Genomic DNA, 56364 nt, shown 5'->3' with positions numbered 1-56364 from the left:
GATACGATGCAGCGAACCCATAGTCTTATTCCTTATTGTTGAAGTTCCGTTCGTTTGACACATCACGCCGCCGTCATCTGCTCCCACCAGCCGATCAATCTGATCGCTTCTTCCGAGCTGCTGCCACAGACTTCGACATCCGCTGCGAAGCCGGAACAGACTGCCGGGCGCTCAGGGCGGCCGAAAATGCTGCACAGGTTTTCGACCGAGAGCTGCACGCAACGTTCGCCGGCAGGTTTGCCATCAGGCATGCCGGGAATCGGCGAACTGATCGATGGGGCAATGCAGCAAGCGCCACAGCCTTCACGGCATTTCATGACGAACAATTCCTCGCGACGGGCAATGTGTAAAAGGGACGCGGAACAGAGTAACCGCTAAAACGGCTGTTTCAAATTCCCGGAACCGGGGTTTTCACCGATAACTGAATGTGACTGACCAGTCTCCGACAAAGCGTCTGGTCTGCGGGTCACAGATGGTCTGGATTTACTGTTTGAATTCGAAATCCAGTGCTGCGCCTTCGACTTCGCGGCGCTCTTCGTTACGCAGCTGCAACTGCATTTCATTGCTGAGCAAGCGGCCGTTGAGCTGGAATCCGTTGTTTTTTTCGCCAAACATCTGCGGCAGGATCGGCTCGCGCTTGGGCAACTCAACCGTGCCTTTGGGCTTCAACTCCTGAACCATGTCCTTGGGCAGGCTCAGATCGAGTCTGGCCGGCGGCAATTTGGTTTTCACCACTTCGCTGGCGGGTTTTGATTTCGAGGCGACCGGCTTACGCTTCTTGATGACTTTTTGCTGGGTTTTCTTCGCCGTAGCGGCTTTCTGCACAGGTGGATTTTTTTTCGCGGGGCTCGTCGCAGCCGGTTTTTCCTGAACCGCAGCGGCCACGGCGCCAGGCGCATGACCGATCATCAGCAAACCCAACAAAACCCAAGCAGCAGGAAAAATCGCTTTCATGGACCCAACGACACTAACGGCAGAGGGCCATATGCTCGCTTGTTGGGCGCCACAAGACAAGCATCAGCCAGCGCTCGTTCAGAATCCGCCAGCAGTTTCCTGACACAGTTGCGTCGCCAGCATCCCCAGGGTCATCAGCGCCCGCTCCGCCTCGCGGTTCCACGGAATCCCGCAGTTGAGGCGGATACAGTGGTTGAACTGCTCGGTATTACTGAAGATCAGTCCCGGCGCAATGCTGATGCCCTGCTGCAACGCACGCACATGCAATTCTTGCGTATTGACCCTCCCCGGCAAGCTCACCCAAAGGATGAAACCGCCCGTGGGCCGGGTCATTTGCGTGCCTTCGGGGAAGTACTGCTGCACCGCCAACTGGAAGGCGCTGAGGTTTTTCCGGTATTCCTGGCGGATGTACCGTAAATGCCGGTCATAACCGCCGTTTTCCAGATAGGCGGCAATCGCCATTTGCGTCACGCTGCACGCCGAGTGGGTGCTGAAGGTCTGCAAGCGCTGGATTTCCTGCTGGTACTTGCCGGCGATCATCCAGCCGATGCGCACACCGGGTGACAGGGTCTTGGAGAAGCTTGAACAGTAGATCACCCGGTCCAGTCGGTCATAAGCCTTGAGCGCTTTGGTTTTGCCTTGCTCGAACATCAGTTCGCCGTAGATATCATCTTCGACAATCTGGATGTCGAAATCCGAAGCCAACCGCAGCAACTGCTTCTGCCGCTCTTCGGGCATGGTGCCGCCCAGCGGATTGCTCAGGCGCGTGGTCAGCACCAGCGCTTTGATCGACCATTGGTTGGCAGCCAGTTGCAGAGCCTCAAGGCTCATGCCGGTGGCGGGATCGCTCGGAATCTCGATAACTTTCAGGCCGAGCAGATCGGCCAGTTGCAGCAAACCGTAATAGGTTGGCGATTCGGCGGCGATCAGATCACCAGGCCGGGTCAGTACGCGCAACGACATCTGCAAGGCGTCGACACAACCGTGGGTGATCACCACTTCCGACGGATCGACCACCACACCGGCGTCGCGCATGCGGATCGCCACTTGCCGGCGCAGCGGCTCAAAACCGGGGCTGAACATGTAGCTGAAAGCACGCGGACTATGGAAGCGGGTGACCTTGGCCAGTTGCTGATGCAGTGCGCGCACCGGCAGGTAATCGACACTCGGCACGGCCGCACCCAGCGGGAACACGCCTTCGCGGCGTGATTCGACCAGAACCTGTTGAATGATGCTGCTGCGGGTGACCAGCCCCGGCCGTTCGACCCGGGCAATGTCCGGCGTCGGCGCAGTCAGCGCGGGGGTCTGATGCACGTAATAACCGGACTGCGGGCGCGCCCGAATCAAGCCCTGATCTTCGAGATTGGCGTAAGCCTGCAACACCGTCGCATGGCTGACGTTGAGCTGCGAACTCATCTTGCGCACCGAAGGCACGCGCTCCCCCGGTTGATAGACACCACGGCGGATGTCTTCGGCCAGTTGCTGAGCAATACGTTGGTAGAGCAAGAGATTGGTCATGACGCAGCACTCGATTTCACGGGCATTTTATTCTTGTGTGAAACAATACCGGAACAGTTTGGAAGTGTACTGGGACAGTTGCTACATTACTCGACCATACAGTGCGGTGTCTGCCCCTGACTGTACTGATTTGTGGGCCATTCGACAGACGTAAAAAAGCCCGGCACTGCATGACAGTCCGGGCTTTCCAGAGACGCAACCCTTAACGGGCGGCGCCGAGCTGGCCTTTTTCATCGGAGAAGACAATCTCAACCCGACGATTCTGTGCCCGTCCGCGCTCGGAAGCGTTGGCGTCCACCGGGTATTCGTCGCCGTAACCTTCGACCTGAATGCGTTTGTCGTCGATGCCCAGATCCATCAACACGTCGGCGACCGATTGCGCGCGGTCACGAGACAGCTTGAGGTTTTCCTGTTTGCCGCCGGTGCTGTCGGTGTAGCCCTCGATGCGCACCACGCGTTTCGGGTTCAGTTGCAGGAACTGCACGATTTTCAGGACGACACGGTTGGCCGAGTTTTTCAGCTCCGCTTCACCGGTATCGAACAGCACGTCGCCGAGCGTCATAACCAGACCCCGGTCAGTCTGCGTGGTGGCCAGTGCTACGATCTGTTCTTCCAGCCATTTGCCCTGTTGCTGCACGCTGAGCAACTTCGATTCACGCAAGGCCAGTTGCAAGCGCTGGCGATCCAGTTCCAGTTTCGCCGCGCGCTCTTCGTTGAGCACCTGATTGGTGTGCTCGCGGGCGATTTCGCTGTAGCGCTGGCTCAGGTAGGCGTAATGCACCACGTCCGAACCGCTGCCCCAATAGGTCGACAGGCGATCGGCACGGGCCAGCGACTCACCGGCGCGGATCACGTCTTTCGGCGCGATGCGCAGCACATTGGAGTCTTCCTTGACCTTCTGGAAATCGGCACTGGCTTCTTGCAGCGCGGATTCGCTGTGCTGGCCGGCGCAGCCGTACAGGCTGACACACCCGGCGAGGATCAGGCCGCCGAGAAGTTTCGACTTGAGGCTCATTGGGCATCTCCCAGTTGCTTGCGCAGTCGGACGATACGGGTGTTCAGCACATTCAGCTGTTCTTGACTTTTTTGCGTCAGCACTTTGGCTTCGGCCAGACGTGCATCCAGTTCAGCCTGTTCCGAACGCATGCGTGCGTTGCGGTAGGACTCGTCAGCCATGTTGCCTTTGGCGCGGTTGTATTTGGTTTCGGCCAGTTTCATTTCCGGCACTTCGTCGGCGGTGGCGCCAACAGCTTTGGCCTGGGTGATGGCTTGCTCGGTCAGGCGCATTTGTTCATTGGGTGCCGGATCGGTTGCGCAACCGGCCAGAGCCAGAACGGCCACAGCCGCGAAAAGAGGTCGAATACTCACTAAGAATCCCTACTGTTTTGGGGCACTGACAGGTGGTTGCGGCTGTTGCTGCTGCGCCTTCCAGCGCTCGATATTGCGTTGCAGCGCGGCTTCCGTCAGTCCGGACGCGGGCAATTCTGTCATCTTTTTGGCTAGCTGTCCGCGCAACCACGGATCGTTGCACGCCGAGTTATGCGAAACCGCGAGGAACAGGCCCGGGCGGTCGATGGGTTGCTCGAACGCCAGCAGATCATTGGCCATACCCAACGCCTGCGCGCCGGCCATGCCCGAGTAGCGCCCGGCGAGTACATATTCGACTTCACCGAGAAGCAATTTCTGCAGGGCCTGGGTGAGGTTGGCTGTCTTGGTCAGGGTCAGATTCTGCTCGGCGAAAGTGCCGAATGCCTGGGTGATTCGAGACTTTTCCGACAACGCGCCCGCGTGGCCGTGCAGGTCTTTGGCTTCGCTGTAGACCAGTGTCGAGCCTTTGCGTGTCCACACCAGATAGTCGTTTTGCAGCAATGGCGGATAGACGTAATCGAGGTTTTCCAGCTCAGTGAATGTCAGCGGCGCGTCGGCGAGCATGTCCATGCGCCCACTACGTACTTCGTCGAGGGCTTGCGAGCGTTTGCCGGCGTAAAGCAACTCGACCTTGATGCCGAGATCTTTGGCGACTTGTTGCAACAGGTCGGCGCTGGCGCCGATCAACTGCTTGGGATTCTGCGGGTCCTGCCACAGATACGGCGGTGCATCCGGGCTGCCGGTGACGACGAGGCGTTCGCATTTGCCGGCGGCCATCGCCAGCCCCGGCAACAGGGCCAATCCCAACAACCATCCGCAACGCAGATCCATGGCAAAACGCTCCCACTCAAATCCAAGACAAAAAAAAGCCCGACCAAAAGGTCGGGCTCTTTATAAGTGAAGCCGCTGGATTAGACCAGCTTCTCCAGCTCAGGTACTGCTTCGAACAGATCCGCCACGAGACCGTAATCGGCCACCTGGAAGATCGGCGCTTCTTCGTCCTTGTTGATCGCAACGATCACTTTGGAGTCTTTCATACCGGCCAAGTGCTGGATCGCGCCGGAGATACCGACGGCGATGTACAGCTGTGGCGCAACGATCTTGCCGGTCTGACCGACCTGCATGTCGTTCGGTACGAAACCTGCGTCGACCGCGGCGCGCGAAGCACCGACGGCAGCGCCCAGCTTGTCGGCCAGGGCGTACAGGTGTTTGAAGTTGTCGCCGTTCTGCATGCCGCGGCCGCCGGAAACGACGATCTTGGCAGCGGTCAGTTCCGGACGGTCGGACTTGGCCAGCTCCTCGCCAACGAAGCTCGAAGTGCCCGCGTTGTGCGCAGCAGCGACGGCTTCAACAGCAGCCGAACCACCTTCAGCAGCAACCGGGTCGAAACCGGTGGCACGCACGGTGATCACTTTGATTGGCGCGGTCGACTGTACGGTAGCGATGGCGTTACCGGCGTAGATCGGACGCTTGAAAGTGTCAGCGCTTTCGACCGAGATGATCTCGGAGATCTGGTCAACGTCCAGCTGCGCAGCAACGCGCGGCAGGATGTTTTTGCCGTTGGAGGTAGCGGCAGCCAGGATGTGGCTGTAGCCAGCGCCCAGCTCTGCAACCAGAGGAGCAACGTTTTCCGGCAACTGATGCGCGTAAGCGGCATTGTCAGCGTTGAGGACTTTGCTCACGCCAGCGATTTTCGCAGCGGCTTCCGCCACGGCGCCAGCGCCCTGACCTGCAACCAGAACGTGGATGTCGCCGCCGATTTTGGCAGCAGCAGCCACGGTGTTCAGTGTGGCCGGGGCCAACACTTTATTGTCGTGTTCAGCGATTACCAAGATAGTCATGGTCAGATTACCTTCGCTTCGTTTTTCAGTTTCTCGACCAGTTCAGCCACCGACTTGACCTTGATGCCTGCGCTGCGTGCCGCCGGCGCTTCGACTTTCAGGGTCTTGTTGGTGGAGGCGGTGGAAACGCCCAAAGCGTCCGGAGTCAGCACTTCAAGAGGCTTCTTCTTGGCTTTCATGATGTTTGGCAGAGACGCATAGCGCGGCTCGTTCAAACGCAGGTCAGTGGTGACGATTGCCGGCAGTTTCAAGGAAACTGTCTGCGCGCCGCCGTCGATTTCGCGAGTCACGGCAACGCTGTCGCCAGAGACTTCGACTTTCGAGGCGAACGTGCCCTGACCGTAGCCGCTCAGTGCCGCGAGCATCTGGCCGGTCTGGTTGTTGTCGCTGTCGATGGCCTGTTTGCCGAGGATCACCAGCTGCGGCTGTTCCTTGTCGACCACAGCCTTGAGCAGCTTGGCCACGGCGAGCGAGGTCAGATCTTCAGCGGATTCGACGAGGATGGCACGGTCGGCACCCAGAGCCAGTGCGGTACGCAGCTGCTCCTGAGCGGTGGTCGGGCCGATGGAGACGACGACGATTTCAGTCGCAACACCTTTCTCTTTCAGGCGTACGGCTTCTTCCACTGCGATTTCGCAGAACGGGTTCATCGACATCTTGACGTTGGCGAGATCGACGCCGGAATTGTCCGCCTTGACGCGAACCTTGACGTTGTAATCCACAACGCGTTTGACAGCTACAAGAACCTTCATGGATTCCTCGTTACTCTCCGGTGAAAAGAAAGTCGCCTAGGCGAACCTGGCGGTTGATGCTCATCAGGCTAAAAGGGCACCTCTAAAAACGCCGACCGGGGTGCGAGGTGATTGCACGGCGTTGAGGGGTGCGACCGTTCGTCAGTGGTGACCGACAAGTCATTGATCCTCACGCGGTGTAAACTGCGCGCCAGACTGCGCTACGCATCACCTTCTATTTGCCTGTGCCCTGTCTTTAGACGTGCTCTTGAAACCACCAGTCTGCCTACGACGAGCGCAAAACCGCCCGTATCTTGACCGGAACGCCTATTCCGGTCAATACAGCAAAATGACCATTCATAAGCCGCGCTTCTTTGATTTCTCTGGGCTGGAGCCAATTCAAACAAACGTTTGTATTGGACGCTAGGAGTGGTGTAGATATAATGCGCCGCCTAGAGAGAAAGGTCTGTTCTCCAATATTCCCCTTGACGTTAACGTAAAGGAATAGCGGATGCGACATCAAACCTCCAAATTAGAAAAAAAACTGTTGAGCCTTGAGTAGGAGATAGCCTGTGGAACGCGAATACATGGAATTCGACGTGGTCATCGTCGGTGCCGGCCCCGCTGGCCTGTCCGCCGCCTGCCGTCTGAAGCAGAAGGCCGCCGAAGCCGGTAAGGAAATCAGCGTCTGCGTGGTCGAAAAAGGCTCCGAAGTCGGCGCACATATCCTGTCCGGTGCCGTGTTCGAACCACGCGCTCTGAACGAACTGTTCCCGGACTGGAAGGAACTCGGCGCGCCGCTGAACACGCCAGTCACCCGCGACGATATTTTCGTGCTGAAAAACGCCGAAAACGCGCAGAAGATTCCAGACTTCTTTGTGCCCAAGACCATGCACAACGAAGGTAACTACATCATCTCCCTCGGCAACCTGTGCCGCTGGCTGGCTCAGCAGGCCGAGAACCTTGGCGTAGAAATCTACCCGGGGTTCGCTGCTCAGGAAGCGCTGATCGACGAGCAAGGCGTGGTACGCGGGATCATCACCGGTGATCTGGGCGTCGACCGCGAAGGCAACCCGAAAGAAGGCCTGTACACCCCGGGCATGGAACTGCGTGGCAAATACACGCTGTTCGCCGAAGGCTGCCGTGGCCACATCGGCAAGCAACTGATCAAGCGCTACAACCTCGACAGCGATGCCGACGCCCAGCACTACGGCATCGGTCTGAAAGAAATCTGGGAAATCGATCCGGCCAAACATCAGCCAGGTCTGGTGGTGCACACCGCCGGCTGGCCGCTGGACATCATGGGCACCGAAAACACCGGCGGCTCGTTCCTTTATCACCTGGAAAACAATCAGGTGGTGGTCGGTCTGATCGTTGACCTGTCCTACAGCAACACCTACCTGTCGCCGTTCGACGAGTTCCAGCGCCTCAAGCATCACCCGGTGCTGGCTCAGTATCTGGAAGGCGGCAAGCGCATCAGCTACGGCGCCCGTGCGATCTGCAAAGGTGGCCTGAACTCGCTGCCGAAAATGGTCTTCAAGGGCGGCGCGCTGATCGGTTGCGACCTCGGCACCCTGAACTTCGCCAAGATCAAAGGCAGCCACACCGCGATGAAGTCGGGCATGCTCGCCGCTGAATCGGTGGCTGATGCACTGTTCGCGGAAAAGGACGGCACTGAAGAACTGACCACTTATGTGGACGCGTTCAAGAAGAGCTGGCTCTACGACGAACTGTTCGCCAGCCGTAACTTCGGCCCGGCGATCCACAAGTTCGGCGCCATCGTCGGCGGCGGTTTCAACTGGCTGGACCAGAACATCTTCGGCGGCAAACTGCCGTTCACCCTGCACGACACCAAGCCGGACTACGCTTGCCTCAAGCTCGCGGCCGACTGCAAGAAGATCGACTATCCGAAGCCGGACGGCAAACTCAGCTTCGACAAACTCAGCTCGGTGTTCATCTCCGGTACCAACCACGAAGAAGAACAGCCGTGCCACCTGAAGCTGACCGACCCGAGCATCCCGATCAGCAAGAACCTGCCGCTGTACGACGAACCGGCACAGCGCTACTGCCCGGCCGGCGTGTACGAAGTGATCACCAAGGAAGACGGCGAGAAGCGCTTCCAGATCAACGCCCAGAACTGCGTGCACTGCAAGACCTGTGACATCAAGGACCCTTCGCAGAACATCACTTGGGTCACGCCGGAAGGCGCTGGCGGCCCGACTTATCCGAACATGTAAGTCGAACCGCTGAACATCAAGGCTCCCGAATCGGGGGCCTTTTTGTTGCCCAAAATTCCTCTGACACCACAAAACTACTGTGGGAGTTATCATCGAATCAGGCGGCGCGCTCGTCACCCGGGCTGCGTTCGAAGTAGCGCTTATACTCGCGGCTGAACTGCGACGTACTCTGATACCCCACCCGATGCGCCACCTGCGCCACACCCAGCCCTTCCGCCACCAGCAACGTCTGCGCCTTCAATAACCGCAAACGCTTCAGATACTGCACCGGCGACAACAACGTGCTGCGTTTGAAGTGTTCATGGAATGTCGACACGCTCATATTCGCGCAACCGGCCAGCGTCTCCACGTTCAACGGCTCGGTGTAATGCGCATGCAGATGACTGATCGATGCCGCCACCCGGGCGAACTGCCCCTGCTGCTCAACCAGCGCGCGCAACACATCCGCTTGTGGCCCACGCAACGCGACGAATAACAACTCGCGCACCCGCGCCGGCCCGAGAATCTGGCATTCCAGCGGATCGTGCAGGCAACTGAGCAAACGTTCGACACAGCCACGCATATCATCGTCGAGCACCACCGAGGTCATCGACTCCGGTGTCTGTGCCGGAATATGCCGCCCCGGCGCCAGCCCCATGGCCAGCACCAGCTCACCGAGCAACACCCGATCAATCGCCACCGACACGCCGAGCAACGGCGCATCCGGCAAGGCGAAGGTCTCACATTCGAACGGCACCGGCAGCGCCTGAATCAGGTAATGCCCGGCACCGTATTCCATGGTGCGCGGCCCGAGAAACGCCAGTTTGCTGCCCTGGGCGATGATCATCAGGCTCGGCTCATAAATGTGCGGGCCACGGGCGACGTCGCAACTGGCGCGCAACACTTGCACACCGGGCAGCCCGGTCCGACTGTAACCATCGCGTAGCGCCAGCGGTTCGATCAGCGAAACCAGCCGGGCATTGGCATCAAGATGACGGGTCAATTGCATCGAATTGCTCTTCACAAAAAATCACGAAAACAAGGGATGAAAGCATCATCGCAGATCCTTTTGCCAATGCGACCGATCACCCCCGTATGCCGGAGGATTAGGCATGAGACCCGGAGGAATCGTCATGGTCGGACCGACAGTCGGCGCCCAGAATGCGCCGCCTCACTTGTTCCTGCTTTTGCGAGGTTTCACATGTACACAGCCATCGGTTATGCCGCCCAATCGGCCACCACCCCCCTCGCCCCGATGAAGTTCGAACGTCGCAGCCCGCGCGCCGACGACGTCGCCATCGAAATTCTTTACTGCGGCGTTTGCCACTCCGACATCCACCAGGCGCGCAACGAATGGGGCATCGCCGTTTACCCGCTGATGCCCGGCCATGAGATCGTCGGAAAAGTCACCGCGGTCGGTGCGAATGTCACCCAGCACAAAGTAGGCGATCTGGTCGGCGTCGGCTGCATGGTCGACTCCTGCCGCACCTGCGAAGCCTGCCAGTCGAACCTTGAGCAATATTGCCTCGAAGGCCCGACCATGACCTACGCCACCCCGGATCGTGTCGATGGTAGCAACACCATGGGCGGTTATTCGGACAGCATCGTCGTCAGCGAGCATTTCGTCGTACGCATTCCGGAAAAACTGGCGTTAGCCAGCGCCGCGCCAATCCTCTGCGCCGGTATCACCACCTACTCGCCGCTCAAGCACTACGGTGTGAAAGCGGGCGACAAAGTCGGGATTCTCGGCATGGGCGGCCTCGGCCACATGGGCATCAAATTCGCCAAGGCCATGGGCGCCGAAGTCACGCTATTCACCCGCTCGGCGAGCAAGGCTGAAGAAGGTCGCCGTCAGGGTGCCGATCACGTGATCGTTTCCACCGACGGCGAGCAGATGAAAGCCGCTGCCGGTTACTTCGACTTCCTGCTCGACACCATTCCGGTGCAGCACGATCTCAACCCGTACCTCGACACCCTGCGCTTCGACGGCGTGCACATTCTGGTCGGTCTGATCGAACCGATCGATCCACCGGTCCACGCTGGCAAACTGGTGATGAGCCGCCGCGTATTGGCCGGCTCGTTGATTGGTGGCGTTGCTGAAACCCAGGAAGTGCTGGATTTCTGCGCAGAACACAACATCACCTGCGACATCGAAATGCTCGACATCCGCCAGATCAATGAGGCTTATGCGCGCATGATCGCTGGCGACGTGAAGTACCGTTTCGTCATCGACATGGCGACCCTCAAGGTTTAAATCTTTAGACCGAGTTCCGCCGATAGCCGGGCTGTGACCCCTTTGATCAGGGGAATCAGCTCGGCCATTTTTTCCAGCGGCATGTACGGCACGGTGCTGGCGATACTGATTGCCGCCACAATGCCCTTGCTCGCATCGCGAATCGGCGCCGCCACGCAGCGGATCGACGGTTCGTTGTCCTCCAGATCGAACGCGTAGCCACCGGCGACGTATTCGGTCATGCGCTGCTCAAGCTGTTCCCACGACTGTTGGGGATGCTGCGGCCAGAACTGACTTTTCCCACCTGCCGGCAGGCTGATGTCGTACAGACGTTGCCAATCTTTCGGCGAGTCATCGAGCATCAACGCCTTACCGATACCGGTGCGTGCCAGCGGCATGCGATGGCCGACCCGCGAGCGCATTTCCGGGCCGTTGCGCCCCGGATTTTTCAGCAGATACAGCACCTCATCGCCTTCACGAATGCCTAAGTGCACAGTGTCGCCGGTCAATGCCGACAACTCGTCCAGGTAGGGTGCGGCCAAGGTCACCAGCGGCAATTCTTCGCGCGCCTGGAAACCCAGTTCGATCAGCTTCGGCCCGAGCAGATAACCGACTTGCGGCACCACGCGCAGGTAGCGCTCGTCGACCAGGCAACTGGCCAGACGATGGGTGGTGCTGCGCGTGGTGCCGATCAGCCGGGCAATCTCCTTGAGATCGCGGGCGCCGCTGGCCACCGCTTGCACCACACCCAAGCCACGTAACAGCGTCTGGGTGCCGGTGGGCGCGGCGTCCTTGGTTTTTTCCGGAGCGTCTTCCTGCATATCCAGCCTTTTACCGTTGAGCGAAGGAACGGGCGGCATTATGGTCGCCCGACGCAGACCACTACAACTCGATACGCTCGACCTTGCCGACCAGCAGCACGTAGGACAAAGCGCCGATCAGTGCGAGAACCGCGATATAGGTGATCGCCGGCGCGAAGGAATCGCCGCTGGCAAGAAAGCCGATAACGATCGGCGTGGCAATCGCCGACAGGTTGCCGATGAAGTTGAACACCCCGCCCGTCAGCCCGAGCAAACGCGCCGGCGCCAACGTCGACACCAGCGACCAGGTGATCGAGGCCAGACCGTTGCCGAAGAACGCCAGCGCCAGAAAGGCAATCACCAGGGGCGTCGACTCAACGAAGTTGGCACCGATGATCGAGGTGGAAATCAGCAGCCCGCCAATGATCGGCAACTTGCGCGCAAAGCCAACGGTGTAGCCGCGACGGATCAAGAAGTCGGAAAAGAACCCCGAACACAACACGCCAACGAACGCTGCGAGAAACGGCAGCGACGCCAACAGGCCGGACTTGATGAAGTCCATGCCGCGATACTTCACCAGATAAGTCGGGAACCACGTCAGGAAAAACCACAGCGTCGAGTTCAGGCAAAACTGGCCGAGGTAGATGCCCCACAACTTGCGTTTGGTCAGCACGATGCCCAAGTCGGTCCAGCTGAACTTGGCTTTGACCTTGGCCGACTCTTGTTGAATATCGACCAGACCACCGCCCTCGCGGATCAAGTCGATTTCCGCTTCGTTGGCGCCTTTGAAATCCCGTGGCTCGCGATACACCGCGTACCAGATCGCTGCCCAAATGATGCCCACCGCGCCGGTCGCGACAAAGACCATGTGCCAGCCGAATTCGTGTTGCAGCCAGGCCAGCACCGGGGTCAAAAATGCCAGGCCGACGAACTGACCCGAGGTGTAGAAACCGATGGCCGTGGCGCGTTCACGCTCGGGGAACCAAGTAGTGACCACGCGACTGTTGATTGGATACGCCGGGGCTTCCAGTGCACCGACCGCCATGCGCAAGACAAACAACGCGATGAAACTGGCGGCGAAACCAAGCATCACTGTGGCCAGCGACCACAGCAGCAACGCGACGCTGTAAAGAATGCGCGGCGGCACACGATCGACCAGCCAGCCGCCGGGGATCTGCATGGCGGCGTAGGTCCAGCCGAACGCAGAGAAGATCAGGCCGACGTGAATCGGATCGATGCCCAACTCACTGGTCAGCGCCGGCGCGGCAATCGACAGGTTGCTGCGGTCGAGGTAGTTGATGACCACGGTGATAAACAGCAACACCATGATGAAAAACCGCTTGCGGCTAGGCGTGACTAAAGACGCCTGCCCGGTGAGGGTTTGCGGTTGCATGAGAGATGCCTCTTCTTATGTTTATTGAGGTCATGACGCAAATCTCCCATCCATGTGGAGATTAAAACCTGTGGGAGCGACGGTGCGACGATTCGACCTGCTCGCGAAGGCGTCGGATCAGTCACATCGATGTCGGATGTGACATAGCATTCGCGAGCAGGCTCGCTCCCACAGGGGGCACAGGTGATTCAGCGACTCACCACTCGGCAAAGCTGCCATCGGCATGGCGCCAGATCGGGTTACGCCAGCGATGCCCGACTGCTGCGCGCTCGATCACGTATTCCTCGTTGATCTCGATGCCCAGACCCGGCCCGTTCGGAATCTTCACAAAACCTTTGTCGTAATCGAACACCCGTGGATCTTTCACATAGTCGAGCAAGTCGTTGCTCTCGTTGTAATGGATGCCCAGGCTCTGCTCCTGGATAAACGCGTTGTAACAAGCAGCGTCCAGTTGCAAACACGCCGCCAGCGCAATCGGCCCCAACGGGCAGTGCAGCGCCAGTGCCACATCGTAGGCCTCGGCCATGTTGGCGATCTTGCGGGTTTCGGTGATGCCGCCCGCGTGGGAGGCATCCGGCTGGATGATGTCGACGTAACCTTCGCTCAACACGCGTTTAAAGTCCCAACGCGAGAACAGCCGCTCACCGAGGGCAATCGGCGTGCTGGTCAGCGGTGCCAGTTCTTTCAAGGCCTCGTAGTTTTCGCTGAGCACCGGCTCTTCGATAAACATCAGTTTGTACGGATCGAGCTCCTTCATCAGCACCTTGGCCATCGGCTTGTGCACGCGGCCATGGAAGTCGACACCGATGCCGACGTTCGGCCCGACCGCATCACGCACAGCGGCAACGTTGGCCAGCGCCAGATCGACTTTTTCGAAAGTATCGAGGAACTGCAACTCTTCGGTGCCGTTCATCTTTACCGCAGTGAAACCACGGCTCACCGCCTCTTTCGCCGCACGTGCGGTGTCGGCCGGACGGTCACCGCCAATCCACGAATACACGCGAATCTTGTCACGCACCTGACCGCCGAGCAGATCGCTGACCGACACCCCGAGCGCCTTGCCCTTGATGTCCCACAGCGCCTGATCGATACCGGCCAGCGCACTCATGTGAATCGCGCCGCCCCGGTAGAAGCCACCGCGATAGAGCACGGTCCAGATGTCTTCGATGTTGCGTGGGTCTTTGCCGATCAGGTAGTCGGACAATTCTTCGACGGCGGCCGCGACGGTGTGCGCGCGGCCTTCGACCACGGGTTCACCCCAACCGGTCACGCCTTCATCGGTTTCGACTTTGAGGAAACACCAGCGCGGCGGCACGATGAAGGTGGTGAGTTTGGTGATTTTCATCTTTTTGTCTCTCTTGTAGATGCAGCGCACACAGCGCCAAAAAGTCTTAGCGAAGGGCCTTCCAAGCAGCCACGTAGGCCTTGGCGTTCACCGCCACTTGCTCCGGCGTCATGCCCGGTTTGAACAGCCCGGAACCGAGGCCGAAACCTTTCACGCCGGCGTCGATAAACGCCTGCATGTTGTCCGGAGTGATACCGCCGACGGGCGCCAGCACCGTCCCGGACGGCAACACCGCGAGCCAGGCTTTGACGACCGCCGGGCCCATCTGCTCGGCCGGAAACATCTTGAGAATGTCCGCGCCCTCCTCCAGTGCCGCGAAGGCCTCGGTCGGCGTGGCGACACCCGGCGACAGAAACAGCCCCGCCGCTTTCGCCGCACGCAAGACCTTGGCGTCACTGTGCGGCATGACAATCACTTGGCCGCCGGCTTCTTTCACCAACCCGACCTGTTCCGGGGTCAACACCGTGCCGGCACCGATCAGGCAATCGGCGGGCAGGGCCTTGCGCAGGATGCGGATACTTTCGTACGGCGAAGGGGAATTGAGCGGTACTTCGATGACGCGAAATCCGGCTGCATACAGGACTTCTCCGACAGCGGCGGCTTCCTGCGGATGCAGGCCACGCAGAATCGCGATCAGACCGTTTTGCGCCAATGCTTGCTTGAGCATGTCAGGCCTCCAGTCAGGGTTAACGGGATGAGGAATCAATCAGTCCGGCAGCCAGCGCCAGTTGCCACAAGCCACGCTCGGTGGCCTGCTCGGCCAGCGTCACGTTGGCGAAACCACAGGCGTCGAGGGCACGGCGGTAGCGCGCACACAGTTGCGCGTTGCCGATGAGGATGATCGAAGGGAGATTCGGGTTGTCGCGGCGACGGCGTTGAGCGCTGGCCAGTGCTGCCAATTCATGGCCGATCATCAGACCGGACAAATAATCCGCCTGCGCTGTCGGGCTCAGTTCACCGGTCAGGCCCAGGGTGCGGGCACTGAACAACGTCGACAGCACGCCCAGCTCGCCGTCCGCCGACTGCGCAACCTGCACGCCCCGGTCAAACGCCAGAGCATCGAACGTCGCGCCTTGCTTCAGGGTCCGGCCGAGAATGCTGTGCTCACTGAGCACGGCGAACACTTCGCCGGTCATGAAGGTATCGAAATGAGTGATGCAGCCATCGACCACGTCGACCCATTTCGAATGACTGCCTGGTAGGCCGATCAACAGATCAGCGCCCGCCTCAACCGGCAGATTCTGCAGCACGCCAAGGACCTGGGTTTCTTCGCCGCGCATCACGTTCGGCAGACGAGAACGCTGAATCACGCCTGGCACGATATGCACCACGGTGCCGCGCAGACTGATCACTGTTTGTAGGGATTTTCCGAGATTGGCGACGTTCGCCGGCGTCTCGCAGTAGGCCGCTTCGCGCCAGCCCTGCGCACTGCCGACCATGCCGCAAGCAATCACCGGTAGATCCGGCTGCGCCTCGAGCCAGTCGCCGCACGCCTCGTCGAACGCCAGTTCAAAACCATCGGCGCATTCGCGACCGTTGATGTTTCGCGGGGTCTTGGGCAACTGCATGATCCCGGACGACAGCGCGCGCTGCTCCAGCACCACACCGTCCGCCGCGAGTTTGTAAGCACGTAATGAGGTCGTCCCCCAGTCGAGCGCGATCAATTGCGCCAGCATCGCTTCACCTGTTTTGTTTTTGGCAGTGAGTGCGACGGACTATAGACCTCTCAGACGTGAAATCTCAATATGTAATTTTGCATCCCACATTATGGGATAAAGCAATCATTGCACGCGCTGCTGTTCAATGACGTGTACGAGGTCAGTTGCTGGAATCAGCATTGACTCCGAATAGTATCCCCCGAATGAGTAAGCTGAGGTAAACACTCTGCAAGAGACGGCGTTACGTTCATTTAATAATGCCAGCAGTTCTTTCGCGCTCATGAAAACATTTGAGACGCCCTCATCCTCCTTTCTCACTGCGGACAATCTAGACGTATAAATATGGTCTAAACCAGACTTATCGGCGTCAACCTCAACAAGATTACCAACAAAATAATTAGTCAATTTATCGGAGGTTTCAAATTCAAGCTCTTTATCCAGAGAGCAAAACACTGTTTCACCCAACTGTGTTTCTCCCGCCGCATCCTTAAAAAAATTCAACACATCGGTCTTCGAACTAAAGCGAACACTCCAAGACAAACTATCGCCCCCTGTAGCGACAGAAATGAATTCAATCTCGGTATCAGGAAGAATCGGCCGCTTGGCACAAGAACTACATAGAAGCATCGTCAGCACAATAAATAGTCGTATCATTTTTTCGATTCCAAATATTGAGTCACTCGCTCATAAACTATATCGCACGCAGACTTTCCACTTTGAAGTTTGGAGGCGAACAGCATACCTGCTTGCCGGTGATTCGCACTGACCGCCTCATTCATATTCGGTCCAGATGTCATGATCCAGCGCTCTCCCAAACTGGCAACAGTATCTGAATCGTCTTTTTCCTTGGGGGATGCCAATATATTTATCCAGTAATCTGCCACGGGCTTTGGCGTCGTAAAATAGATATCAGAGAACATCCATACACCTGTACCACCGCCAACAGGATCGAGTGTTACCAACATCTTGACTGTATAACCTCGTTCTTTCAAAATCGAGGTCAAATGTGCACCATTCCACCCCCCAAGGCTATGACCAACAATCACAAGATAAACCGTCTTATCACCTTTTAACGGGCGTATTACATACTTCTCGATATCCTTCTCACCGCGAACATCCTTATAGCTTATATAAGGTAAATTAACGTCGAGCTTTTGTTCCGGAGACAGTCTGTTCGACAACTGATTCCACGCATTTTGCACGTTATGATGAGGAGGTTCATTCTGATAATACTCCTCTTTATCCCCAGCACCGCCAATAAAGAAAACGGCTACCTTTTTCACTTTGACAGTAACTTGCTTGACGCTCTGGTCAGTCTTGCAGGTCAACTCATGGCCAGCCACTTCAGTTTTGCAGTCTCTGAGTGCAGGATTTTCGACTTCCATTTCGATCACTCTACAAACAATTTAATAGTTTCAGCCAAGTGAGAACTCACCATATGGGTAAAGCCCTGCTCATTGGTGATGCCATGTTCTATGCGCCCATCACCTCGCTGGATCGCATACGGATGATCGGGGATAGGCTCGCCAGTCGCCTCGTTAACCACTTGCAACCTGTCCGTAAAATGCACCGGCATCGGCAACAGCCCAATAAACGCTGCCCCACCGCCGCTCTGGCCAATAATCACCGTCCCCGACCCACCGACCACGACATTGCCATGGCCTCCGGTGCTGTCGAGCGTGGCGGCGTTCAGTCCGTTGATGAAAACCGTGCCGGAAACGGCTCCAGTAATCGGGCTGCCGCACGCCGACTTATCGGTCATGCGCGCGGCGGCGAGGCCGTCGAAGAAGACGTTCGGCGAGCCGGAGGCAATCGGGTTGGTGCCATGGCCTGGCAATGGGCAGGCGGTCGGGTCGGTGACGCGTGCAGCGGGTTTACCACTCAATTCAAAGCTCCTTGCTTCAGGGGTTCCGGGTGCGGCTGATGAATATCGATGTCGGTCTCGGCGAAGCGCCAGCGGTTGTCGACGGGGTCGAACAGGGCGTGGCAATGCTCACGGCTGTCGGGTGATGCGGCGGTTTGCAGGTGTCGCCAGGCTTCGTCGGTTTGCCAGACCAGTTCAGCCGGCGAGGCGTCGTCGAGTTCGTTGAGCCAGGCGTTGTAGTGGCGCAGATGATTACGCTCACAAGTCGATTGCAGCAGTTCGGCCATTTGTGCGCCGAGATCGAGATAATGCTGGGCCGTCCACTGGCCGATCTCGGAATAGACGTACCAGCCCATCGGCATCAACCCACCGCCCCTGAGCAGCGAATGCCCGGCAGGGGCGACGAAACCACAGCAAATGTGCAGCGTCAGCCAGCCTTGATGGGCGTCGATAAACGCCGTCGGATCGAAGGTGCGCAGCGGTATCACGCGGTACTCGGCGAGCCCGGCGCTGCGGGTCATCAACTCGGCATCAAGGCGTGACACGAACGCACGAATGGCGCTGCCGCCCGTACGATTTGTCATGCACAGAATGTCGACCGGTTGGCGCTGGGGGTTGTCGCTCAAGCCTGAGTTTTTCACCAGGCCATACAGACGCATTGACGCCCGTAGTCCGCTCATCGCCGGTCACTCGTTGACGCAGCGAAGGCTCCACGGGCGTGGAGAAGTTGTGCCAGAGGCATTGCAGGTGTCGTCCGTGAGCGCGCAAAAATGGCGCGTAGAATGCCGGACTAGAGCGCTGGCGACAATCGAATTACTGCCGGATTGCCATCATCGTGTTCAACCCTCGGCAAACTCACGCAGAACCTGGCCATCCATGCGGTAGCGCACCCACTCTTCCTGAGGTTGCGCGCCGAGGGATTTATAGAATTCGATCGCCGGCGTGTTCCAGTCGAGCACGCTCCATTCGAAGCGGCCGCAGTCGTTGTCGCAGGCGATTTTCGCCAAGTGACGCAACAAGGTTTTGCCGGCACCGCCGCCGCGTTGTTCGGGGGTGATGTAGAGGTCTTCGAGGTACAGGCAGTTGCTGCCGAGCCAGGTCGAATAGCTGAAGAAGAACACCGCGAAACCGATTGGCAGACCGTCGCGCAGGCAGATCAGACCGTGAGCGGTGGCGCCTTCGCCGAACAGGCTGCGCTCGATGTCAGCGACGCTGGCGATGACCTCGTGGCGGGCCTTTTCGAAATCAGCGAGTTCAGTGATGAAGGCGAGGATTTGCGGGGCATCGCTGGGGGTCGCCGGGCGGATGTCGATCGTCATGGACGGGCCTTGTCGGAAAAGGAAAACGCCATACTAAGGCCGTGGGCGGCGCTCGTCACATGGCAAAACACACACTACCCTGCGCAATGTTGCAAACGCTGCAGTTCCCTGTTGGAGCGAGCCTGCTCGCGAAAGCGGACTGTCAGTGACATTGCGGTGACTGATACTGCCTCTTCGCGAGCAAGCTCGCTCCCACAGGGACTTCGACAATCTGAAAGGATGCTTATGAACCTTGAGTTTTTTACACCCGTGGCGGCACTGGCAGCAGAGTTACTGCCGCACGCCCTGGAGCCGTCCGACGACGGCGCTCACGACCTCGCCCACCTGCAACGGGTCTGGCACAACATACGCACGCTACGGAAAGAAGAAGGCGGCGATCTTGAGGTGTTGCTCGCCGCCGTGCTGCTGCACGATTGCGTGGCTGTCGAGAAGAATTCGCCACTGCGCGCGCAGGCTTCGCGGCTGGCGGCAGATAAAGCTTCGTCAGTGCTGGCCGTTCTGAACTGGCCGGAAGAAAAAATCAAGGCCGTCGCCCACGCCATCGAAGCCCATAGTTTTTCCGCCAACATCACCCCGCTCACCCTCGAAGCGAAAATCGTCCAGGACGCCGACCGCCTCGACTCACTGGGCATGCTCGGCGTCGCCCGTACGTTCTATATCGCCGGGCGTATGGGCTCGGCGTTGTACGACCCGCAGGATCCCGAAGCGAAACAGCGCGACTACGACGACAAGCGGTTTTGCCTCGATCACTTCCAGACCAAACTGCTGCACCTCGCCGACGGTTTCCAGACTGCCACCGGCCAGCGTCTGGCGCTGGTCCGTCATCATCGTCTGAAGGGTTTCATGGAGCAGTTCAAGGAAGAGATCGGTATCGCTTGAGCATTACTCCGGCGTGCAGTGATCCTGACTTCGCCAAGCTCAGACCTAAGCCGCCTGCCTGACGTGTTAAACAGACGACGCTGAATTTTTCCGCTCAAGGATTCGCGTCATGTCGCAAGCAATACCCAAGGTTTCAGGCAAGCTGTTCGGCCTGTTCTGCCTCGCCAGTTATCTGCTGTCGCTGTCTTACGGCTCGACGTTTTTATTGTCGCTGTTGATCAGTTCTCGCGGCGGCAATGAACACGATGCCGGCAGTGTGATTTCGGCGGCGATGCTCAGTACGTTTGTCGCAGTGCTGGTGTCCGGGCATCTGTCGGACTGGCTCGGCGCGGCGCGTTCGATTGCCCTGTTCGGTCTGTTGCTGGTGGCGGCAAGTCTGGGCTTTGCGCTGACGCCAGGATTTGGTCATCTGCTGTTGTTTTTCGGTTTGTTGTTGGGCTTGGGTTGGGGCGTTTTCTACACCCTGGGGCCGATCATCGTCGCGAGTCTGGTGACCCCGGCGCAGCGCGCCAAGTACTTCGCGCTGCTGTCGGGCAGCATGATGACCGGGATCGGCAGCGGCCCGTTGCTCGGACGGGCAGCCACTGCGCTGGGCTTGCCAGTGACCTCGGCGTTTTATCTGGCGGCGCTCGCAAGCCTGATCGGGGTGCTGCTGTTCTGGCGGCTCGGTTCTCGATTGAAAAGTGCGCAGGCCCCGATAGCGGCAAAAATCAGCTGGCAAGCGACCACTCAAGTGCTTGGCTCGCGCGCCCTGTTTCCGATCATCATGGTCGGCCTCGGCGGTTGCGTGTTCGGTGGCCTGTCGAGTTTCCAGACCAGTTACGCCGCTGCGCGATCGCTGGATTATTCGCTGTTCTTTCTGGGCTTCATGAGTGCGGCAATCAGCAGCCGCATGCTGATCGCTGGCTATGTGGTCAAGCGTGATCCGCTGCGCGCTTCTTGCCTGTTGTCGGGGCTGATGCTCGGCTCGATCGTGCTATTCGCGTTCGGCGTGCACAGTGGATTCACCTATCTGCTGGCGGCGTTGGTGCTCGGCGTCGGTTATGGCCTGACCTATTCGGTGATCAACGGTTTGGCGGCCAACGAAGCACCGGCCGGCACCACGTCACAGGCCTTGTTGCTGTTCAGTCTGGCGTACTTTATCGGTGTGTTTGGTTTCCCGTTGCTGGCCGGAAAAATCATCGTTGAACACGGCATGAGCACGCTGCTTTTGACGGTTTTGATCGTCGCGTTGGCCAACTGGTTGATTACCTTTGGCCGCTTGCTTTGGCGCCGACTGGTCATCAAAACCGCAGCGGTGATCTAGACCGTTCGTCGTTCATCAGGCACCAATCCGATCAGAGGGCAGACCAACGACAGGTAAGGATTCCAATCACTGGAGAAGCCCTATGATCCCGTCAAGGTTGACCGCTTTCGTATTCAGCGCCCTGCTCTGCCCTGCGGTGTTCGCCGCATCCGCCACCGCTGCGGGCACCGGCCCTACCGATCCGACCCCGCCACGCGCCCCCGCCATCAACAGTGCCCCCGGCATGAATACCGATGGCTCCGGCGTGCCTTTGATCAATCAGCCTCCCGCCACCGGTACCGATCCGCGCACGCAGGGCAGTGACCCGGGCAGGCAGGGCGGCATGAATACCCCCGACGCCCCCGCCACGCCAGACAACGCGGGCCCCGGCGTCGGCTCGAAAACCACCACCGGTGGCTCCGGTTCCGAAGGCTCCGGTCAGTAGTTCGCCGACGCGAGCGTCCTGTTCAACCCAATGAAGAGGTAACCATGAACGTCGATAAAAACCTGGAAAAAGAAGTCCTCACCCGCCTGCTGCACGCTCATCCGAGTGGACTGGGCAAGGAGGTGCTGGACAATTACCGGGGCGAGAAGGTCGTGGCCAGCGCCCTCGCCGCTTTGCAGGATCGTGGACTGATTCACCACGGGCATGTGACCTGCAACGAGGCTGGCGAACATTCGTTGAACCTGCCGATCAAGCTCAGTGCCGCTGGCGTTGAGGCCGCGCGCAAGCTGGATCTGCAGTAATCCAGGGGCCGCTCGCTGCCGATGCGGCGGGCGGCCGGATCTGCACACAAGAGGAGAAACCCCATGCCTCGTGGAAGCAAAGACAAATACACCACCGAGCAAAAGCGCAAAGCCGAGCACATCGAAGACAGCTACGAAAAGAAAGGCCTGTCGAAAGATGACGCCGAGGCGCGGGCCTGGGCGACGGTGAACAAGCAATCGGGCGGTGGCGAAAAATCCGGCGGTTCCGGGCGCATAAAACCGGCGAGTGCCAAGGCTGAGGATCGTAAAGAGTCATCGCGGCGGGCGGTGGCCAGTCGCGAGGGGCATTCGCGTAATAGCAAAGCGTCGAAGGATACGCAGACAGTCGATAGCTTGATGAAGGAGGCCCGGGCGAAGCAGATTCCGGGGCGGTCTTCGATGCGCAAGCAGGAATTGATCGAGGCATTGCGCAAGGCCGGCTAAGTTTGTGTGAGGCTAAAGGCCCCTTCGCGAGCAGGCTCGCTCCCACATTAAATTTATGTCGATCACAAATCACCTGTGGGAGCGAGCCTGCTCGCGAAAGCGGTAGATCAAGCGCCGCCGGACTCGCGGATAAACGCATCCACCTCTGCCGCCCCCGGCGAAGTAGCCGGCCCCCAGCGCGTCACTGCGATAGCCGCTGCCGCATTCGCCCGGCGAGCCGCTTCATGGGCAGACAAACCCTGCGCCATTCCGGCAACAAACACGCCAGCATGGGCATCACCAGCGCCATTGCTGTCTACCGCTTTCACCGCAAACCCGGGCACATGCCGACGCTCATCGCGCTGATGAATCCAGCAGCCCTGCGGCCCGTCACGCACCACCATCAGCACCTCTTTGGGCAGATATTCAGCGAGTCGATCCAGCGCCACGCCAATATCTTCAGCACCGGTAAACCGCAACGCTTCAACACTGTTGCTGGTCCACACATCGATGCGCGGCAGCAACGCCTGCATCATCGGCGAGTCCGGCGACTCGACCAACGGGCCCGGATCGAACACAACATTGATCGAGCTCGGTAGTGCCAATGTCCAATCGAGCAATGCCTGCGCTTTGCCTTCGTGGAGCAGGCTGTAGCCGCTGAGATAAACGTAATCACCCGCCTCGGCCGCGACGCTGTTCAGATCTTCTTCGGTCACCTCACCTTCAGCGCCGATATAGGAAATGAAACTGCGCTCCGCCGACGCATCGGTCAGCGCCACACATAAACCGGTGTCTTTCAGTGCGGGGTCGGTGATGCCGATGTGTATCCCCTCGGTCTTCATCGCCTCACGCGCCAGATCACCGAAACGCCCAGCGCCATGGCGACCGAGATAAACCACCGGCAGGCCATTGCGCACCGCCGCCGTCATCACGTTGAAACCGCCGCCCGCTTCAAAACCGGCCGACTGCGCCAGCACGTCACCGCCAATCTGCGGCAGTTTATCCACGGCCATGACCAAGTCGATGATGACCTGGCCGGTGTGCAACATCTTAGGCATGAGCATTCTCGGTTTGCGCGGCGCGGCGATCTCTCGCCCCGCCCAGTACAAAGTAAATCCCACCAGCGACGACGAAGGTCACGATCCAGCCGAGGCCGTTGTGGCCCAGCCACGAGTCGGACAGGAAGCCCTTGAACCAGACGTTCTCGGCAGTGGTGCCGATGGTGGTGAAACTGAAGCCGAGGACGATGGCAATCGCCCACGCGCCGAACGCGCGCCACTCGATGCCGCCGCGATACCAGTAGGCACTGCTCGGGCTGACGTCGAGCAAGTCTTTTGGACTGTAGTAATGACGGTGAATCAGGTCGACGACGAAGATCCCGACCCACGCAGTGATCGGCACTGCCAGCAGGGAAATGAAGGTAATGAACGGGCCGTAGAAGCTGTCGGCGATCAGCATGAAGTAGATCGAACCGGCGAAGATCGCGACGATATCGACCACCACCGCGTAGACGCGTTTGACCTTCAGGCCGAGGGTCAGCGTGGTCAGCCCGGCGGAGTACACCGACAGGTTGTTCGACAGCAGCAAGCCACCGAACGCGGTGATCAGATACGGCACCGCCATCCAGGTTGGCAGCATGTCGCGAATTGCCACGATCGGGTCAGTCGCCGACGCCAGATCGTTGTTGCCCACCGACAGCAGCCCGCCAAGAGTGATCAGCAGCACCAGCGGAATACCCGCACCGAACGCCGCCGAAGCAACCAGACGCACAGCCTTGACGCTGCGATGCTGATAGCGCGACATGTCTGCGCCAGCGTTGGCCCAACCGATGCCGGTGCCGGCGGCCATGGTGCCAATGCCGATGATCATTGCGCTCATCGGCGCGGGCGTGGCGTTGAATACCGCGCTCCAGTCGATGGTCGCGCAGAGGAAGCCGCCAACGAGAATGTTCAGCGCGCCGAACACGTAGGTCGCCCACTTCTGGATCACCAGCAAGGTCGCATGGCCGAGGCCGGATACCGACAGGGTCAGCAGAACGAAAATGGCGATGAAGATCAGCGTCAGTATCGGCGCACTTTTCGCTTCGACCGGTGAGCCGAACAGAATCGAGCACAGCGACAACAGCACGAATGCGGCAGTGGTGGTGTTGACGGTTTCCCAACCCAGGCGCGACATCAGCGAGACCAGTGTCGGGCCGATGTTACCGCGCACGCCGAAGATCGCCCGCGACAAGGTTAGGCTCGGCGCGCGGCCACGGCGACCGGCAATCGAGATGATCCCGACCACCGCAAACGAACCGGCCGCGCCGATGATTGCGACGATGATCGCCTGCCAGATGGCCAACCCGCGAAATGCGACCAGCGTGGCGCCCAGCGGCAGACCGAGGATGGAGATGTTGGCGGCGAACCAGACCCAGAACAGTTGCAGCGGATGACCGTTGCACTCGGCTTCCGGCACCGGTTCGATGCCGCGGGTTTCCAGTTGCCCGGCGCTTTGCCCGGCGTTTGATGAACTCATGAAGATGCTCCTGTTTGCCTTTTTTGTGGTTGTGGCAATGATGCAAAACGACAAGACTTCCCGGCCGTCCTCGGCCTGTCTGCGCGATCCATTGCGGGTTGAAAATTCGAAATTTGCGGTGCGGCCTTCGCGAGCAGGCTCGCTCCCACAGGTACCGTGTAATCCCTGTGGGAGCGAGCCTGCTCGCGAAGACGTCAGCCCAATCAGCGCAAAGCCAACAGCCCCTGCACTAACGGCTCAAGCTCCAGATGATTAACTGCCTTAACCGTCTCGACCATCTCGGCAGGCCAGCTCTCAAGACCCAGGCAGGCCCCAAGCATTGCGCCAAGAATCGCCGCGATGGTGTCAGTGTCACCGCCAAGACCGGCGGCCATGCACAACGCATCAAACGCGCTCATCTCACCCACCGCGACTTGCTGCGCCAGCGCGAACGACACCACCACCGACTCCTGCGAGGCCACCGAAGTGCCGATCACGTCGTAGAGCAGATCCGCCAGCAATGCCTTGTCGCTATCGACACTGATGGTGCGCGCCCAACTGATGCGCGAGGCAATGCGCCCACCGGCCACCCAGTGCCCATGCGTTTCCGCTTGTTGAGCGATTTGCTGACCAAGGTTCAGTGCCTCGCCCAGGTCCATGCCATTGATGCCGGCAGACACCACCGCCGCCACCGCTGCCGCACTGGAAATCCCCAGCGTGGTGTTGTGCGTGACCTGGCAAGCCTGCACCACCGCCGCAATAAAGCGTTGAGGATCGGCAACATCTGCCGCGATTCCCACCGGCGTAATGCGCATCGCCGCACCGTTGGTGGTGCCATAGCGTCCGGCCTCTTCCGGCGAATGCCCGGCAAGGATCATTTCGATCGCGCGTTTGGTCGACGGCCCGAGCAAGTCCTGCGAGCCTTTGGCCTGCATCTCGGCTTCCCACTCGATCAGGCGTTGCGCGAGGATTGCCGGTTCGATGCGGCCCTTTCCTTCTACCAACAACTCGCCGACCAGAATCGCCTGTTCGGTGTCGTCGGTAATCGAGCCTTTGGGCATGTTCGCGGCGATTGGTTGCAGCGGCCCGGCGTCCTGCAAATCGGTGATCGTGCCGAAACGGGTCTTGATCGTTTCGCGGTTCAGCGATTGCGTCGGCATGCCCAGCGCATCACCGAGGGCCAGGCCATAGAAAGCGCCGAGGGCACGGTTGAACGCGGTCATTTCGATTCTCCAAATTGCAGGTGCAGACGGAAATGCACCGGGTCGAGCAAACTTTCCACCTGTTCCATGAAGCGGTTCTGCCGGTCGTAGGTGGTGCGCAGCGCTTTGAGGAATACCGTGCCTTCAGGCCGGCCAAGCAATGCGGCGTCTTCGGCATTCAGCGGTTCGGCGCCGATCCATTGATCGCCGCGCTCGCCGATGTAGCCGTAGGCGGCCAGGGTGATGGTCAGGGAATTGTCGATCAGGCCGACGCGCGGCAGGCTTTCCAGGCCGCCGGTCGCCGGCATCAAAGAGCGTTCGAGGGACACCAGCGTGCCTTCGCTGGAACGGCGGCGACGGTCGAGGGTGATGAATTGATCGGTACCAAAACGCGCCAGCAGATCGGGCCGGGTCACAGCTTCCAGACGCAACACTTCGGTATTGATCATCGCCCCGCTGTCGGCCAAGGCCTGCGCCCAGCCGCTGCGCTGGTCGAGGGCGACACCGTCGAAGGTGACGATGGAGCCGACGCCGCTTTGCGTGGCGATGTAATTGCGCCGTTTCAATTCGGCCAGCGCTTCGCGCAGCGTTCCTCGGCTGACGTTGAATTCTTGAGCCAACTGATGCTCGCCGGGCAACAGAAAGCCGTCCTCCATGAGGCCGCTTTCGATGCGCCGAACGAGCTCGTCGACCACCCGTTGTTTCTTGTCAAATCGTACCTGTCTAATCATGTACAAATTGATACCCGAAACGGGTGTGGGCGGGCAAGGAATATTTAGGGAGAGTGACGAAAGGCGGGAGAATCAAAAGCCCCTCACCCTAGCCCTCTCCCGGAGGGAGAGGGGACTGATCGAGGTGTTTATTCGAATTACATCGACCTGAAATATCAAGTCGAACTCAGGTTTGAAAAGCTAGGAGATCTGCTCCCTTTCCCCCTCTCCCTCTGGGAGAGGGCTTGGGGTGAGGGGCTCTTGATTCTAGCGTTGCTTCAGACGGTCAATCACGACGGCCAACAGAAGGATCGAACCACGGATAACGTATTGGTAGAACGTGTCGATATTCTTCAAGTTCATCGCATTCTCAATAATCGCCAGAATCAACACCCCGGCAATCACATGCCGAATCATGCCGATCCCGCCGCTCAACGACACCCCGCCCAACACACAAGCAGAGATCACCGTCAGCTCAAACCCCTGACCAATCATCGGCTGCCCCGAGGTCATCCGCGAAGCCAGAATCACCCCGGCCAGCGCACCAATCACACCATGCACGGCAAAGATAATGATCTTGGTCCGATCAACGTTCACACCTGCCAGCAATGCTGCTTCCTGGTTGCCACCGATGGCCATGGTGTTGCGCCCGTAGGTGGTGTAATTCAGCAGCCAGCCAAAAAACAGAAAGCAGACGATGGTGATCAGAATCGGCACCGGCACGCCGAACAACTGGCCGTTACCAAACACGAAGAACGATTCCTGCGACACACCCACCGCTTTGCCATTGGCAAAAATGTACGCCAGACCACGAACGATCTGCATGGTCGCCAACGTCGTGATCAAGGCATTAACGCGCAACTTGGCGATCACAATGCCGTTGATCAGCCCGACAATCAGACCCATCACCAACGCTGCACTGACACCGAGAAACACGCTGTTGGTGTCGCGCATCACCACCGCCGCAACCACTCCGGCGCAGGCAATCACCGAGCCGACCGACAGGTCGAAATGACCCGACGCCAGGCAATACAACATCGTGCACGCCGCGATGCCGGTGGTGGAAATCGCCAAGCCCAGGCCACGCATGTTCAGCGGCGAAAGGAAGTTGTCGATCAGCAGCGTACAGGCAACGAAGATGCCCACAGCCGCCAGCAACATGACCCAGTCATCAAGGAAGCGACGCATGTCCAACGGTTTGCGCTCTTTGGGCAGGGTTTCGTTTTGGGTTGTCATCATAGTCACCTCTCAGTTCGCCACGCCGTCAGCGCGGTGGCGCGGCAAAGCCAGTTGCAGCAGGTTGGATTCATTGGCCTGATCGCGGCCGATTTCGCCGCGCAGGGCGCCTTCGCAGAGCACCAGAATGCGGTCGGAAATGCCCATCACTTCCATCAGGTCGCTGGACACCACGATCACCGAAATACCCTCGGCGGCGAGGTTATGGATGATCTGGTAGATCTCAGCCTTGGCGCCGATGTCGATGCCGCGAGTCGGTTCGTCGAGCAGCAGGACTTTCATCGGCATCGACAGCCAGCGACCGAGAATGGCCTTCTGCTGATTGCCGCCGGAAAGGAACTTGATCTGCTGGCCGGCGTGTGGGGTTTTCACTTTCAGCGCTTTGATCTGTTTGTCGGCATTACCCTTTTCCCACAGACCGCGAATCAGGCAACCGAGGCCGGAGTTGGCCCCGCGCGCACTGATGTTGATGTTCTCGGCAACGCTGGCCAGCGGGATGATGCCTTCCTTCTTGCGATCCTCGGGACAGAGCAGAATCCCGGCAGCAATCGCATCGCGCGGTGAGCGCAATTTAAGTTCGTGACCACGCAGTTCCAGGCGGCCGGCGGTGTTGCGCTCAAGACCACTGAGCAGGCGAAACAGCTCGGTGCGCCCTGCCCCGACCAGTCCGAACAAACCGAGGATTTCACCTTTGTGCGCTTCGAAACTGATCGGCTCGCGCAGGCCCGGGCCGAGCAGGCCGGTGACCTTCAGCGCGACGGCGCCGCGTGGACGATGGCGATAATCGTAGATGTCCTGAATGTCGCGGCCGACCATGCAGGTCACCAGTTGATCGTGGGTCAACTGGCTCATGTCATCGAAGGTGCGCACATAGCGACCGTCCTTGAACACCGTCACCGCGTCGCAGATGCGGAACACTTCTTCCATGCGATGGGAAACATAGAGGACGACTTTGCCCTCGTCGCGCAGGCGACCGATGATCGCCATCAAGCGGTCGATCTCGCGGGCCGAGAGGCTGCTGGTCGGTTCGTCGAAAGCGATGACGTGAGCACCACGGGACAGCGCTTTGGCGATTTCCACCAGTTGCCGCTGACCGAGGGACAGGCGTCCTACCTTGGTTTGCGGGTCGATTTCGTCGGCCAGGCCTTTCAGGCAATTCAATGCTTGCTGGCGTAGCGCACCGCGATTGATCAAACCGAAACTGGCCGGCAGATGGCCGAGGAACAGGTTTTCAGCGACGGTCATTTCCGGCACCAGATGCAGCTCCTGGTGAATCACCGCGACTCCGCTACCGATGCTGTCGGCGGTCGACTTGAACGCCATGGTCTGCTCGCCGATCTGCAACTCGCCGCTGCTCGGAATGTAAGCGCCGCCGAGGATTTTCAACAGAGTAGATTTGCCGGCGCCGTTCTCGCCCATCAAGGCATGAACCTGGCCCGGATGCGCGACGAAGCTGATCGCGTCCAGCGCTTTCACACCGGGAAAGGTTTTACCAATCCCGCTGAAGCGCAGGCTGCCGCTGGCGCTGTGTTGTTGTGTCTGTACTTGCGCGTGCATAAAGCCACCTCTTCACACCAAAAAACGGCCCGGCAACCCGGGCCGTCGCGGCATCAGTTCCACAAGCCGATTTTTTCCAGCTCTTGCTTGAAGTTCTCGCGGGTGATCAGGGTGACGTCGTCCATCGCGGTAAACTTCGGCGGTTCTTTGCCGGTGGTCACCCACTCGTACATCATCTCGGCAGTCTTGTAGCCTTCGATGTGCGGGCTTGGCAGCATCGAGCCGAAGAAGCCGCTGTTCGGCTTTTTCAGTTCGCCGATGGCGTCGGTGCCGTTGATGCCGATGCCGATCACGTTGGTTGCGGCAAAACCGGCCGCTTCGGTGGCGCGTACGCCGCCGAGCACAGTGTTGTCGTTCATGCCGCCGATGATCAGGTTTTTTGCCGCGCTCGGCAGTTTCACCAGCGCCGAGTTGGTCGCGTCCATGCTGCCCGGTACGTCGAGGGTTTTCAGCGCGGCGAACAGAATGTGATCCTTCGGCATGCCGGCGTCTTCGAGGGATTTCACCGAGCCGTCGGTGCGTTTCTTGCCGGTGTCGAGTTCGTTGTAGGTGTTGACCACCGCGTAGGTGTCTTTCCAGTCCCAGTTGCGTTTCTTCGCTTCGGCGACCATGGCGTTGCCCTGCTTCTGGCCGACTTCGAACGCGGCCATGCCGAGGTACGGCACGTCTTCCATGAACTTGCCGTTGGCGTCGACGAAACGGTCGTCGACGGCAATCACTTTCAGGTCATTGAGCTTGGCTTTGGCCATGATCGCCGGACCGAGCGAGACATCCGGCGGGCAGATCACGAAACCCTTGGCGCCGTTGGCGGCAAGGCTGTCGATCGCCGAGAGGGTTTTCTCGCCGTCCGGCACGGCGATCTTGATCAGTTCGAAGCCCTTGTCCTTGGCGGCTTTCTCGGCGAAGGCCCACTCGGTCTGGAACCACGGTTCTTCAGCCTGCTTGACCAGAAAGCCGATTTTCACGGTGTCGGCAGCGAGCAGCGCACTGCTCAGGCTGAACGCGGTAACCGCCAGGGCGGTACTGCACAGGGTACGAATCCCGAAACGACGTTTCATAAGCTGACTCCTTGTTATTTTTTTTGAGCAATGTTTGAAAAGCGTTAAAGCGTGTTCCTGCAAAATCTTCTGACAATAGTCATATCGTATGATGATTGGATTGCAAACGGATTTATCCGCGTGAAAGCCACTGCGCTCAGTCGTGGTACATCACCGAGCGCCCACCATCGATGGTGATGCATGAAGCATTGATGAAAGGCGCTTCATCACTTGCCAGAAATACGGCGGTCATCGCCACTTCAAGCGGCTGACCGATGCGCTTCGGCGGGTGCAGATCGAAGGCGCGCTGACGTTCGGCATGCGGATCGGCGAAACCGTTCCAGTAATCGACGTTCAATTGGGTTTCGATGTAGCCCGGGGCGATGGCGTTGACGCGGATGCCCTTCGCGGCGTACTCGATGCCGAGTGCGCGAGTAAGGCCGAGCAAACCGTGCTTGGCCACCGGGTACGGGAAGCAGCCAGGGATGATGTGACTGGAATGGGTCGATGCGATGTTGATGATGCTGCCAACGCCCTGCTCGATCATCTGCGGCAGCACCGCTTTGCAGCCGAACCAGGCGCCGTCCAGATCGATGGCGAAACAACGACGCCAGTCTTCTTCGGTCATCTCCAGCGGATCGCGGAACACGTTGACCCCGGCGCAGTTGACCAGCACGTCGATGCGTCCGTGCAGTTCAACAGCGCGTTTGGCCATGGCATGCAGATCAGACTGATGCGAGACATCGGCCTTCAGCGCCTGCACGTCATAGCCTTGCCCACGCCAGTGCGCGGCAACCTGCTCGACTTTCTCAGCCTGGATATCGCTGATCACCAGTTTCGCTTGCTGCGAGGCGAAGGCAGCGACGATGGCTTCGCCGATGCCTTGCGCAGCACCGGTCAGCAGCACGACCTTGTTTTTCAGACGCTCGCCCTCCGGCGGCGCGGGCACCGGCGGCAGGGAAAGGGGTTCAGCCATGGATCAGGACTCCTGTTTCGCAGGCACAAAAAAACCGGGCATCTGCCGATGTCCGGTCTGGAAGGCGGTTTGAACGAAACAGGCAGGCGCCGCCGACGGCATCGAGCCGTTGCGAGACGCGGACTCCACGCGGGAGTGCGATAGACATTCGCTGCATCACTTCACCTGTTTTGTTCTTTTTAAGTGTGAGTGCGTGTTACTGCTGGAGTCGACTATAAACCCGACCGCCAAATAATCTCAATATATAATTTTGCATCCCATATTCTGGGATTTAATCCGCAAAGCGCGTACAGAGTTTTCCTGCGACATCCACGCGCATCGACAGTACCGCGCCATCCAATGGATGGTTGTGCGGACTCTGGGCGCTGGTGATGAACAAGGTTTTCAGGTCTTCACCGCCGAATACACAACTGGTCGGGCGGCTGACCGGCAGATCGATTCTGCGATCAACTTTGCCATCGGGCGTCAGCCGCAGCAGGCAACTGCCATCCCAGCGGGCATTCCAGATGTAGCCTTCGGCATCCATTGCTGAACCGTCCGGGCCACCCTGCTGATCGGGGCCGTACCAGACTTGTGCAGCATCGAGATTGCCGTCGGTGTGGATGAAAAAACGGTGCAGCGTGCTGTCGAGACTGTCACCGAACAGCAACGTGGTGCCGTCATCACTCCACAACAGCGTGTTGGGAATACCCAGGCCGCGCAACAACGGCGTCACACGTTTATCCGGATCGATCCGGAACAGACCACCGGAACGACGGGTGATCGGCAGATCTTCGCCCTGTTCGCCGATGTTGTTTTGCATGGTGCCGAGCCACAGACGACCTTGGCCATCGCAACGCGCTTCGTTGGGACGATTGCCGGGCTGCGGGTCGGCAACGCAGAACAGCGTCAGGCGTGGTTCGAGGCCCGGGGAGTCGAGATCGAGACGGTAGACGCCGCTGCTCAGGGTCACCAAGGCATCGCCGCTGGCGCAGGGGATGAACGCGGAGATGTGCTCGGGCATTTGCCAGATCTGTACGTTCTGGCCGATCAGGCGCAGGGCCTGTTTGCCGGCTATATCGACCCAGTACAGCGTCTGGGTTGGCGCGTCCCAGAACGGGCCTTCACCGAGTTGGGCGCGGTGTTGGGTCAGGGCGGTCCACGGCATATAACGGTCTCCATTGTTCTTGTTTTTACTGTAGGAGTGAGCCTGCTCGCGATGGCGTAGTGTCAGTTGACGTCAATGCGACTGATCTACCGCTATCGCGAGCAGGCTCACTCCTACAGGGGATTTCGGTGTATTCAGCTGGCTTTTTTGTCGGCCATGACTTTCGGGTAAAAGCGCTTTATTGCCAGATCCGCGTTGTCGATCAGGGTCATGCATGCCCACACCCCGCGCGCAGAATCGCGGGCAGCAATGGCGTCGGCCATATCTTTGTGGATTGGTAACGTGCGGCGCAGTTCATCCGGGTCGGCTGCAGAAACTTCAAATGACACTGCGAGCAATGCGCCGAGCGCAGGGACCATTTGTTCAATGAATTGATTGTGGCTGGCGGCGAGGATGCATTCGTGGAAGACCTGATCGGCGCGGTTGTAATCGATGCCGCTGTCGACCGCGCGCTCAAGGGCGTTATAGGCCAGTTGCACCGCTTCGATCTGTTCCAGGGTCGCGCGCTCGCAAGCCCAGCGCACGGCCATGGGTTCGATGGTGCGGCGCAGGTCGAGCAAGTCATCGACGAAGTTTTCCGGCAAGCCATTGCGCGACAGCCAACCGACCACTTGCGGATCGAACAGGTTCCAGCGCCGCACCGGCAATACGCGGGTGCCGACTTTCGGCCCGACTTCGAGCATGCCTTTGGCGACGAGGGTTTTGATCGCTTCGCGGATGACCGTACGGCTGACCCCGAGCTGTTCGCCCAGATCGGCCTCGACCTTGATGGTCTGCCCGGGTTTGACCTGGCCAGCGGCGATCCAGCTGCCCAGCCAGTCAACGGTCGACGCATGAAAGCTGCTGGACATGGACACCTCAAAGCGGATCGCGATGGGTGATCAAGCTAATCATCATACGATTGGGTGTCAATGACAAAAAAGATCGCAGCGTCCGGCAGCTCCTACAGGTGTACGCCATGTAGGAGCTGCCGAAGGCTGCGATCTTTCAAGGTTCTAGGCCGATGCGGAAGAACTCGCCGCCGCTCCACACACCAAGCCAGCGCTGGCCGTCGATTTCGCGGCTGACCGCCAGCTCCACCAGTTGATAGAACACATTGCGGTGGATCAGCGCTTCAAGGTTGGTACGCACATGCACGTAGGGCGCCGGCTCTTGGGTCGCCGGATCAATTTCGACGCGGATCGGATGCTCTAGCCCGGCCTCGGCGGTTTCTTCGACATTGGTGGTGAAGCGCAACAGCTGCGCCTCCCCTTCGCCTTCAACCTCGACCGCAATTGCCACAAACGGCGCATCGTCGACTTTGATCCCGACCTTCTCGACCGGGGTGATCAGAAAATAGTCATCGCCATCGCGGCGCATGATCGTCGAGAACAGCTTGACCATCGGTTTGCGCCCGATCGGCGTACCCAGGTAATACCAGGTGCCATCGCGGGCGATGCGCATGTCGATGTCGCCGCAGAAGTCCGGGTTCCACAAGTGCACCGGCGGCAAGCCTTTGGTTTTCGGGATCTGTCCCAACAGGTCATTGGCTTTTTGCGGGCCACTCATGGCGTTCTCCTTGAATTATTGGTCGCCGACTCCCAACAGACTGCGCGCGTACTGCGCCAGCGGCGGGCCGATCAGGTCTTCGGGCTTGCTGTCGTGGAACGTCAGTAAACCGCCACGACTCTTGATCCGTGCAGTATCAATCAAATACTGGGTGCTGGTCTCGATCAACATGATCTGAATCACGCCGCCGTCGATGCCGAGGCGATCGACCGCTTCTTCATCCAGCCACTCATCGGAATTGCCGATGCGGTCGTCAGCCTTGGCGAAACGCGTGTACAGCAGGTAGTGCGCACCGGCATCGCGAGCTTCGCCCATCGCCTGATCAAGGCCTTCTGGCGCACGCGCGCGGCGGACCATCGGGAAGTATTCGACGAAGCCCTTGAAGGCCTCTTCAGCCACTACGTTCGGGCGCGGGTAGGAACCACCCGGCGGCGCGAAGGCACCCTGGGCGATGTAGATAAATGAGTCCGGCTGAATGCGGAAGTTATTCACGCGGCGGCTGTCGCTGTGATCCAGCAAGCCCGCGTCGCTCATCTGATAGCGAGTGCCTTCGGCCATATCGCTGACAGTCATACAGCCGCCAAGCGCCAAAACGGCCAGCAGCAAAACCAGGCTACGCATCCTATTCCTCCAGAGGCCGGTGACGGAAAACCGGCGAATGGCCATTGGATGCAGCTTTTGCGCCAGCTCAAGAAATTTGTTGATGGTTAAATCGTATTCGCGAGCAGGCTCGCTCCCACAGGGGAATACATCCCAAGGTGGGAGCGAGCCTGCTCGCGAAAGCGGTTGTTCAGCCGCCGATGATTTTCATGACGGTAGCGCCGCCAGAGAACGCCACTTCCTGCTTGTCCCCCAACGCCTTGACCAGCAAACGCTGGAGCGCCGGCAACGCCTGATGGCGCGGCTTGTCGAGCAGATCACCGACATAGTGGCGGTTACTCGACGACAGGCAGCCATGCAGCCAACCGGTCGACGACAAGCGCAAGCGCGAGCAGGTCCGGCAGAACGGCACGCTTTCGTTGGCGATCACACCAAAGTTGCCTAAACCGGGAATTGCGTAACGCACGGCCGTAGCGTCCACTGGTGCGTCGGTTTGCGCGTACTCATAACGCTCGCCAATCAGCGCCAGCAACTGTTGCAGGCTGACGAACTGTTGCAGGAACGCATTATTGTCCTTGGCCAGATGGCCCATGCGCATCAACTCGATGAAGCGCAATTCGTATCCGCGTTCCAGGCAGTAATCCAGCAGCGGCATGACTTGATCAAGGTTCTGCCCGCGCAACGGCACCATGTTGACCTTGATCTTCATCCCCGCCGCTTTCGCCTGATCCATGCCGTCGAGCACAGTGGCCAGATCGCCGCCACGGGCGATGCTGCGAAAGGCGCTGGCGTCGAGGGTATCGAGGGACACGTTGATCCGGCGCAGACCCGCATCCACCAGCAGTGGGAGTTTTTTCGCCAGGAGTTGACCGTTGGTGGTCAGGCTGATGTCGTCCAGGCCCATCTTGCCGACGGCGCTCATGAACGATTCGAGTTTGGGGCTGACCAGCGGCTCGCCGCCGGTGATGCGCAGCCGTTCGATGCCGGCGGCTTCGATCAGATACGCCACGCCGCGGGCCATGGCTTCGGCCGACAGTTCATCCTGCGCAGCCACCAACCGCTTGCCGTTGGGCACGCAGTAGGTACACGCGTAATTGCAGGCTGAGGTCAGACTGATCCGCAAATTGCGAAAACGCCTGCCTTGTCGGTCAACGATCATGATCACTCCGGCGAAAGAATTTCGAGCCGCTAAAACTTGACTCACAAATCAAGTTTTAGCAAGCCCTATGCCTGAGTATATTCCTGCGGTACTGCGACATGTAGCGAAATCATGGCGCAATAAGGCAACTGAATGGTTCAGCTGCTTGGGATTTCCGGATCGCGCTTGCGCTTGTTGCCCATGCGCACGCCGATGTCCATCAGGAACTGGAAGAAACCTTCCTGATCTTCCAGCACATTGCTCCAGAACGGCGAGTGATACAGCGCCACAGCGCCGTGCACCAGCGCCCAGGCTGCGCAGTAGTGGAAGTACGGCGGCACGTCTTCGAGTTTGCCTTCGCTGATGCGGCCCTTGATCAACAAGGTCAGGCGTTCGAAGTTCGAGGCACGGATCTTGTGCAGCTCCTCGACCATCTCCGGCACCTGATTGCCCTTGACCACCTTCTCTTCGAGGCGGTCGAACAGGCGATAGCGCTGCGGGTCGCGCATGCGGAATTCGAAGTAGGCGCGGGACAGCGCTTCCTTGTCCTTGTCGACATCGGCCGAATGCAGCAGCTCGTTCAAATCGCGCTCGTAATCAAGCATCAGGCGCAGATAGATCTCGGCCTTGGATTTGAAGTGCTTGTAGATCGTGCCTTTGCCGATACCCACGGCATCAGCAATCATCTCGACGGTGACACTGTCTTCACCCTGGTCGAGGAACAGCTTGAGCGCGGTATCGAGAATTTCTTGCTCGCGGCGACGAAACTCACGGACCTTACGAGGTTCTTTGTGCATAAGAAAAGGTCTGAAGGGTCAAAATTCGAAGCCGCGTATTATGCCTAACTTGCGCAAAAATGCACGGATCATCCGACCATATCTGTGTTTCTTGTTCATTTTGAGAACGTTTTGGGCGCAATGAGAACTCAACTGAAGCGAACGTATTCCAAATTTGTTTAAAAACCCCGACCGGCTCACTGGACTGCACGCCAGACTGATCAATACTTGAACTGTCGGGCGACATCTCCCCCAAGTGTCGCGCCGATAAAGGTACCAAGGGACCGCGTGCCTTTGTTTTACTCCTAATGGTCTTAACCCGGATTCACCCCCCAGAACCCGGGTTTTTTTTGCCTGCGATTTGGCCATCGGCTACAGGGCAGATTTAACACTCGCCAGCGGGAACAGACGCTTGAAGTTCTCGGTGGTCTGCTCGGCAAAACGCTCGTAGTTTTCACCGCGCAACATCGCCAGGAATTCCGCCACCTCGCGCACGTATTGCGGCAGGTTGGGCTTGCCGCGATAGGGAATCGGCGCCAGATACGGTGAATCGGTTTCCACCAGCAGACGATCCGCCGGGACCTTGCTCGCGACATCGCGCAACGCATCGGCATTACGGAAGGTGACGATGCCCGACAGGGAAATGTAATAACCCATGTCCAGTGCAGCTTTGGCCATGTCCCAGTCTTCGGTAAAACAATGCAGCACACCGGCCTGCGGCAAGGCTGCTTCACGCAGCAGCTCAAGAGTGTCGGCGCGGGCGCCACGGGTGTGGATGATCACCGGTTTGCCAGTCTGCTGCGCCGCTTGCAGGTGCAGACGAAACGACTCCTGCTGCAGCTCAGCGGCTTCCGGTTCGTAGTGATAGTCGAGGCCGGTCTCACCGATCGCCACCACTTTCGGGTGATTGAGTTCGTGCAGCAGCCAGTCCAGCGCAGGCGCCGCGCCGGGTTGCACATCCAGCGGATGAACGCCGACCGAACAATCGACATCGTCATAACGCTCAGCCAGAGCTTTGACGTCGGCGGCGTTGTCAGCACTCACGCCGATGCACAGGAAGTGCCCTACTCCGCGCTCACGGGCCGCATCGAGTGCAGCATTCAGCGAGCCGTCGTGGGCGGCGAGGTCGAGGCGATCAAGGTGACAATGGGAATCTACGAGCATAAAAAGACGGCTACTTACATCGTATGAGTGGGACGGTCGGATTTAAGCGCTCCGGCCAGATGGGTTTCAATGCGACTGCGCGCGGTGTTGTCGCCGTCGTTGAACTGCACGCCGACACCGGCCGCGCGATTGCCTTGCGCCCCTTTCGGGGTGATCCACGCGACCTTGCCGGCCACCGGGATCTTCTCGGCCTCATCCATCAGGTTGAGCAGCATGAACACCTCGTCGCCCAACTTGTAACTTTTGTTGGTCGGGATGAACAGGCCACCGTTCTTGATGAACGGCATGTAGGCGGCGTAGAGCACCGACTTGTCCTTGATGGTCAGGGACAAAATGCCGTTGCGCGGCCCCGGGCTGACAGGTTCATTCATGTTGACCTCCACTACTGATGTTCAGAGTCTAGGTACACATTCTTATCTTTGACCAGGCAATCCCGCCCATTGCACCAACAACGCTTCCAGCAGCAAGGCCGGATTGAGGTTGGCCTTGCTCAGGACTTTCTGTCGCTGGGCGAGAATCCAGTCCTGAATCTCCAGGACTTTGCCTTGCGCACTTTTCTGCGCCAGGTACTGCACGACTTTGCGCATGTCGGTCAGACCGAGGCCGGCTTCATCCTGAGTCAATTGATAACGCAGGATCAGGCTCGACCAATCGCAGAACCAGTCGAACAGACGCAGCATCGGAATGCTTTTCCATTCCTCCGCCAGTTGCGTCGGCGATTGCTGCTGCTTGAGCAGCTTCTTCACGCCTTCGACCACTTGCGCGCGCTGTTCACGCACGCCCTGCGATTGCAGACTGACCGCCATCAGCGGCGAACCGGCGGCCAGCGTCAGCAGTTCGACACGTTCCTCTTCGGAGCAATCCGGCAACGCCTGAGCCAGCCATTGCAGACTCATCGCCTCGCCCGGCAACGGGCAGGCCTGCTGCACACAACGACTCTTGATCGTCGGCAGCAAACGGCTGGTCTGATGGCTGACCAACAGCAAAACCGTATCGCCGGACGGCTCTTCAAGGCTTTTCAGCAAGGCGTTGGCGGCGTTGATGTTCATCGACTCGACCGGCTCGATCAGCACCACTTTGCGCCCGCCCATCTGCGCAGTCTGCACCACGAAGCTGACCAGATCGCGCACCTGATCGACCTTGATTGCCTTATCGGCTTCTTCCGGTTCGAGGATGTAATTATCAGGGTGGCTGCCAGCCTTGAGCAGCAGGCAGGATTTGCACTCGCCGCAGGCTTCCGGCGTCGGCCGCTGGCACAACAGGCTGGCCATCAGGCGTTCGGCCAACGCACGTTTACCGATACCGGCCGGACCATGCAACAGATAGGCGTGCGCGTGCTGCTTACGCCCGGCCAATTGTTGCCAGAGGCTGTCCTGCCACGGGTAGGCCTCAGCCACGGGCCAGCTCCAGCAGATTCGGAATCAGGGTATCCAGCGATTGTTGAACCTTGGCCAATGGCTGACCGGCATCGATGCGCACATAGCGCGCAGGATCGGCTTCGGCACGTTTGAGGAAAGCGCTACGCACGGCCTCGAAAAACGCCCGACCTTCCAATTCAAAACGATCCAGACGACCACGGGCACTGGCGCGGGCCAGACCGATTTCCACCGGCAGATCAAAAATCAGCGTCAGGTCCGGGCGCAGATCACCTTGCACAAAGGTCTCCAGCGCGGCGATGCGCTCCAGCGACAAGCCGCGACCGCCGCCCTGATAGGCGTAAGTGGAATCGGTAAAGCGATCGCACAGGACCACCGCGCCTCGGGCCATGGCCGGGCGAATCACTTCGGCCAGATGCTGGGCACGTGCGGCGAATACCAGCAACAGCTCGGCGTCCGGATTCATGACTTCGTCGGCCGGCGCCAGCAGCACTTCGCGGATCCGCTCGGCCAGCGGCGTGCCACCAGGCTCTCGGGTCAGCACCACTTCGATACCGGCGGCGCGCAGGCGCTCGGCAAGGTATTCGCGGTTGGTGCTTTTGCCGGCGCCTTCAGGGCCTTCAAGGGTAATAAACAAGCCAGTCACAGGCAGTCCTTAATCAACGTCATTGCGTGTTTTGTGGTTCGGCTTCTGGAGTCGGCGCTGGCGCCTGTGGTGCAACTTGTGGCAACGACTCCGGCGCTGTATCCGGAGATGTTGCAGGAATCGCATCCTCGACAGCGGGAGCTGCTTCAGGCGTTGTCGCCGGCGCAGGGCTGGAGCGGTAATCCGTACGACGCTTGAGCTGATACTCACGCACCGCATTGTTATGGGCATCGAGATCGTCAGAGAACACATGACTGCCGTCACCACGCGCAACAAAGTACAGGCTGGTGCCGTCCACCGGGTTCAGTGCCGCGTGAATCGCTTCGCGGCCAACCATCGCGATCGGCGTCGGCGGCAAGCCGGGGATCACGTAAGTGTTATACGCCGTCGGCTCTTTCAGATGTGCACGGGTCAACTTGCCGGTGTAGCGATCGCCCAGACCATAGATGACGGTCGGATCGGTCTGCAACTGCATGCCCAGGGCCATGCGACGCACGAAGACACCGGCAATCTGCCCACGCTCCTGCGGCACGCCGGTTTCCTTCTCGACCAGCGACGCCATGATCAGCGCTTGATAGGGTTCGGTGTACGGCACATCGGCAGAACGACTTTCCCACTCTTTCGCCAGCACTTCATCGAGGCGGTCAAAGGCTTTCTTCAGCAACTCGGCATCAGACATGCCACGCACGAAGCGGTAGGTATCGGGGAAGAACCGGCCTTCCGGAAACAGACCTTTATGGCCGATTTTGGCCATGACATCGCTGTCACTCAAACCGTTGAGGGTCTGCTCGACCTTGTCATCCTTGGCCAACGCGGCGCGCACTTGATGGAAATTCCAGCCCTCGACCAGCGTCAGGCTGTACTGCACCACTTCGCCACGCTTCCACAAGTCGATCAGACCGTTGACGGTCATACCCGGCTGCATGCGGTATTCGCCGCTGTGGATCGGTGTACCGGCGAGGTTGAAGCGCCAATAGACACGTAGCCAGAACGCGTCCTTGATGACGCCATCGGTTTCGAGGGAAAGGAACGTACGGGTCGGAGTGGAGCCTTTCGGCACATCCAGCAGTTCTTCCTGCGTGATGTTCAGAGGCTGTTCCAGTGCAGAGTGAATCTTCCAGGCGCTGGCGCCCATCAACAGCCCTGCCAGAACCAGTCCGGTTTCCAGCAGCAGCAAAAGTTTACGTCTCACAAATCAGGCATCCAGTAGGGCGCGGGCAATGGTTTGCAGTTTACGGGTGAGCGGGCCAACCGGCCAGCTCAGTGCAGCACAGGCGCGTACCGGCCAGACGCCATACACGCTGTTGCAGACAAACACTTCACCGGCCCATTGCAGCTGTTCGAGGCTGATGTCGGCGATCTGCGTGGGAATGGCCAGTGACTCGGCCTGAAACAATATTTCGGCGCGCATCACACCGGCGACGCCACAGCGCTTCAGGTCCGGTGTGATCAGCACACCGTCACGCACCAGAAACAGATTACTGAACACACCCTCGATCACTCGACCGACCTGATCAAGCATCAAGCCCTCGGCGTGCTCGCTGTCCTGCCATTCGGCACGGGCGAGAACCTGTTCAAGGCGATTGAGGTGTTTGAGTCCGGCGAGTAACGGCTGCTTGGCCAGGCGGGTGCTGCACGGGAACAGGCGAACGCCTTGTTCAGCATGCACAGCAGGATAAGCCGCTGGAGGATTGCCTTGCAGAATGCGGCGGCCCGGCGCCGTCGGGTCGGGCGCATAACCGCGCAAACCGTCGCCACGGGTGAGGATGAGCTTGAGCACGCCCTCGCCCATCGCTGCCGCATAGCTCAGCAGCTCGTGACGGATCAGCTCGATATCCGCCGCAATGGCCAGACGCGAGCAGCCATCGGCCAGGCGCGTCAGGTGTCGATCCAGCAGGATCGGCTGGCCCCTACGCACGGCTATGGTCTCGAACAGACCGTCGCCGTAAGCCAGGCCGCGATCTTTCAGCGACAGAGTGTCAGCCGGTTGACCGTCGACCCAGCTGTCCATCAGCCTGCGAACCGGCGGAACGCCAAGGTGCCGTTGGTGCCGCCAAAACCGAAGGAGTTGGACAGCACGACATCGATGTCCATGTTGCGCGCAGTGTGCGGCACGAAATCGAGATCGCAGCCTTCATCCGGCTCATCGAGGTTGATGGTCGGCGGTGCCACTTGGCTGTTGATCGCAAGAACGCTGAAGATCGCTTCAACCGCGCCCGCCGCACCTAACAGGTGACCGGTCATCGATTTGGTCGAGCTCACTGCCAGTTTGTAGGCGTGATCACCGAACACGGTCTTGATCGCATTGGCTTCGGCGAGGTCGCCGGCCGAAGTCGAAGTACCGTGAGCGTTGATGTATTGCACTTGATCGGCGTTGATCTTCGCATCGCGCAGCGCGTTGGTGATGCAGCGTGCTGCACCGGCGCCGTCGGCAGGTGGCGAGGTCATGTGGAACGCGTCGCCACTGGTGCCAAAGCCGATGAGTTCAGCATAGATGGTCGCGCCGCGCGCCTTGGCGTGTTCCAGCTCTTCGAGAACCAGTGCACCGGCACCGTCGGACAGGACGAAACCATCACGGCCCTTATCCCATGGACGGCTGGCGCGGGTCGGTTCGTCATTGCGGGTCGACAGCGCACGGGACGCGCCGAAGCCACCCATGCCCAGACCGCATGCGGCCATTTCGGCACCGCCGGCAATCATCACGTCGGCTTCGTCGTACATGATGTTGCGTGCCGCCATGCCGATGCAGTGCGTACCGGTGGTACATGCGGTGGCGATGGCGTAGTTAGGTCCCTGTGCACCCAGGTGGATGGACAGGAAACCGGAAATCATATTGATGATCGAGCCTGGCACGAAGAATGGCGAGATTCGACGCGGGCCCGTCTCATGCAGAGTACGGCTGGTTTCTTCGATATTGGTCAGACCGCCGATCCCCGAACCCATGGCCACGCCAATGCGTTCACGGTTGGCGTCAGTGACTTCCAGACCGGCGTTGCGCACGGCTTGAAAGCCTGCGGCGAGGCCGTACTGAATGAACAGGTCGAGCTTGCGCGCTTCCTTGACCGACAGGTATTCCTCGACATTGAAGCCCTTTACCGAGCCGCCAAAGCGGGTGGAATAGGCAGAAAGGTCGGTGTGTTCGATCAGACCAATGCCACTGCGGCCAGCCAGAATGCCCTGCCAACTGCTCGGCACATCCGTGCCCAGTGGCGACAACATACCCATACCGGTGACTACGACGCGTCTACGCGACACAGCACTCTCCTTTTTCAAATGACGACGACTTTGCATCAGGCCTAAAGAAAAAACCGCACGCCATGATGGCAGTGCGGTTTTTCCATGACAGCAAACAACGATTACAAGCTATTACGCCTGATGGTTGGTAACGTAATCGATTGCAGCTTGTACAGTAGTGATCTTCTCAGCTTCTTCGTCAGGGATTTCGGTCTCGAATTCCTCTTCCAGAGCCATCACCAGCTCAACGGTGTCAAGGGAGTCGGCACCCAGGTCTTCTACGAAGGAAGCGGTGTTAACCACTTCTTCTTCTTTAACACCCAGTTGCTCGGCAACGATTTTCTTGACGCGCTCTTCGATGGTGCTCATACCTTGTTTTCACTCCTAATGGACAAATTCAGGCAGCTGGCCAGTGGGTAAGTGTATAGAAAGACTTTTCAGTTTTTCAACTGAAAGCTTCACTCCTCAAACCCTGCAGCCCTCTGCCTATAAATAGATTGCAGCTTTATAACGGATTTTAGACAGCTCGTATGACATTTTTTTGAAGCAATCCGTCACATTTTACTTACATGTACATCCCACCGTTCACCGGGATTGTAGCCCCAGTGACGTATGCCGCACCGTCGGATGCAAGAAAAGCGACCACCGACGCGATCTCTTGAGCTTGCCCCAGACGACCCAGCGGAATCTGCGTCTGCAAGGCTTCACGCTGTGCTTCAGGCAGCTCGCGCGTCATATCGGTGTCGATAAACCCTGGAGTTACCGAGTTGACCGTAATCGAACGCGAACCGACTTCACGCGCCATTGCACGGCTGAAACCTTCCAGACCGGCCTTGGCGGCTGCATAGTTTACTTGGCCTGCGTTGCCCATGGCACCCACCACCGAGCCAATACTGATAATTCGCCCCCAACGCGCCTTGGTCATGCCGCGCAGAACGCCCTTGGACAGGCGGAATAGACTGTTCAGATTGGTATCGATCACGTCGTACCACTCATCGTCTTTCATGCGCATCATCAGGTTATCGCGGGTGATGCCGGCATTATTGACCAGGATCGCCACTGGCGCACCGAACTGCTCCTGAATGCTCGCCAGTACTGCGCTGACCGATTCATCGCTGGTAACGTTCAGCTCAAGGCCAGTGCCCTGAATACCGTTTTCCTTCAGGGTTGCCGCAATGCGCTCAGCGCCCGAAGCGGAAGTCGCGGTGCCAACAACGATGGCGCCCTGACGACCCAGTTCCAGTGCGATAGCCTGGCCGATACCGCGGCTTGCACCGGTGACCAGTGCAACTTTACCTTGCAGACTCATGCAAGTTTCTCCTGATTCAGGCTTGCGCTGCACGAGCGGCAGCGAAAGCGTCTGGGGTATTGAGGTTGGAAGTCGCGACGCCTTCGGCGCAACGCTTGTTCAGACCGGCCAGGACTTTGCCCGGGCCGCATTCGACCAGATTGGTCGCGCCCTTGGCGGCCAGAGTCTGTACCGACTCGACCCAGCGCACTGGCTTGTACAGTTGTTCGAGCAGGTCACGCTTGAGGGTTTCCAGATCGGCCGGCACTTGCGCGCTGACGTTCTGTACGACCGGGATCTGCGGCGCCTGCCAGTCGATGGCGGCAATGGATTCGGCGAAGCGTTCGGCTGCCGGGAGCATCAGCTCGCAGTGCGATGGCACGCTCACTGGCAACGGCATGGCGCGTTTGGCACCACGGGCCTTGCAGCCTTCAATGGCCCGCTCAACGGCTGCCTTGGCACCGGCAATCACCACCTGACCTGGCGAGTTGAAGTTGACGGCACTGACCACGTCACCTTGCGCAGCTTCAGCGCAGGCCGCCAGCACGTCAGCGTCTTCCAGACCGAGGATGGCAGCCATACCACCCTGCCCGGCCGGAACCGCTTCCTGCATCAGTTGACCACGGCGCTCAACGAGCTTCACCGCGTCAGCCAGTGTCAGGCTGCCAGCAGCGACCAACGCGCTGTATTCACCCAGGCTGTGACCGGCAACGAAAGCCGGACGCGCACCACCTTCAGACAGCCACAGACGCCACAGGGCGATCGAAGCGGTCAGAATGGCAGGTTGGGTTTTATCGGTTTGATTGAGCAGCTCTTCCGGGCCCTGCTGGGTCAGCGCCCACAGGTCATAGCCCAGAGCCTCAGAAGCTTCTTTGAACGTTTCGAGGATCGACGGATATTCCGCGCCCAGCTCGGCCAACATGCCGAGGGACTGCGAACCCTGTCCTGGAAAGACGAATGCGAGGGAAGCAGACATGTAACAAGCCCCTAATGATCTTGTCGTCGGAAAATGACGCCCCGCTGGGGGACGCAAGAAACTGACAGTTGGATGGCCCTTTGAACCGGGCGGTCACATTTAAGCATTGTCCGACGAAAACGCCTAAGACAACAAATCCTCCAGACGACCGTGGAGGCGCTCAGGCAGATTCTCCTGAATCTCGATCAGCGCCCGCTGAATCGCACTCTGAAAGCCCTGCACCCCGGCCGAACCGTGACTTTTCACGACGATGCCCTGCAAACCGAGAAAGCTCGCGCCGTTATGTCGCGCTGGCGCCAGATCCGCCTGCAAGCGCTTCATCAATGGCAGCGCCAAGGCACCGACCACACGGGAAGCGACGTTCTTTTTGAACAACGCCTCGATACGCACCGCGATCATCGTCGCCAGACCTTCGCTGGACTTGAGCAGGATGTTGCCAACGAAACCGTCACACACCACGACATCGGCCTCGCCACGATACAAACCGTCGCCTTCGATGAAGCCGATATAGTTGATACCGCGAGCAGCCTGCAACAGCGTCGCAGCGAGTTTGACCTGCTGATTGCCCTTGATGTCTTCGGTTCCGATGTTCAACAGCGCGACGCGTGGGCGATGAATACCCAGCGTCTGCGCCGCCACCGAGCCCATTACCGCAAACTGCAGCAGATGCTCGGCACTGCAATCGACGTTGGCGCCCAGATCGAGCAACTGGCAATAACCCTTCTGCGTCGGAATCGCGGCAACCATCGCCGGACGATCAATACCGGGTAACGTCTTCAGCACAAAACGCGACAGCGCCATCAGCGCACCGGTATTACCGGCACTGACACACGCCTGAGCCTTGCCGTCACGCACCAGTTCGAGAGCGACACGCATCGACGAATCCGGCTTGCCACGCAACGCCTGGGTCGGTTTTTCGTCCATGGTGATGACTTCGCTGGCCGCAACAATCGTCAGGCGCGCGCGATCGGCAGCCGATTGGCCGTTGAGCAATTCTTCAAGAAGGGAGGGTTGACCGACGAGGGTCAGGTGCAGCGAGGGCGTAGCAGACAGGCAAGCAAGGCTGGCCTGAACAATGCTGCGGGGACCGAAGTCCCCGCCCATTGCGTCAATCGCGATGACCTGAGCGGACAAGTGATTACTCGTCAGCGCCCTTGTCGATCACTTTACGGCCACGGTATACGCCTTCTGGCGATACGTGGTGACGCAGGTGAACTTCACCAGTGGTTTTTTCTACAGACAGGGTGCTAGCCTCGAGAGCGTCGTGCGAACGGCGCATGTCACGGGCAGAGCGGGATTTTTTGTTCTGCTGAACAGCCATAATTGATTAACTCCTAAACGTTTGGGTCACGCTTTAACTGCGCCAATACACTGAACGGGTTGGACCGCGTTGACTCGTCCTCGCTCGGTTCGGGCTCATCGAGACCCGCCGGCTGCTGGCATTCTTCCGGATGATGAGCAGGCACAATGGGCAAGGCGAGCAGAAGCTCCTCCTCGACCAGTGACTGCAGATCCAATGGATCTTCGCCCAGTTCCAGCACGTCATAACCTTTCGGCAACGACTGGGTATTCGCACCCTCTTTCACCACAGCATAACTGCATTCGCTGTGGATCGGCAGGGTGACCAGCTCAAGACAACGCTGGCAAACCATTTTGACCTCGGTGTCGATAAAGCTGTGAATTACCACAGATTTACGTTCATCTCGTTCAAAAACGAATTTCGCCTGCACCGTACCGACATTGTCGGAAAGCGGGTCGCAGAGTCTCTCCAAATCGGCCAGCAGCATTTCACCTTGAAGGGTGGTGCCACGATCAGCCAATTTGCGCGGGTCAACGTGAGGTGGAATCGGGTCATTCAACATAGGCGCAGCATTATAGGGATGCACCCACCCATGTCAAAGGAAATTGTGCCCTGTCCGTCACTTGCGTGCCTCCGCTAGAATTCGCATCTGCCTCAGGAGACGCGAATGCTGCCTTTATTACTCGCTTCAAGCTCGACATATCGTCGCGAATTGCTCGCCCGCCTGCACCTGCCGTTCGTCTGCAGCTCGCCGGATATCGATGAAAGCCACCGCCCAGATGAATCAGCGATCGAACTGGTCAAACGCCTCGCCGAACAAAAAGCCCGGGCATTGGCCGACAGCCACCCCGCTCATCTGATTATCGGTTCGGACCAGGTCGCCGTGCTCGGCGAGCAGATTATCGGCAAGCCGCATACTTTCGAAAAGGCTCGCGAACAATTGATGGCCGCCAGTGGCGCCAGCGTGACCTTCCTGACCGGCCTGGCCCTGCTTAACAGCAAAACCGGGCAATGCCAGGTCGACTGCGTGCCGTTCACCGTACACATGCGCACACTGGATCAGGCGCGCATAGAACGTTACTTGCGCATTGAACAACCTTACGACTGCGCAGGCAGCTTCAAGGCGGAAGGCCTTGGCGTGAGCCTGTTTCAGTCCACCCAAGGCCCTGACGCCACCAGCCTGATCGGCCTGCCACTGATTCGCCTGATCGACATGCTGCTGATCGAAGGCGTGCAAATCCCGTAAAGCAAAAGATCGCAGCCTGCGGCACCCCCTACACCGATCTGTGTAGGAGCTGCCGCAGGCTGCGATCTTTGATCTTTACAACGAATCAGCGCAACGAAGGCCCGTGGAACCCCATCCACATCGCCAACTGCTCAGCGACACTGGCACCGAGCTTCTTCGAGAAGCGATCGAACGGCGATTCCTGAACGGTGAAGTCCACCAGCTCCTTCTCGCCAATCACATCCCGCGCCACCGAACTGGCATTGCCCAGACCATCAATCAATCCCAGCGGCAGCGCCTGCTCGCCCGACCAGACCAACCCAGAGAACAGCTCTGGATGATCCTTGTCTTTCAGACGATCACCACGCCCCTGCTTGACGCTGTTGATGAACTGCTTGTGCGTCGTATCGAGCACGCTCTGCCAGAACGCTGTCTCTTCAGGCTTTTGCGGCTGGAACGGATCAAGGAACGACTTATGCTCGCCCGAGGTGTACGTACGACGCTCGACGCCAAGTTTCTCCATGGTGCCGACAAAACCGTAACCGGCCGCCGTCACACCAATCGAACCGACCAGACTCGCCTTGTCGGCGTAAATCTGATCCGCCGCACTGGCGATGTAATAAGCACCGGACGCACCCAGATCGGAAATCACCGCATACACCTTGATCTCCGGGTGCAGGCCGCGCAGACGCTTGATCTCGTCATACACATAACCCGACTGCACCGGACTGCCGCCCGGGCTGTTGATCCGCAGGATCACGCCCTTGACCTTCTTGTCCTCGAACGCCGCGCGCAGGCTGCCGACGATGTTGTCGGCGCTGGCCGGCTCTTTGTCGGCGATCATGCCGGTGACGTCGATCAGCGCGGTGTAGTTCGGTCCGCGCGCGGCGCTTTTTTCCACGTCCATCAGCGGCGTGAACAAAATCAGCGCAACAAACAGATAAACAAATGTCAGCAGCTTGAAGAAGATCCCCCAACGCCGCGAACGACGCTGCTCTTGCACACCGGCGAGCAGGGTCTTCTCCAACAGCTTCCAGCTTTTCTCGTCACCGCCGTCGGCACTTGCCTTGGCCGGTGCTTTCCATTCGTCGGTCATGCCATCCACCCCAGCAAAAACGTATTAAGCCTGCTGCCCCAGCCAGGCATGCAATTCAGAAAAACGGTCGATCGACAGACGTGGCTCGAACTGCTGCAGCGATTCGATCGATTGCGCGCCATAACTGACCGCGACCGAATCCATCCCCGCGTTACGCGCCATCAGCAGATCGAAGGACGAATCACCAACCATCAGCGCCTGCTGCGGACGCACACCACAATGCGCAAGGATCTGCTCCAGCATCAGAGGGTGCGGTTTGCTGGCAGTTTCATCGGCAGCGCGGGTGATATCGAAATAATCTTCCCAGCCATTGGCCTTGAGCACCCGATCCAGGCCGCGACGATTTTTGCCGGTGGCGACAGCGAGGTGATAGCCCTGCTCACGAAACGACGCCATCGACTCGACTACCCCTTCGAACAACGGCGAAGGCACGGCCTCTGCAGCGATGTAGTGATCGGCGTAATACTCGCGAAACAAGGTCATTTCGGCATCGCTGATCTCGGGGTACAACGTGCGAATCGCCTCGGGCAAGCCCAGACCGATAATGCCTTTGACGGCAAAATCATCACGCAACTCGAAACCGGAGCGCCCGGATGCAGAGTGCATCGCCTCGACGATCCGATGGATGGAATCGGCCAGCGTGCCGTCCCAATCGAAAATCAGCAGCTTGTAATCAGATGGGCGCACTCAATCGCTCCACGGTCTTGGCCCACATTTCATCGACCGGTGCCTGCAAGGTCAGCTTGCCACCATCGGGCAGCGGCACGGTCAGCATGTAAGCGTGCAGGAACAGGCGCTTACCGCCCAGATCACGGATTTCCTTGGTGAAATCCTCATCGCCGTACTTGCTGTCGCCAGCGATGCAATGGCCAGCATGCAAGGTGTGCACGCGAATCTGGTGGGTACGACCGGTAACCGGTTTAGCCTCGACCATGGTGGCAAAATCACCGAAACGGCGCAGCACCTTGAACATGGTCAGGGCTTCTTTGCCTTCTTCGTTGACTTCAACCATGCGCTCGCCGGAACGCAGATTGCTCTTGAGCAACGGCGCACTGACTTTCTTGATCGAGGTCGCCCAGTTGCCACGCACCAGCGCCATGTAGCGCTTGTCGACGCCATCGCCGCGCAATTGCTCGTGCAAGTGGCGCAACATGCTGCGCTTTTTCGCGATCATCAGCAGGCCGGAGGTATCACGATCGAGACGGTGTACCAATTCCAGCTCTTTGGCATCGGGACGCAACTGACGAAAGGCTTCGATCACCCCGAAGTTCAAGCCACTACCGCCGTGAACCGCAATGCCGGCGGGCTTATTGATCACGATCAGGGCTTTGTCTTCGAAGACAATCGAAGCTTCCAGGCGCTGCAACAGACCCTGTGCCAGCGGCACCGGCTCATCGCGCTCAGGCACGCGAACCGGCGGCACGCGCACGATATCGCCAGCCTGCAGCTTGTATTCGGGCTTGATCCGACCTTTGTTCACACGCACTTCGCCTTTGCGCAAAATGCGGTAAATCAAGGTCTTGGGCACGCCTTTGAGCCGAGCGAGGAGGAAATTGTCGATTCGTTGGCCGGCATACTCCGGCGAGACTTCAAGCAATTGAACGCCTGGAGTCGAAGGGGCAGTAGTTGTCATGCCGCGGATGATAACAATTTTTATGGAATTGAAGCACTTAATCATTACTGCTATAGTCGCGAACGCCGCCAAAAGCGGCCTGGACAGAGGAACCACGGTCAAAAACCGGCCCTGACCAACGCAATTCACCAGGACGCGAGGCCGTCCTACGGGGCTTTCGCTACGTAACGGTGGAGTTTGCAGTTGTAACAAGCGCAGGTGACATGAGGCCTGAATTACACCGCCGAGCAGAGTTTTTACTCGCCTGGCAGGCACATATTCAAGGCCAGTTCACAAAGTGCAGTCAGCTGCAGATGACCCCGAGCGAATGTTTCGGAAACAACGCCTGAATTAGCCATGATGCGTGACCTCCCCTTTCGGAGCTCACGGTAAATGCCAACCCGCTGCGGATTCTGCGCGCGGCAGCACCCGAATTATCAGGGATACGTGTAGGGTGGAGATGCACAACCGCTGGACTGTGTAGCAATAGGCTTTATCAAGACGCTTCATCTCGTCCACAGCCGCTGGTTGATTCCTCCTCCTGACTGAGTGCTTAAGTAGCCACAGCAAGCAGGACGCGTACGTCGCTATATCGGCCCAATTGGCCGCATATCGCTGGACACGGGAATGGCCAACCACTCCCGACGCACCTGACACCGACCGTGAGAAGTCGTGTGTGCCGAACGCCGTTTCCGGCAGCCCGGAAACCGACGGTACTACATGAAAAGAATGCTGATTAACGCAACTCAACCCGAAGAGTTGCGTGTTGCACTGGTAGATGGCCAACGCCTCTACGACCTGGACATCGAATCCGGTGCACGCGAGCAGAAGAAGGCCAACATCTATAAAGGCCGCATCACTCGCATCGAACCAAGCCTTGAGGCTGCCTTTGTCGATTTCGGCTCCGAGCGCCACGGCTTCCTGCCCCTCAAAGAAATCTCCCGCGAATACTTCAAGAAAGCTCCTGAAGGCCGCGTCAACATCAAGGACGTCCTGAGCGAAGGCCAGGAAGTCATCGTTCAGGTCGAAAAAGAAGAACGTGGCAACAAGGGCGCAGCCCTGACCACCTTCATCAGCCTGGCCGGTCGTTACCTCGTGCTGATGCCGAACAACCCGCGTGCCGGCGGCATCTCCCGTCGCATCGAAGGCGAAGAGCGCAACGAACTGCGTGAAGCGCTGAACGGCCTGGTTGCACCGGCCGACATGGGTCTGATCGTGCGCACTGCCGGCCTGGGCCGCAGCAGCGAAGAAATGCAGTGGGACCTCGACTACCTGCTGCAACTGTGGACCGCCATCAAAGAAGCCTCGCTGGATCGCTCCGCGCCTTTCCTGATCTACCAGGAAAGCAACGTGATCATCCGCGCGATCCGCGATTACCTGCGCCAGGACATCGGCGAAGTGCTGATCGACAGCGTTGAAGCCCAGGACGAAGCCCTGACCTTCATCCGCCAGGTGATGCCGCAGTACGCCAGCAAGATCAAGCTGTACGAAGACAGCGTGCCGCTGTTCAACCGTTTCCAGATCGAAAGCCAGATCGAGACCGCTTTCCAGCGCGTCGTTGAACTGCCTTCCGGCGGCTCCATCGTCATCGATCCGACCGAAGCCCTGGTGTCCATCGACATCAACTCGGCGCGCGCCACCAAAGGCAGCGACATCGAAGAAACCGCTCTGCAGACCAACCTTGAAGCCGCCGAAGAAATCGCCCGTCAGTTGCGCCTGCGCGACATCGGCGGCCTGATCGTCATCGACTTCATCGACATGACCCCTGCCAAGAACCAGCGCGCCGTGGAAGAGAAAGTCCGCGAATGCCTGGAAGCCGACCGTGCTCGCGTGCAGATCGGCCGCATCTCGCGCTTCGGCCTGCTGGAAATGTCCCGTCAGCGCCTGCGTCCGTCGCTGGGCGAAAGCAGCGGCATCGTCTGCCCGCGTTGCAACGGCACCGGCATCATCCGCGACGTTGAATCGCTGTCGCTGGCGATCCTGCGCCTGATCGAAGAAGAAGCTCTGAAAGACCGCACTGCCGAAGTGCGCGCTCAGGTGCCAATCCCGGTCGCCGCGTTCCTGCTCAACGAAAAACGCAACTCGATCACCAAGATCGAACTGCGCACCCGTGCCCGCATCATCATTCTGCCGAACGACCACCTCGAAACCCCGCATTTCGAAGTTCAGCGTCTGCGTGACGACAGCCCGGAAGCCGCGACCAACCAGTCCAGCTACGAAATCGCTGCTGCCGCTGCTGAAGTCGAAGAAGTTCAGCCAGCCGCTGCGACCCGCACCCTGGTTCGCCAGGAAGCAGCCGTTAAAACTGCACCGGCCCGTGCCAACGCTCCGGTTCCGACCGAAGCCGCCGCGCCTGCCGCTCCAGCACCGGCCCCGGTTACCGCGCCAGAGCCAAGCCTGTTCAAAGGCCTGGTGAAATCGCTGGTCAGCCTGTTCGCCACCAAAGAAGAGCCAGCCGCTCCGGTTGTGGTTGAAAAACCAGCCGCCGAACGTCCGGCCCGCAACGAAGAGCGTCGCAACGGTCGTCAGCAGAGCCGCAACCGTAACGGTCGCCGCGATGAAGAACGCAAGCCGCGCGAAGAACGTGCCCCACGTGAAGAACGTGCGCCACGCGAAGAGCGCGCTCCACGTGAAGCCCGTGAAGTCCGCGAGCCTCGTGAAGCCCGTACCGAAGCGCCAGTTGCCCGTGAAGAACGCGCTCCTCGTGCTCCGCGTGAAGAACGTGCTCCACGTGCACCGCGTGAAGACCGCAAGCCACGTGGCGAGCGTGAAGAACGTGTACGTGAACTGCGCGAGCCTCTGGACGCCACTCCAGTGGCTGAAGCTACCGCAGCCGTTGTCGCTGAAGAGCGTCCGGCCCGTCAGCCACGTGAAGAACGCGCACCGCGTCCGCCGCGTGAAGAGCGTCAGCCACGCGCCGAACAGGCCGCTGCTGCCGTCGCTGAAGAAGAAGTGAACAGCAACGAAGAGCAACTGCCGGAAGACGGTTCGGAGAACGCCGAAGGCGATCGTCCACGTCGTCGTTCGCGCGGTCAGCGTCGTCGCAGCAACCGTCGTGAGCGTCAGCGTGATGCCAACGGTAACGTGATAGAAGGTTCGGAAGAATCCGAAGCCGGCGAAAACGCTGAAGAGCCAAGCACCGCCGATCTGGCCGCAGGCCTGGCTGTTACCGCAGCCGTTGCCAGCACCGTGATCAGTGCTCCGGCGGAAGCCCAAGCCCACGAGCAAGCTGAACTCGCCACCGCCACTGTGCAGGAAACTGCTCCAGTGGAAGCGCCAGTTGTTGAAGCGACTACGCCAGTGGAAGTGATTGCTGCTCCGGAAGTCGAAGTGGCACCGGTTCAGGAAACCCTGCCTCAGGTAGAGCCAGCTCCAGCCGTGGTTGCCGAGCCGGCGGTTGAAACCGTCGCTGAAACCGTGACCGAAACCGTGCGTGAAGTTCGCGAAGAGCAGACCGCTTTCAACTGGGTCGCCGAGCCGGCTGTTGCTGAAACACCAGCGCCAGTGGTTGAGGCACCGGTTGTTGAAACGCCAGTGTTCGAAGCTCCTGCGGTTGAAGCTCCTGTGGTTGAAGAGACCAAATTTGCCGAGCCAGTGGTCATTGCTGAACCAGCACCGGTTGTCGAAGCACCTGTCGTTGCCGAAGCGCCAGCTCCAGTGGTTGAAGCACCGGCTCCGGTCAGCGCCCTGACACCAAGCGGCCGCGCGCCGAACGACCCACGTGAAGTGCGTCGTCGCAAGCGTGAAGAAGAGCGTCTGCAGAAGGAAGCCGAACTGGCTGCCGCTGCTGCTCCGGTTGCTGAAGTGGTCGAGGCAGCGCCTGCCCCGGTCGCTGAAGAAGCGGTTGTCGAAGCGGTGATCGCTGAAGCACCACGCTCCGTTCAGGACGCGGTCGAGCAGCACCAGGAAGCCGAGGAAAAAGAACACGAGCCTAAACCACTCGTGTAATTTCCAAAGCCAATAAAGAGCCCCGCCCGGTGAAAACCTGGCGGGGCTTTTTTATGCCTCGATTTTTTGTGGTGGACTCTAGATCCACCCCCCTCGCCCCCAGCCTTTTCACCAAGGGACGAGGGGGAAAGGGCGCCGATTTGCGCGGTTTTCAGATATTGAGTTCAACTGGATATTTCAGGTCGATGTACCTCGAAAGAACACCTGGATCAGTCCCCTCTCCCTCTGGGCGGTCCGACGCTTCGGGAGGGCTAGGGTGAGGGGCTCTTAGGAATTTACGCAGCTCTCAAGACGAAGCAAAAACCAAAGCCTCAGGCACATCGATATCCCAAAGCACTCCAGGATCATCCACCGCCACTTCCACCAACCTGCCCTGCTTGAACAACGGCCGAGCCCCTCGATCGCCACTCAAAGCCTGCAACCCCGCACCAAACGAACGCCCAAACCCCACTGGATGGCCAAACTCGCCATCCTGCACCGGCACGCTCACCGCATCGTCGGCAATCGCCGCAACGACTCGTTCAATACTCGACGGCAAGATAAACGGCATATCCCCCAACACAATCAACCAGCCATCCGCCTCCGGGCACGCCGCGACGCCAGCGGCAATGCTGTCACCCATTCCGGTCGATTCGATCGAGACCACCTCACAGCCGTAAGCCTGGGCCATGCGCATTGCCTGCGGCCGCGCCTCAGTCGTCACCATGACGCGCTTATCAAGACCGGCCGGCAGATTCACCAACACCTGCTCGATCACCGAACGCACCGCACCATCACGCCCGGTGCAGTCCGCCAGCAACTTGTCCTTGTCCGCACCCGCCACCTGGCGAAAGCGACTGCCCTCGCCCGCTGCCAGCACAATCACTGCAATGGATCGACTCATGCGCCCTCCAGTGTTTTCTTCTGCTTCAACTCGACACCGTTCTTGATCGCGACGATTTCTGCCAACAAGGACAAGGCAATTTCCGCCGGTGAATGACTGCCGATGTGCAGACCGATGGGCCCGTGCAGTCGATCGATCGCCTGTACCGACAAGCCTAGCTGAGCGAGATTCTCCCGACGCTTCTGACTGTTGACCCGAGAGCCGAGCGCGCCAACATAGAAGGCTGGCGAATCCAGCGCCGTGAGCAACGCCATATCATCCAGACGCGGATCATGAGTCAGCGCGACAATCGCCGTGCGCTCATCGGTCTGGATGCTCAGCACCGCGTCATCCGGCATGCCCGGGACGAAACGCCCGTGGTGCTCTTCCCAACCGTAGACAAACTCGGTACGCGGATCGCAAATCAGCACCTCGAAATCCAGCAGCCGCGCCATGTCCGCGACGTAGCGCGACAACTGTCCGGCGCCGATCAACAACAATCGCCAACGCGGGCCGTAGATGGCTCGCAGGTTTTTGCCGTCGAACGCCAGCGAATCAGACTTGCTCGCCGCCGACAGCAACACTTCACCGGTTTCAATGTTCAGCTCACGGGCGACGATCTCGTGCGCTTCACAACGCG

The 56364-nt window shown here is 59.1% G+C and carries 61 protein-coding genes (2 of these 61 running past the window's edge); 9 read left to right on the top strand and 52 right to left on the bottom strand.

Annotated elements, in window-relative coordinates; translation table 11 throughout:
- From ACOYXE_RS01700 to ACOYXE_RS01660, 9 genes are all read right to left on the bottom strand, one after another.
- On the bottom strand, positions 1-21 hold the beginning of the coding sequence (locus tag ACOYXE_RS01700; RefSeq protein WP_236427518.1) for an START domain-containing protein. 585 nt of this gene lie to the left of the window's left edge; the window shows 21 of its 606 coding nt (coding positions 1-21); it begins with the start codon at positions 19-21; its stop codon lies beyond the left edge, outside the window.
- Positions 22-62: 41 nt separating this feature from the next.
- Positions 63-317 carry a YkgJ family cysteine cluster protein gene (locus ACOYXE_RS01695; RefSeq protein ID WP_007908349.1) on the bottom strand — a complete coding sequence of 85 codons (255 nt, stop codon included), beginning with the start codon at positions 315-317 and terminating at the stop codon, positions 63-65.
- A gap of 166 nt (positions 318-483) precedes the next feature.
- Complete coding sequence (locus tag ACOYXE_RS01690; protein WP_160058982.1) at positions 484-954, bottom strand: translation initiation factor 2; 471 nt, start codon at positions 952-954, stop codon at positions 484-486.
- Between the two features lie 78 nt (positions 955-1032).
- On the bottom strand, positions 1033-2472 hold the full coding sequence (locus ACOYXE_RS01685; protein WP_007908347.1) for an aminotransferase-like domain-containing protein: 1440 nt from the start codon (positions 2470-2472) through the stop codon (positions 1033-1035).
- A 202-nt stretch (positions 2473-2674) separates the two neighbouring features.
- Positions 2675-3487: an OmpA family protein gene (locus tag ACOYXE_RS01680; protein ID WP_405123099.1), complete on the bottom strand. Its 813-nt coding sequence runs from the start codon at positions 3485-3487 to the stop codon at positions 2675-2677.
- Positions 3484-3840 carry a DUF4398 domain-containing protein gene (locus tag ACOYXE_RS01675; RefSeq protein ID WP_174244473.1) on the bottom strand — a complete coding sequence of 119 codons (357 nt, stop codon included), beginning with the start codon at positions 3838-3840 and terminating at the stop codon, positions 3484-3486. Before ACOYXE_RS01675 ends, ACOYXE_RS01680 begins: the two co-directional genes overlap by 4 nt.
- A gap of 9 nt (positions 3841-3849) precedes the next feature.
- Positions 3850-4671: a substrate-binding periplasmic protein gene (locus tag ACOYXE_RS01670; protein WP_405123098.1), complete on the bottom strand. Its 822-nt coding sequence runs from the start codon at positions 4669-4671 to the stop codon at positions 3850-3852.
- Positions 4672-4751: 80 nt separating this feature from the next.
- Positions 4752-5681, bottom strand: a complete 930-nt coding sequence (locus ACOYXE_RS01665) for an electron transfer flavoprotein subunit alpha/FixB family protein (protein WP_127929312.1) — start codon at positions 5679-5681, stop codon at positions 4752-4754.
- Between the two features lie 2 nt (positions 5682-5683).
- Positions 5684-6433, bottom strand: a complete 750-nt coding sequence (locus tag ACOYXE_RS01660) for an electron transfer flavoprotein subunit beta/FixA family protein (protein ID WP_007908338.1) — start codon at positions 6431-6433, stop codon at positions 5684-5686.
- A 551-nt stretch (positions 6434-6984) separates the two neighbouring features.
- Between ACOYXE_RS01660 and ACOYXE_RS01655 the strand changes: the two genes are divergently transcribed.
- A complete protein-coding gene (locus ACOYXE_RS01655; protein ID WP_016985998.1) occupies positions 6985-8649 on the top strand; it encodes an electron transfer flavoprotein-ubiquinone oxidoreductase in 1665 nt (554 codons plus the stop codon).
- 97 nt (positions 8650-8746) lie between these two features.
- Here the strand turns inward: ACOYXE_RS01655 and ACOYXE_RS01650 are convergent, their stop codons facing one another.
- On the bottom strand, positions 8747-9637 hold the full coding sequence (locus tag ACOYXE_RS01650; protein ID WP_160058985.1) for an AraC family transcriptional regulator: 891 nt from the start codon (positions 9635-9637) through the stop codon (positions 8747-8749).
- Between the two features lie 192 nt (positions 9638-9829).
- On the opposite strand from ACOYXE_RS01650, the gene ACOYXE_RS01645 reads away from it, so the two are divergent.
- Complete coding sequence (locus ACOYXE_RS01645; protein WP_160058986.1) at positions 9830-10882, top strand: NAD(P)-dependent alcohol dehydrogenase; 1053 nt, start codon at positions 9830-9832, stop codon at positions 10880-10882.
- On the opposite strand, the gene ACOYXE_RS01640 is transcribed toward ACOYXE_RS01645, so the two are convergent.
- The 10 genes from ACOYXE_RS01640 to ACOYXE_RS01595 form a co-directional block, all read right to left on the bottom strand.
- Positions 10879-11682: an IclR family transcriptional regulator gene (locus ACOYXE_RS01640; RefSeq protein WP_158960093.1), complete on the bottom strand. Its 804-nt coding sequence runs from the start codon at positions 11680-11682 to the stop codon at positions 10879-10881. The genes ACOYXE_RS01645 and ACOYXE_RS01640 overlap by 4 nt on opposite strands.
- A gap of 61 nt (positions 11683-11743) precedes the next feature.
- Positions 11744-13054 carry an MFS transporter gene (locus tag ACOYXE_RS01635; RefSeq protein ID WP_116030469.1) on the bottom strand — a complete coding sequence of 437 codons (1311 nt, stop codon included), beginning with the start codon at positions 13052-13054 and terminating at the stop codon, positions 11744-11746.
- Between the two features lie 196 nt (positions 13055-13250).
- Positions 13251-14399 carry a galactonate dehydratase gene (dgoD, locus tag ACOYXE_RS01630; protein ID WP_007908327.1) on the bottom strand — a complete coding sequence of 383 codons (1149 nt, stop codon included), beginning with the start codon at positions 14397-14399 and terminating at the stop codon, positions 13251-13253.
- 46 nt (positions 14400-14445) lie between these two features.
- Positions 14446-15066, bottom strand: coding sequence for a 2-dehydro-3-deoxy-6-phosphogalactonate aldolase (locus tag ACOYXE_RS01625; protein ID WP_160058989.1), 621 nt, complete (start codon positions 15064-15066; stop codon positions 14446-14448).
- Positions 15067-15085: 19 nt separating this feature from the next.
- On the bottom strand, positions 15086-16075 hold the full coding sequence (locus ACOYXE_RS01620; protein WP_405123096.1) for a 2-dehydro-3-deoxygalactonokinase: 990 nt from the start codon (positions 16073-16075) through the stop codon (positions 15086-15088).
- Between the two features lie 105 nt (positions 16076-16180).
- The gene (locus tag ACOYXE_RS01615) at positions 16181-16711 is read right to left on the bottom strand and encodes a hypothetical protein (RefSeq protein WP_460927447.1); all 531 of its coding nucleotides are present in this window, start codon (positions 16709-16711) and stop codon (positions 16181-16183) included.
- A complete protein-coding gene (locus ACOYXE_RS01610) occupies positions 16708-17442 on the bottom strand; it encodes an alpha/beta hydrolase family protein (protein WP_405123094.1) in 735 nt (244 codons plus the stop codon). Before ACOYXE_RS01610 ends, ACOYXE_RS01615 begins: the two co-directional genes overlap by 4 nt.
- 5 nt (positions 17443-17447) lie before the next feature.
- Positions 17448-17942 (bottom strand): PAAR domain-containing protein, encoded by a 495-nt coding sequence (locus tag ACOYXE_RS01605; RefSeq protein WP_460927445.1) that lies wholly within the window; start codon positions 17940-17942, stop codon positions 17448-17450.
- Entirely contained in the window at positions 17939-18601 is a 663-nt protein-coding gene (locus ACOYXE_RS01600; RefSeq protein WP_460927443.1) for a hypothetical protein, read from the bottom strand. The genes ACOYXE_RS01605 and ACOYXE_RS01600 overlap by 4 nt, the downstream gene beginning before the upstream one ends.
- A 159-nt stretch (positions 18602-18760) precedes the next feature.
- Complete coding sequence (locus tag ACOYXE_RS01595) at positions 18761-19240, bottom strand: GNAT family N-acetyltransferase (protein WP_038364457.1); 480 nt, start codon at positions 19238-19240, stop codon at positions 18761-18763.
- Between the two features lie 225 nt (positions 19241-19465).
- Between ACOYXE_RS01595 and ACOYXE_RS01590 the strand changes: the two genes are divergently transcribed.
- The 5 genes from ACOYXE_RS01590 (at position 19466) to ACOYXE_RS01570 (ending at position 22595) form a co-directional block, all read left to right on the top strand.
- Positions 19466-20119: an HD domain-containing protein gene (locus tag ACOYXE_RS01590; RefSeq protein WP_460927440.1), complete on the top strand. Its 654-nt coding sequence runs from the start codon at positions 19466-19468 to the stop codon at positions 20117-20119.
- Positions 20120-20228: 109 nt separating this feature from the next.
- On the top strand, positions 20229-21425 hold the full coding sequence (locus ACOYXE_RS01585) for an MFS transporter (protein WP_460927438.1): 1197 nt from the start codon (positions 20229-20231) through the stop codon (positions 21423-21425).
- Positions 21426-21507: 82 nt separating this feature from the next.
- The gene (locus tag ACOYXE_RS01580; RefSeq protein ID WP_007908306.1) at positions 21508-21849 is read left to right on the top strand and encodes a hypothetical protein; all 342 of its coding nucleotides are present in this window, start codon (positions 21508-21510) and stop codon (positions 21847-21849) included.
- 44 nt (positions 21850-21893) lie between these two features.
- Positions 21894-22151 carry a hypothetical protein gene (locus ACOYXE_RS01575; protein WP_016986009.1) on the top strand — a complete coding sequence of 86 codons (258 nt, stop codon included), beginning with the start codon at positions 21894-21896 and terminating at the stop codon, positions 22149-22151.
- Positions 22152-22214: 63 nt separating this feature from the next.
- Entirely contained in the window at positions 22215-22595 is a 381-nt protein-coding gene (locus tag ACOYXE_RS01570; protein ID WP_160058996.1) for a Rho termination factor N-terminal domain-containing protein, read from the top strand.
- A 107-nt stretch (positions 22596-22702) separates the two neighbouring features.
- Here ACOYXE_RS01570 and ACOYXE_RS01565 read toward each other — a convergent pair whose 3' ends face one another.
- The 27 genes from ACOYXE_RS01565 to ACOYXE_RS01435 all read right to left on the bottom strand — a co-directional run bounded on the left by ACOYXE_RS01565 (position 22703) and on the right by ACOYXE_RS01435 (position 47543).
- A complete protein-coding gene (locus tag ACOYXE_RS01565; RefSeq protein WP_460927435.1) occupies positions 22703-23632 on the bottom strand; it encodes a PfkB family carbohydrate kinase in 930 nt (309 codons plus the stop codon).
- Positions 23625-25091 (bottom strand): purine-cytosine permease family protein, encoded by a 1467-nt coding sequence (locus tag ACOYXE_RS01560; RefSeq protein WP_405123089.1) that lies wholly within the window; start codon positions 25089-25091, stop codon positions 23625-23627. Before ACOYXE_RS01560 ends, ACOYXE_RS01565 begins: the two co-directional genes overlap by 8 nt.
- A 203-nt stretch (positions 25092-25294) precedes the next feature.
- Complete coding sequence (locus tag ACOYXE_RS01555; RefSeq protein WP_160058998.1) at positions 25295-26293, bottom strand: ADP-ribosylglycohydrolase family protein; 999 nt, start codon at positions 26291-26293, stop codon at positions 25295-25297.
- Entirely contained in the window at positions 26290-27003 is a 714-nt protein-coding gene (locus ACOYXE_RS01550) for a GntR family transcriptional regulator (protein WP_160058999.1), read from the bottom strand. Before ACOYXE_RS01550 ends, ACOYXE_RS01555 begins: the two co-directional genes overlap by 4 nt.
- Positions 27004-27249: 246 nt before the next feature.
- Entirely contained in the window at positions 27250-28218 is a 969-nt protein-coding gene (gene araH / locus ACOYXE_RS01545) for an L-arabinose ABC transporter permease AraH (protein ID WP_026000669.1), read from the bottom strand.
- A 12-nt stretch (positions 28219-28230) separates the two neighbouring features.
- A complete protein-coding gene (gene araG, locus ACOYXE_RS01540; protein ID WP_160059000.1) occupies positions 28231-29775 on the bottom strand; it encodes an L-arabinose ABC transporter ATP-binding protein AraG in 1545 nt (514 codons plus the stop codon).
- Between the two features lie 53 nt (positions 29776-29828).
- Positions 29829-30833 (bottom strand): substrate-binding domain-containing protein, encoded by a 1005-nt coding sequence (locus tag ACOYXE_RS01535; protein ID WP_460927432.1) that lies wholly within the window; start codon positions 30831-30833, stop codon positions 29829-29831.
- Between the two features lie 136 nt (positions 30834-30969).
- Positions 30970-31788 carry an SDR family oxidoreductase gene (locus tag ACOYXE_RS01530; protein WP_160059001.1) on the bottom strand — a complete coding sequence of 273 codons (819 nt, stop codon included), beginning with the start codon at positions 31786-31788 and terminating at the stop codon, positions 30970-30972.
- 271 nt (positions 31789-32059) lie between these two features.
- A complete protein-coding gene (locus ACOYXE_RS01525; RefSeq protein WP_160059002.1) occupies positions 32060-32935 on the bottom strand; it encodes an SMP-30/gluconolactonase/LRE family protein in 876 nt (291 codons plus the stop codon).
- 134 nt (positions 32936-33069) lie between these two features.
- A complete protein-coding gene (locus ACOYXE_RS01520; RefSeq protein WP_127929329.1) occupies positions 33070-33786 on the bottom strand; it encodes a FadR/GntR family transcriptional regulator in 717 nt (238 codons plus the stop codon).
- Positions 33787-33922: 136 nt separating this feature from the next.
- Positions 33923-34483 (bottom strand): DUF1285 domain-containing protein, encoded by a 561-nt coding sequence (locus tag ACOYXE_RS01515; RefSeq protein WP_160059003.1) that lies wholly within the window; start codon positions 34481-34483, stop codon positions 33923-33925.
- A gap of 15 nt (positions 34484-34498) precedes the next feature.
- Positions 34499-35104, bottom strand: coding sequence for a DUF4823 domain-containing protein (locus ACOYXE_RS01510; RefSeq protein ID WP_007908280.1), 606 nt, complete (start codon positions 35102-35104; stop codon positions 34499-34501).
- 169 nt (positions 35105-35273) lie between these two features.
- Positions 35274-36242 carry a GTP 3',8-cyclase MoaA gene (locus ACOYXE_RS01505; RefSeq protein WP_160059004.1) on the bottom strand — a complete coding sequence of 323 codons (969 nt, stop codon included), beginning with the start codon at positions 36240-36242 and terminating at the stop codon, positions 35274-35276.
- 137 nt (positions 36243-36379) lie between these two features.
- A complete protein-coding gene (locus ACOYXE_RS01500) occupies positions 36380-37018 on the bottom strand; it encodes a TetR/AcrR family transcriptional regulator (protein ID WP_160059005.1) in 639 nt (212 codons plus the stop codon).
- Between the two features lie 351 nt (positions 37019-37369).
- Positions 37370-38161: a TatD family hydrolase gene (locus tag ACOYXE_RS01495; RefSeq protein ID WP_460927428.1), complete on the bottom strand. Its 792-nt coding sequence runs from the start codon at positions 38159-38161 to the stop codon at positions 37370-37372.
- 14 nt (positions 38162-38175) lie between these two features.
- The gene (locus ACOYXE_RS01490) at positions 38176-38532 is read right to left on the bottom strand and encodes a PilZ domain-containing protein (RefSeq protein WP_007950801.1); all 357 of its coding nucleotides are present in this window, start codon (positions 38530-38532) and stop codon (positions 38176-38178) included.
- A 42-nt stretch (positions 38533-38574) separates the two neighbouring features.
- Positions 38575-39558 (bottom strand): DNA polymerase III subunit delta', encoded by a 984-nt coding sequence (locus tag ACOYXE_RS01485; RefSeq protein ID WP_160059007.1) that lies wholly within the window; start codon positions 39556-39558, stop codon positions 38575-38577.
- Positions 39551-40183 (bottom strand): dTMP kinase, encoded by a 633-nt coding sequence (gene tmk / locus ACOYXE_RS01480; RefSeq protein WP_007908268.1) that lies wholly within the window; start codon positions 40181-40183, stop codon positions 39551-39553. The genes ACOYXE_RS01485 and tmk overlap by 8 nt, the downstream gene beginning before the upstream one ends.
- Positions 40184-40202: 19 nt before the next feature.
- Entirely contained in the window at positions 40203-41375 is a 1173-nt protein-coding gene (mltG, locus tag ACOYXE_RS01475; protein ID WP_160059008.1) for an endolytic transglycosylase MltG, read from the bottom strand.
- Between the two features lie 3 nt (positions 41376-41378).
- Entirely contained in the window at positions 41379-42194 is an 816-nt protein-coding gene (gene pabC, locus ACOYXE_RS01470; protein ID WP_460927425.1) for an aminodeoxychorismate lyase, read from the bottom strand.
- Positions 42194-43438 (bottom strand): beta-ketoacyl-ACP synthase II, encoded by a 1245-nt coding sequence (fabF, locus tag ACOYXE_RS01465; RefSeq protein ID WP_093435430.1) that lies wholly within the window; start codon positions 43436-43438, stop codon positions 42194-42196. The genes pabC and fabF overlap by 1 nt, the downstream gene beginning before the upstream one ends.
- Before the next feature lie 111 nt (positions 43439-43549).
- A complete protein-coding gene (acpP, locus tag ACOYXE_RS01460) occupies positions 43550-43786 on the bottom strand; it encodes an acyl carrier protein (RefSeq protein WP_003442511.1) in 237 nt (78 codons plus the stop codon).
- A 196-nt stretch (positions 43787-43982) separates the two neighbouring features.
- A complete protein-coding gene (gene fabG, locus ACOYXE_RS01455; protein ID WP_008086267.1) occupies positions 43983-44726 on the bottom strand; it encodes a 3-oxoacyl-ACP reductase FabG in 744 nt (247 codons plus the stop codon).
- A gap of 16 nt (positions 44727-44742) precedes the next feature.
- Entirely contained in the window at positions 44743-45681 is a 939-nt protein-coding gene (gene fabD / locus ACOYXE_RS01450; RefSeq protein ID WP_460927422.1) for an ACP S-malonyltransferase, read from the bottom strand.
- A gap of 123 nt (positions 45682-45804) precedes the next feature.
- Positions 45805-46815, bottom strand: a complete 1011-nt coding sequence (gene plsX, locus ACOYXE_RS01445) for a phosphate acyltransferase PlsX (protein ID WP_160059011.1) — start codon at positions 46813-46815, stop codon at positions 45805-45807.
- 4 nt (positions 46816-46819) lie between these two features.
- The gene (rpmF, locus tag ACOYXE_RS01440; protein ID WP_003179396.1) at positions 46820-47002 is read right to left on the bottom strand and encodes a 50S ribosomal protein L32; all 183 of its coding nucleotides are present in this window, start codon (positions 47000-47002) and stop codon (positions 46820-46822) included.
- Between the two features lie 13 nt (positions 47003-47015).
- The gene (locus ACOYXE_RS01435) at positions 47016-47543 is read right to left on the bottom strand and encodes a YceD family protein (protein WP_160059012.1); all 528 of its coding nucleotides are present in this window, start codon (positions 47541-47543) and stop codon (positions 47016-47018) included.
- Between the two features lie 105 nt (positions 47544-47648).
- Here ACOYXE_RS01435 and ACOYXE_RS01430 point away from each other — a divergent pair, with 105 nt between their 5' ends.
- Entirely contained in the window at positions 47649-48227 is a 579-nt protein-coding gene (locus tag ACOYXE_RS01430) for a Maf family protein (RefSeq protein ID WP_160059013.1), read from the top strand.
- A gap of 85 nt (positions 48228-48312) precedes the next feature.
- On the opposite strand, the gene sppA is transcribed toward ACOYXE_RS01430, so the two are convergent.
- The 3 genes from sppA to rluC are packed head-to-tail and all read right to left on the bottom strand — an operon-like array spanning position 48313 to position 50935.
- Entirely contained in the window at positions 48313-49302 is a 990-nt protein-coding gene (sppA, locus tag ACOYXE_RS01425) for a signal peptide peptidase SppA (RefSeq protein ID WP_460927419.1), read from the bottom strand.
- A gap of 24 nt (positions 49303-49326) precedes the next feature.
- Positions 49327-49989 (bottom strand): HAD-IA family hydrolase, encoded by a 663-nt coding sequence (locus ACOYXE_RS01420; RefSeq protein ID WP_160059015.1) that lies wholly within the window; start codon positions 49987-49989, stop codon positions 49327-49329.
- Positions 49976-50935: a 23S rRNA pseudouridine(955/2504/2580) synthase RluC gene (rluC, locus tag ACOYXE_RS01415; protein WP_038364486.1), complete on the bottom strand. Its 960-nt coding sequence runs from the start codon at positions 50933-50935 to the stop codon at positions 49976-49978. The genes ACOYXE_RS01420 and rluC overlap by 14 nt, the downstream gene beginning before the upstream one ends.
- 699 nt (positions 50936-51634) lie before the next feature.
- On the opposite strand from rluC, the gene rne reads away from it, so the two are divergent.
- Positions 51635-54862: a ribonuclease E gene (gene rne / locus ACOYXE_RS01410; protein ID WP_460927416.1), complete on the top strand. Its 3228-nt coding sequence runs from the start codon at positions 51635-51637 to the stop codon at positions 54860-54862.
- A gap of 286 nt (positions 54863-55148) precedes the next feature.
- On the opposite strand, the gene ACOYXE_RS01405 is transcribed toward rne, so the two are convergent.
- Positions 55149-55745 carry a nucleotidyltransferase family protein gene (locus ACOYXE_RS01405; RefSeq protein WP_160059017.1) on the bottom strand — a complete coding sequence of 199 codons (597 nt, stop codon included), beginning with the start codon at positions 55743-55745 and terminating at the stop codon, positions 55149-55151.
- Positions 55742-56364, bottom strand: the 3' portion of a protein-coding gene (locus ACOYXE_RS01400) for an XdhC family protein (protein ID WP_160059018.1). It continues 358 nt past the right edge of the window; the window shows 623 of its 981 coding nt (coding positions 359-981); its start codon lies off the right edge, out of view; its stop codon occupies positions 55742-55744. Before ACOYXE_RS01400 ends, ACOYXE_RS01405 begins: the two co-directional genes overlap by 4 nt.

Source organism: Pseudomonas sp. MC6 (genome assembly GCF_054790575.1).
This window is presented reverse-complemented; position numbering and strand designations above follow the sequence as displayed.

What these genes read in the sequence shown, in the direction of transcription:
- ACOYXE_RS01435 (WP_160059012.1), bottom strand. Translation starts at nt 47,543, where the DNA reads ATGTTGAATGACCCGATTCCACCTCACGTTGACCCGCGCAAATTGGCT.
- ACOYXE_RS01590 (WP_460927440.1), top strand. Translation starts at nt 19,466, where the DNA reads ATGAACCTTGAGTTTTTTACACCCGTGGCGGCACTGGCAGCAGAGTTA.
- ACOYXE_RS01535 (WP_460927432.1), bottom strand. Translation starts at nt 30,833, where the DNA reads ATGAAACGTCGTTTCGGGATTCGTACCCTGTGCAGTACCGCCCTGGCG.
- araH (WP_026000669.1), bottom strand. Translation starts at nt 28,218, where the DNA reads ATGACAACCCAAAACGAAACCCTGCCCAAAGAGCGCAAACCGTTGGAC.
- ACOYXE_RS01620 (WP_405123096.1), bottom strand. Translation starts at nt 16,075, where the DNA reads ATGCTGGCGCAATTGATCGCGCTCGACTGGGGGACGACCTCATTACGT.
- ACOYXE_RS01405 (WP_160059017.1), bottom strand. Translation starts at nt 55,745, where the DNA reads ATGAGTCGATCCATTGCAGTGATTGTGCTGGCAGCGGGCGAGGGCAGT.
- ACOYXE_RS01520 (WP_127929329.1), bottom strand. Translation starts at nt 33,786, where the DNA reads ATGTCCAGCAGCTTTCATGCGTCGACCGTTGACTGGCTGGGCAGCTGG.
- ACOYXE_RS01580 (WP_007908306.1), top strand. Translation starts at nt 21,508, where the DNA reads ATGATCCCGTCAAGGTTGACCGCTTTCGTATTCAGCGCCCTGCTCTGC.
- ACOYXE_RS01550 (WP_160058999.1), bottom strand. Translation starts at nt 27,003, where the DNA reads ATGATTAGACAGGTACGATTTGACAAGAAACAACGGGTGGTCGACGAG.
- fabD (WP_460927422.1), bottom strand. Translation starts at nt 45,681, where the DNA reads ATGTCTGCTTCCCTCGCATTCGTCTTTCCAGGACAGGGTTCGCAGTCC.
- ACOYXE_RS01430 (WP_160059013.1), top strand. Translation starts at nt 47,649, where the DNA reads ATGCTGCCTTTATTACTCGCTTCAAGCTCGACATATCGTCGCGAATTG.
- ACOYXE_RS01665 (WP_127929312.1), bottom strand. Translation starts at nt 5,681, where the DNA reads ATGACTATCTTGGTAATCGCTGAACACGACAATAAAGTGTTGGCCCCG.
- ACOYXE_RS01695 (WP_007908349.1), bottom strand. Translation starts at nt 317, where the DNA reads ATGAAATGCCGTGAAGGCTGTGGCGCTTGCTGCATTGCCCCATCGATC.
- fabG (WP_008086267.1), bottom strand. Translation starts at nt 44,726, where the DNA reads ATGAGTCTGCAAGGTAAAGTTGCACTGGTCACCGGTGCAAGCCGCGGT.
- dgoD (WP_007908327.1), bottom strand. Translation starts at nt 14,399, where the DNA reads ATGAAAATCACCAAACTCACCACCTTCATCGTGCCGCCGCGCTGGTGT.
- ACOYXE_RS01690 (WP_160058982.1), bottom strand. Translation starts at nt 954, where the DNA reads ATGAAAGCGATTTTTCCTGCTGCTTGGGTTTTGTTGGGTTTGCTGATG.
- pabC (WP_460927425.1), bottom strand. Translation starts at nt 42,194, where the DNA reads ATGGACAGCTGGGTCGACGGTCAACCGGCTGACACTCTGTCGCTGAAA.
- acpP (WP_003442511.1), bottom strand. Translation starts at nt 43,786, where the DNA reads ATGAGCACCATCGAAGAGCGCGTCAAGAAAATCGTTGCCGAGCAACTG.
- ACOYXE_RS01525 (WP_160059002.1), bottom strand. Translation starts at nt 32,935, where the DNA reads ATGCCGTGGACCGCCCTGACCCAACACCGCGCCCAACTCGGTGAAGGC.
- ACOYXE_RS01490 (WP_007950801.1), bottom strand. Translation starts at nt 38,532, where the DNA reads ATGAATGAACCTGTCAGCCCGGGGCCGCGCAACGGCATTTTGTCCCTG.
- ACOYXE_RS01560 (WP_405123089.1), bottom strand. Translation starts at nt 25,091, where the DNA reads ATGAGTTCATCAAACGCCGGGCAAAGCGCCGGGCAACTGGAAACCCGC.
- ACOYXE_RS01505 (WP_160059004.1), bottom strand. Translation starts at nt 36,242, where the DNA reads ATGATCGTTGACCGACAAGGCAGGCGTTTTCGCAATTTGCGGATCAGT.
- ACOYXE_RS01595 (WP_038364457.1), bottom strand. Translation starts at nt 19,240, where the DNA reads ATGACGATCGACATCCGCCCGGCGACCCCCAGCGATGCCCCGCAAATC.
- ACOYXE_RS01625 (WP_160058989.1), bottom strand. Translation starts at nt 15,066, where the DNA reads ATGCTCAAGCAAGCATTGGCGCAAAACGGTCTGATCGCGATTCTGCGT.
- ACOYXE_RS01635 (WP_116030469.1), bottom strand. Translation starts at nt 13,054, where the DNA reads ATGCAACCGCAAACCCTCACCGGGCAGGCGTCTTTAGTCACGCCTAGC.
- ACOYXE_RS01495 (WP_460927428.1), bottom strand. Translation starts at nt 38,161, where the DNA reads ATGCTCGTAGATTCCCATTGTCACCTTGATCGCCTCGACCTCGCCGCC.
- ACOYXE_RS01565 (WP_460927435.1), bottom strand. Translation starts at nt 23,632, where the DNA reads ATGCCTAAGATGTTGCACACCGGCCAGGTCATCATCGACTTGGTCATG.
- ACOYXE_RS01575 (WP_016986009.1), top strand. Translation starts at nt 21,894, where the DNA reads ATGAACGTCGATAAAAACCTGGAAAAAGAAGTCCTCACCCGCCTGCTG.
- ACOYXE_RS01680 (WP_405123099.1), bottom strand. Translation starts at nt 3,487, where the DNA reads ATGAGCCTCAAGTCGAAACTTCTCGGCGGCCTGATCCTCGCCGGGTGT.
- sppA (WP_460927419.1), bottom strand. Translation starts at nt 49,302, where the DNA reads ATGACCGACGAATGGAAAGCACCGGCCAAGGCAAGTGCCGACGGCGGT.
- ACOYXE_RS01610 (WP_405123094.1), bottom strand. Translation starts at nt 17,442, where the DNA reads ATGGAAGTCGAAAATCCTGCACTCAGAGACTGCAAAACTGAAGTGGCT.
- ACOYXE_RS01515 (WP_160059003.1), bottom strand. Translation starts at nt 34,483, where the DNA reads ATGAGTGGCCCGCAAAAAGCCAATGACCTGTTGGGACAGATCCCGAAA.
- ACOYXE_RS01585 (WP_460927438.1), top strand. Translation starts at nt 20,229, where the DNA reads ATGTCGCAAGCAATACCCAAGGTTTCAGGCAAGCTGTTCGGCCTGTTC.
- ACOYXE_RS01615 (WP_460927447.1), bottom strand. Translation starts at nt 16,711, where the DNA reads ATGATACGACTATTTATTGTGCTGACGATGCTTCTATGTAGTTCTTGT.
- ACOYXE_RS01640 (WP_158960093.1), bottom strand. Translation starts at nt 11,682, where the DNA reads ATGCAGGAAGACGCTCCGGAAAAAACCAAGGACGCCGCGCCCACCGGC.
- ACOYXE_RS01660 (WP_007908338.1), bottom strand. Translation starts at nt 6,433, where the DNA reads ATGAAGGTTCTTGTAGCTGTCAAACGCGTTGTGGATTACAACGTCAAG.
- rluC (WP_038364486.1), bottom strand. Translation starts at nt 50,935, where the DNA reads ATGACAACTACTGCCCCTTCGACTCCAGGCGTTCAATTGCTTGAAGTC.
- ACOYXE_RS01650 (WP_160058985.1), bottom strand. Translation starts at nt 9,637, where the DNA reads ATGCAATTGACCCGTCATCTTGATGCCAATGCCCGGCTGGTTTCGCTG.
- ACOYXE_RS01530 (WP_160059001.1), bottom strand. Translation starts at nt 31,788, where the DNA reads ATGGCTGAACCCCTTTCCCTGCCGCCGGTGCCCGCGCCGCCGGAGGGC.
- ACOYXE_RS01670 (WP_405123098.1), bottom strand. Translation starts at nt 4,671, where the DNA reads ATGGATCTGCGTTGCGGATGGTTGTTGGGATTGGCCCTGTTGCCGGGG.
- ACOYXE_RS01600 (WP_460927443.1), bottom strand. Translation starts at nt 18,601, where the DNA reads ATGAGCGGACTACGGGCGTCAATGCGTCTGTATGGCCTGGTGAAAAAC.
- rne (WP_460927416.1), top strand. Translation starts at nt 51,635, where the DNA reads ATGAAAAGAATGCTGATTAACGCAACTCAACCCGAAGAGTTGCGTGTT.
- ACOYXE_RS01500 (WP_160059005.1), bottom strand. Translation starts at nt 37,018, where the DNA reads ATGCACAAAGAACCTCGTAAGGTCCGTGAGTTTCGTCGCCGCGAGCAA.
- ACOYXE_RS01645 (WP_160058986.1), top strand. Translation starts at nt 9,830, where the DNA reads ATGTACACAGCCATCGGTTATGCCGCCCAATCGGCCACCACCCCCCTC.
- ACOYXE_RS01510 (WP_007908280.1), bottom strand. Translation starts at nt 35,104, where the DNA reads ATGCGTAGCCTGGTTTTGCTGCTGGCCGTTTTGGCGCTTGGCGGCTGT.
- ACOYXE_RS01685 (WP_007908347.1), bottom strand. Translation starts at nt 2,472, where the DNA reads ATGACCAATCTCTTGCTCTACCAACGTATTGCTCAGCAACTGGCCGAA.
- araG (WP_160059000.1), bottom strand. Translation starts at nt 29,775, where the DNA reads ATGCACGCGCAAGTACAGACACAACAACACAGCGCCAGCGGCAGCCTG.
- ACOYXE_RS01570 (WP_160058996.1), top strand. Translation starts at nt 22,215, where the DNA reads ATGCCTCGTGGAAGCAAAGACAAATACACCACCGAGCAAAAGCGCAAA.
- ACOYXE_RS01555 (WP_160058998.1), bottom strand. Translation starts at nt 26,293, where the DNA reads ATGACCGCGTTCAACCGTGCCCTCGGCGCTTTCTATGGCCTGGCCCTC.
- rpmF (WP_003179396.1), bottom strand. Translation starts at nt 47,002, where the DNA reads ATGGCTGTTCAGCAGAACAAAAAATCCCGCTCTGCCCGTGACATGCGC.